Raw genomic sequence first — 57671 nt, 5'->3', positions numbered from 1 at the left:
CCTTTCCATGTTTGTTTTAAAAGCTTAACCATTCTTTCGAATCCTGTTCCACCTAGCAGCTTATAAGCGTTTATTACAGCTCTGGCAGAAATAATTTTATTGTTTGCTGAACCATTGCCAGCAGCGGCGAAACTCCATCTTATTCCGTACGAGGATAAGATTCGATGAATCTCTAAAATATCAGGATCATTTCGAGCCTCGGACTTCGCCCTTGTTTTGTCAGCTAAATTAAGTTTCTTTTTGCTGGCATCCAATCGCTCATACAAATCAGCTTCCTGCTCATATGTAAGCCCATTTGCAATTTTACAGTTAACCATGATGTCCGTGCCGCCATTCATGAGCTTCAGGGCAGCGATACGGTGCTGACCATCTACCACGTTGTATCGCCCATCACGGAAACTTACGATAACTTCATCTAATAGTTTTGGGTCGAATTCATCAATAATTTGCTTGACACGAGCGGTTTTGACTTTGCGTTGATAAGGTTGTCCAGAGAATAAAATTCCAGTGGGCAGTTGCTTTCTTTCATAGGGCATGGTAAAATGGACTTGTCCAGCAAGGGCGGGTTTTCTTTGATTTTTCATGATTAAAATCCTTTCTGAATATCAATTATTTTTTCTACAGCTTTCAGCATTGCAGTGTTGAGAGCTGTAATTTCTTTTAGTTCGGCTTTGGTCAACAATGGATATAGATTGGTGTACATTTCCTGCTTGTACCACTCAAAACTGCGAATGGTATCTTTGGCAAAAGCATTGTATTCTTGTAAAAACAAAGAACCTGACATAGAAATTTGAGTTTTTTCGGATTTGAGATGCGAAACGACTTCTTTCAAAACAGCTTTCTCGTTTTTCGGTTTTGGCGGTTCAGTCGGTTTTTTCACCATTCTTTTAGCTGCTTCTTTTTGCTTTTCGGGTTCTTTGATTCGAGCGAGTTTTAAAGAAGGGTCTAACCCGATGCCATTTTCTTTTACAATCTCTTTAACTTCGGGAGTTAAATCTCGGGCGATTTGAATTTTTTGTTGCACTCGGCGAGGAGTTAGATTCATTTTTTCGGCTGAATCATCGACAAAGGATTTTTTTGACGTGACCGAAGAATCTTCGCTCACGTTATTTCCTACTGCACGATTCATTCCAATAGCTTGTGCAACGCCTTTTTTTGTTTCCGGATATAACATTTCATAAATCTCTTTCTTCCTTAAAAGCTGTTCGCCTTCATCGAGGTGGCTGAGATTATGTCGAATCAAATTTTCGTCAATTTCAGCCAGTTCAGCTTTCAGACCATCCAGTTCAACAACATTGCATTCGATTTCCGACCAGTTGAGCAATTTACAGGCTTCTAAGCGGTGAGCACCAGCAATCAGCGTATGGTCTGCTGTGACGGTGATAGGATTGATAAGCCCGACTTCTTTCATACTGTCGGCTATTGTCAGCACATTGGCTTCATCAATTTCTCGGCGGTTATCACCTACCTTTATATCGGATATCTTGATTTTCATTTGCTTGTCCTTTCTGTATTTGATAAAATGTGGGTAGAGGGGAGGTGATTTAAGTGATATTACATATAACTTGCAAATGTGATTCAAAGTTTGATATAACCTCACGATGCATAAAAACTAACGGAGATATACATTGTCCCAGTTGTGGGCGAGCTCTTCCGGCAGAAGCCTCAAAATACGCAAGAGAAACTTTTTTAGCTTGTGGAAAGCTTTATGAAGCACTGGGAACAGTAGATTTGTATGAAATCAAAATTGATTAATCATCAGAAATACTGACGGAATACCCCTTTGTACCTCGCTGAACAGCCTTTTTTAACTCGTCTCCATTAATAACAATACCCTCTTGCCGTTCTTGCATCGCAACTACAAGTTCGGCAATTTCTTTCGGTGTGGCTTCAATAATAATTTTCATACTGTTCTCCTTTCTTCTTCGAAAATTTTTAAATCTTCTGTTGATATGCGGTAATCCCTGCCAATCTTGACAGCGGAAAGCTTTTTCTTGCGAATCCAATCCCAAACAGTCAGAACCTTGACTTTATAAATCTCGGCAACTTCATCACAAGTGTAGTATTTAGGCAAAATATCACCTCTTTCTATTTGATTTTTGGAAATAATCTCCTTATAATGGTGGTATCGGCATTGCAGTGTCGGAATACATAGGGAAGGAGGATTTTACAATGTACTTAGCTTTTTGTGATTCTTGCGGTCACACCGAAAAATATGGAAAGAAAGAAATACCGTCTATATCGGTAGCAAGATATGAAGAAATCGAAAAGCCCGAATATTGTTCTCAATGCGGAACTAAAATGTCTTACGGTTGTCCCAACTGTGATGCTCCCAGAGAGAGCGTGAACGACAAGTTCTGTAAAAAATGTGGCACAGCTTATCAGCCCAAATAGTTTTCCGAAGAAGAAGCCGTTACAGCGGTTTCTTCTGTTTTTTTACCGCAATTTGTGCAGAACAAAGCATCTACATCATGCTCACACTTTCCACATTCACGCTCATACTGTTTCTTTTCCATAGAACACATCCTCCTTCCTCAAAAAAATACTTGCGTTTACTTCGGTTTTGTGATATGCTTAGTTTGCTAAGGTAAACAAAACACAAAACATCATTTTTCTAAGTCACTAAGAAACCTTTCTGTTTGACTTAGTTTTCTTTGGTACACCCATAATATACCACAGTAAACTAAGATAGTCAACACAAAAAGGCTTAGATTTCTATGTTTGTTGATTATGTATAGAATGGTGGAATAAAAATGGACATCTACGACAGAATTGAAAAATTATTGCAAGAAAATAAGATGAGTGCATATAAGTTATCTAAAATTACAGGGATATCCACTGGATTGCTTTCCCAATGGAAAGGTCGGTCACAAAATCCTTCCGCTGACAAACTTCAAAAAGTTGCAGATTGTTTTGGTGTCTCCGTAGACTATCTACTAACAGGAGAAGAATCCACACAAAAAGAAAGGCCCGCCACTAAAAGTGACGAGCCTGAAATAACATTTGATGATTTCACATATGCTTTTTTAGATGAATCAAAAGAATTGACAGAAGAAAACAAGCAAAAACTCCTTGAAATGGCAAAATTCTTTAAGCAACAACAGGAAAAAGATAACTGATTTATCGTGTGAGGAAAACGCATGGTTGAATTGAATACTATATTTGCCGACATGGAAGCTGAAAAGGTAAGCCTTTTTCCATATGAAGTAGGGGAAGAAAAAAGCGTTACTTTGGAAATGAATAATCAATACGCTATATTTCTTGATACTTTTCGGGTCAAAACGGTTACAGAAACAAAATGGATACTGGCGCATGAGCTAGGACACTGTGCAACAGGCTGTACGCATAAGGTAAGCAGTTCACTTGACTTAGTAGAGAAACACGAATACAAGGCAAACAGGTGGGCGATAGAGCGTTACATACCATTTGAGAAATTGAGCGTAGCTATACAAGAGGGATACGCTGAAAAATGGCAATTAGCTGAATATTTTGATATGCCAGAATCATTTATTGAAAAGGCGTTAAATTATTATTTTGTGACCAAACAGCGAAAACTGGCTTAAATAAAAGGAGAACACAATGAAATACGAACTATCAGAAGATGAAGTAAAGTTTTTAAGTCTATATCAAGAACTGCTAGACGAATACAAGCTGACAGCAAAAGAAAACTTAGAATCGCTGCACGAATTGCAGACAAGAACAATGAAATCTTTGCTAACCTCTATAAAATAAAAAAAGCCCCCGGTGCTACCAACACCAGAGGCTTACCGAATGAAATTAAGACAAGCTTAATAACAATCATCAACGAAGTTATTATATCACTTGTCTTTGGTTTCGTCTACCCAAAAACGAAAAGGACAGGTGATTTTTTGTGCCAATTTATAAGATGCAAGGAAAAAAGAACGGTTTGCAAAAATACCGTGTGAGAATCAACTACAAAAACCTGCAAGGCGAAGATAAGCAGATGGAACGCGTGGCCTATGGAGCGGCCGAAGCTAAGGAGCTGGAGGCGAAGCTGGTAGCTGAAATAAAGGAGAAACCGCCTGAGAAGCGTATGACTGTGCAGCAACTGTATGATGAATATGTTGAGGTTAAAAAGCACGAGGTTAGGGAAAGCACATTAGCAAAGACCCGCCATATTTTAAACAATCATGTGCTACCACTGTTGAAAGATAAGAGTCTGCCAAAACTAACTCTTCCAGAACTACAGAACTGGAAAAATCTTATTAGTAAAAAAGAAATTGTTGTTACGATGAAAAGAAATATATATGGTGAATTCCGAGCCATGCTGAACTATGCAATAAAAATGGGGTATTTATCATCCAATCCGCTTATTCGCCTAGGAAATTTCAAAGATGCCTATGAAATACGAAAGACAGTAGATTATTACACCGCCGATGAATTTTTAAAATTCATTTCGGCCGCACAAAAACAATCCACAGAATTTTATGAAAAAAATTATTTTGTATTTTTTAATATTGCTTTTTATACCGGACTGCGCAAAGGCGAGATACACGCCCTCAAATGGTCAGATATAGACGGAAATATCTTACATGTGCGACGCAGTATCTCCCAAAAAGTGAAAGGTGGCGATAGAGAAACCCCTCCTAAAAACAAATCATCCTATCGCAGTCTACAAATCCCTGAGCCACTTAAGGGAGTGCTTAACGAGCATTATGATCGGTATAAGCAAGTAGACGGTTTCACACACGACTGGCGAATTTGCGGGGGTGAAACCTCTCTAAGAGATACCACCATAGAACTCAGAAATACTCTATACGCAAAATTAGCTGATGTTAAAAAGATAAGAATCCATGATTTTAGACATAGTCACGCTTCTCTTTTAGCTAATTCCGGAATCAATATTCAAGAAATTGCCAGACGATTAGGACATTCGAAAATCGAAATCACATGGAACACTTACAGTCACCTCTATCCGAGGGAAGAAGAAAGAGCAGTTGCAATATTAGATAAAATCGTGTAAAAATCGTGTACAGAGAAAAATAAAACTCCACAGACCGCATAAAAGCTAGGCTGTGGAGTTATTTGGTGGAGATGGCGAGAATTGAACTCGCGTCCGAAAGACAATCGCCGGGGCTTTCTCCGAGCGCAGCTGATACTTTGACATTCCCTCTGTCCGGCGTCTATCAGCAGACTCCGGATTTTAGTAGCCTTTAGGCCGTGACAGAGTTAAAGGCGTGGCCCTGTTCACGTTCACCGCTAATCGGCGCTCTTATCCCAGCCGCGGTACTCTGAGTAAGAACGGCTGCTTAATTAAGCAGCAACAGCAACAGAATTGTTGTCGTTTAATTTTAAAGTTTACGGATTTTAGAGTGGTCCCGTCCCACTGCTCGCTTTTCCCCGGCTTTCGTCCCCCGTCGAAGCCTTTACATCCCCATAAAAAGTTTTGTAAAACTAAACGAAGAAATAAGCCAATAAATCAATCAGGTTATCTATCTTTTTCAAAGACCAACTCAAAATAATTAGCCAAACCATATCCACCCACATTGGGAGCAAAAATCTGGAGAAGCTTCCAACCATCTTTGGCCTCTCTATTGGCGATTTCGATATAATCTTGATCAGGTTCTTTGTGCCAAAAAGATAAATGAATTCTTACTTTTTTATATTCTTTCATAAAGCTCACCATATATCCCTATTTTATAAATAGAAGTTAATTTTATTGTTAAGCGCAGAAAAAATTCTAGGAGCAAATGTTTATTATTCCCCGTGTAAGAAGTTCTGTAACTATTATAGCATGATTGACAAAAAGTCACAATGTAAATTTTTGATAAAGGTGAGAAATGCAATTATAAAAAGAGTTGCAAAATTTTCTATCGATTACGCTCTTTCACAGCTCTTTCAATATCTCTCTTCGCTGCTTTCTCTGCTAAATCAGCACGCTTATCATAAAGTTTTTTACCCTTGCACAAACCAACATTGACTTTAACACGAGAACCTTTGAAATACAGTGAAAGCGGAATGAGTGAATAGCCCTGCTGTTTTGTCAGGCCAAACAATCTTAATGTTTCTCTTTTGTGCAGAAGCAATTTTCTTACTCTTGTTGTATCGTGGTTGAAAATATTACCTTGCTCATAAGCACTGATATGACAGCCGTTTAAGAACATTTCTCCATTTACGACAGAACACCAAGAATCTTTCAGGTTCACTCGGCCGGCGCGCAGCGATTTGACCTCTGTTCCTTTAAGTTCAATGCCTGCCTCTAATGTTTCTTCTACAAAATAATCGTGATATGCTTTTTTATTGCTTGCAATTGTTTTTGTACTTTCTTTCACTATTTTCACCTCCTGCGGTGAGCCACCGCTGGCACGTCGTGTAACCCGTGCTAACGCACTCTACATGCGCTGTAAATCTATAGGTTATATCCTCACGTTGAGATGTGAGGAAAAATCTGAATGAATAAAACCTGTGAGCCACCGCTGGCACGTCGTGTAACTCGTGCTAAAGCATTTTTCATGCGCTGTAAATCTATAGGTTATATCTCACGTTGAGATGTGAGTAAAATCTGAATGAATAAAACCTGTGAGCCACCGTTGGCACGTCGCGTAATTCGTGCTAAAGCACTCTTCATGCGATGTAAATCTATAGTTTATATCCTCATGCAGAGTTAGATGTAGACTTATAAAACTTGCCGCCCTTCCATTGCCCTGGAAAGGGTAACGTCATCGGCGTATTCCAAATCCCCGCCGACAGGAATGCCATAAGCCAGTCTGGTAATTTTAATTCCAAGTGGCTTTAAAAGTTTGGCAAGATAAAGTGCAGTTGCCTCACCTTCCACAGTAGGATTGGTCGCCATAATAATTTCTTCTAAATTTTCGTTAATTCTATTCAGTAATTCGGGAATCTTCAGCTGATCAGGTCCAATTCCACTTAAAGGGGAAATCGCACCATGCAACACATGATATTGCCCGTTATAACCGTTAGAGCGTTCCAAAGCAAACACGTCACGGCTATCTTCTACCACGCAGATGGTCGAAGTTTCTCTTGCTGAGTTGCGGCAAATGGGGCAGAGGTCTTGGTCAGTTAGGTTACAGCAAACCTTGCAGTAGCGAATTTTCTCGTGAGCCGTAACAATAGCATCAGCAAAGCTTTCCGCATCCTCTTTAGACAAATCAAGAATATGATAAGCCAAACGCTGTGCCGATTTATGTCCAATTCCGGGAAGACTCTCAAATTTTTCAACGAGAGAATCCAAAGAAGGGATATAGTAGCTTGCCATTAAAACATCCCCGGAATGTTAATGCCGCCAGATAGGGCTTCCATTCTATCTTCTTTTTCAGCTGCAGCAGAGCGCAAAGCCTCGTTGACGGCAGCGGTAATTAAATCGCCCAGCATTTCAACATCATCAGGATCAACCACTTCAGGTTTGATCACAATTTCTTTAACTTCCATTTTTCCGGTGACAATGGCTTTCACAGCATCGCCGCCAGAAGTAGCGGTATATTCTTTTGCTTCTAATTCATTGGTAACAGCTTCCATTTGTTCTTGCATTTTTTGTGCTTGTTTGGCGAGCTGCTGTAAATTTTGGCTGCCACCGCCGCCCATGCCTTTTGGTAATCTTGCTTTCATAATCTATACTTCCTTTCATTTCTCATCATTTCTATTTAAATATAAGTTTAAGAATCTCACTCTGCTAAAAATCCAGCTTCTTGTGCACGTTGTTCCAGTTCATCAAGAGGGTCGGCAGAGCCTGAATCATCTTTTTTCGGTTTTTTATATGGACCTAGTTTGTAAGTTTGCCCGGTCACTTGCTTCACAGAATCTCGAATACGCTCTCGCTGTGAGGGGCGTTTTAGTAAGTCAAAAGCAAACTGCGGGGCTTCAATAAGTAGGTAATCGCTGCTCACAAAAGCAGAGGAACCGTCAAAGGCAGCAGCCACACTGGAGGAATAAGACTTAATGGCACGCAGAATATCTTGCCATTGGTCAAAAGGTTCAGCACTCGCCGAAAGCTCTTCAATCGAAAGATTTTTTGAAGCAGACTTGGGCTTGACTGTCGGTTCGCTTGCCTGTATGGGGATTGCTGGCTCTTCTTGCTGTGTTTCAATAGAGCTAGGAGTTTCTGTTGAAACAGCCGGGCGGTTGACTGAAACAGGAGCTTGTGTTGGCGCTCGAGTTTCAAGTGCTTCTAATCGGCGCAATAAAGCTTCTGGTGTCGTGTCAAGTTCGGGAGAACACAGACGCACAAAGGCCATTTCCATTTCTGTGCGGGCGTGGCCAAAACGCATACGTCCCATACAATCTTCAAAGGTATCTAAAGCGTGCAGAATCAAAGAAAGCTTTATGCCAATGGCTTGTGCCGTCATATCTTGCAATTGAGATTCTGGTAATAGTAAAATTTGCGAAGGATTTCGAGTCGTTTTAATAATCATGAGATTCCGAAAATATTCTGCCATTTCTTCACAAAGGCGGTTCATGTCTTTTGAACCCTGATAAAGTTCGGCAATGGTTTCTAATGCGGCAGCACTTTCTTTCTGCACAATGGCATTTGCCAAAGAAGATAAATAAGACTGATCGGCAATGCCGGTAGTTTGCTGTACAACATCCATGGTAACATGATTACTTCTGCCCAAACACTGATCAAAAATAGAAAGCGCATCACGCATACCGCCGTCAGCGATACGAGCAATTTGCAAGGCAGCTTCATGGTCAAGCTCTGCTTGCTCTAAGGCAGCAATATGAATCAATCTTTCAGCGATATCTTCAGGAGAAATTCTGCGAAAATCAAAACGCTGACAACGGGATAAAATTGTGGGCAAAAGCTTGTGAACTTCAGTCGTTGCTAAAATAAACAAAACGTGTTCAGGGGGTTCTTCTAATGTCTTGAGTAGCGCGTTAAAAGCTGCTGTCGAAAGCATGTGCACTTCGTCAATAATATAGACGCGATATTTTGTGCTGGCCGGTGTAAAAGCGGCTTCTTCAATCAAAGAACGAATGCTGTCCACTCCGTTGTTACTGGCAGCATCAATTTCGACGACATCCATAATAGAACCGTCATCAAGCCCACGGCAGATTTCGCAATCACCGCAAGGGTCGCCGTTCTGCAAATCAAGGCAGTTAACTGCTTTGGCAAGAATTTTTGCGCAGGTTGTTTTTCCTGTTCCTCTTGTGCCGGTGAAAAGATAAGCATGAGCAATGCGCCCGCTTGTCAGCTCATTTTTGAGCGTAGTTGTCACCTGTGGTTGACCGATGACATCAGCAAACGTGCGTGGTCGGTATTTACGGTATAAAACCTGATACAATTCGGTCACCTCCTGTGAGAAATTAAACAGAGATAAAGCAAAAATAAAGATAGCAAAAGCAAGACTTCGCCTTCGTAAAATATGTGAGCGGGCAAGCACCCTGTATCGCCCAAAAGCTACCGCTTAATGCTGCTCGGTTCCCCGCCTGACATGGTTCACGGCGTTTTGCCGTACAGACCTGCCCGCTCGCATATTTCACGGCCTGCGCCGCCTTGCTTGTCAAAAGACTATGCTATTTCAAGATAGCTTTACTATTATATACGAAAAGGTCTGAAAAATCAAGTCAAAGATAGCTGCCATCAGTCTTTTGGGTTGAGATAATATAAGGGAGGAGAGTTATCCTCATCAGATAAAATAGTTTCCTCTGTTTTTGCAATAGCAGCTTCTGCAATGTCGATTATCGTACTTAAAGCAATCACCAAGTCACTATTCATTTTTTTATAGTCAAGCATTTTATCACCTCACCTTTATAATTTTATTATGCATAAGGGAATATGCCTTATTGACTTTTAAGGTATATTCCCTTAAAATGGGGATGAGGTGATAAAATTTGTACAAGAGAATTCGTAACATGCGAGAAGATAAAGATTTAACACAGGCGGAAATGGCAAATTTATTGAATATTCACCAAACCACTTATTCGGACTATGAAAGAGGAAATTTGAACATCCCGATACCTATCCTGCATCAAATAGCCGACTTGTTTCAGACAAGCATTGATTATTTAGTAGAGAGGACAGACGAATTAAAGCCTTATCCTCCAAGGCAAAAAAGGTGAATAAATTTAAGGTGTAAACATGGAATATAAAAGAATCCGAGCGTTACGGGAAGATAAAGATCTAACCCAACAGCAGGTTGGTGATAGGATTGGTGTTCCGCAGAGAACCTATGCTTATTATGAAAGCGGTCAGCGCATGATTCCGCCAGAGGTATTGGCGGCGTTAGCAGTCGTTCACAACGTCAGTGTAGACTATTTGCTGAATCTGACAGATGAACGGCAACCCTATCCGAGAAAAGCAAATAATGAGTAAGGAAACAATCGATGTATAATAGGTATAAAAGAATTCGCAATATGCGAGAAGATAAAGATTTGACCCAAGCACAAATGGCAAATTTATTAAATATTCACCAGACTACTTATTCGGACTATGAAAGAGGAAATTTGAACATCCCCATACCGATTTTGAATCAAATAGCTGACTTATTCCAGACAAGTATTGATTATCTAGTAGAGAGAACAGATGAATTAAAGCCGTATCCGTCAAAACAAAAAAATAGTTGATTATCGTATCAGTTTTGTTGCCCACTCCACATCTTTTTTTGGACATAAAGATAATAGGTAGTGAGAGGAATAGAGCCTACACGGTACAAAAAAGCCTCTCTGCCAGTGAGATTGATGCTTTGCCTTTTCTCTCTACTCTGTTTTTTGGTTCTATATAAAATATGGTTTTGCAATAGGATTTCTTCTTTTTCCTGCAACTTTTTTTGGTCAGTGGTTAAAAATATCTCTTTCCAAAATAACATTGGTAGTAGTTCCTCCCTTTTTCATGTGTTTGATACGATAAAAAACGCTTGGTATAAGCAAAGATTTAAGTTTAGAATAACATAATTCTAATGTCGAAATCAACTGATAGTGAGACTTATTTCAGAGCAATATATGCAATCTCAAAGATAATATCACTCAACAGAATTAAAATGACACCGGCTTCATCAGCCAGTGTCATTTTTGGTTTATGCAACTTGAGAAAGAGCAGAATCAGAGGTAGGAGGGTCAATGACAGTAATACTGCTGCGAATCATACCCATCCAACAGCTATAGGGAAAAGTGCCTGTTTCTGTGGGTGTGAATTCAATAACGTTGTCCCCAAAATCTAATGGTGCCTGAATTTCATATTCCGGAATAAACATAGCATAGTTGCAGCCATTTAAGCTGCCTTCAGGGGCAGAAATTGTCCATTTGACAGGTGTGCCGGCTTGCACAGTGATATCTTCATAACCTCGGGGAGAAACCGTAGTGTTGACAATCTGAACACCGTTTTCAATGAGAATTCCTGTCTGGTTGTCTGATTTAGCTTGGGGAATAAAAGAAACGCCTGAAAGACTAAAACCGTTACCCAACATGGATATCCCTAAAATGACAACTAGAGCAGCACCGATACTCATGACTTTAGCGGTGAAACGCTTGCTGAGAACACTGCTGAGTGCGCCCAGACCAAACATGAGAGGAACTGTGCCTAAACTGAACACCAGCATAGACAAGGCCCCTTTTACTGGACTGCCTGTAGAAAGTGCATAAATCTGCATGGCCTGCAAAGGGCCGCAAGGCATAAGTCCGTTTAGCAGACCGACAAAAAAGGGAGTATGCCCTCCACTTTGTTTTTCTTGATAAATTTTTCCAGCCAGTGCTTTCGGCATCCTTGGCATCAACTTGCGCAAAGACGGGAAAATGTTCAGCATATTCAAACCCATAATGACCATAAAGACGCCTGCAAGAATTTGAATAATTCCTTTGAGCGTACCTGAAAAGCTGACGACAGAACCCAATGCACCTACGAGTGCACCAACAGCGGTATAAGAAACAACACGTCCGGTGTTATATAAAAGGCTAGGTTTTAAAGCAGCTGATTTATGGCTGGTTTCCTGAATTTGAGTTTGGGGCAAACATTGAGAAAGATTGATACCACCACACATGGCAACACAGTGAACAGAGGTTAGCAGACCAATGATAAATAGCATGCCATACCCCATGCCTTCTTCTGCTTGCGGAAAATTATTTAGGATATCCAAAAAGCCAAACTCTCTTAAAATGAGATAGAGTGCCAACAAAATGACGGCAACACCGCTGACTTTGAAGAAACTGGGTTTTTCAATAGCAGGGGGTGAATCTTTTAAAACTACAGCATAGCCTGCTTTTTTGAGAACACGAGCAATGCCTTTGACTGTAATCTCGGTGGAATCAAAAGACACAAACACAGAGCCTTTTGCGTAGTTCGCCTTTGCCTTTTGAATACCGTCTGTTTTTTTGAGAGCCTGCTCAATAATGTTCTCGCAGTTTGTGCAGGTCATACCCTCAATTTTTAGGTTTTTAGTCTGAATTTCAGATGCCAAAGTGATGCCTCCTTTTAAGCAAGTATTTCTTTATTTAAACAAGATTCAAAACTCACTTGTTTTGCTACTACTATTCCTATCATGTTACTGTGAATTTTGTGTGTACATTTTATTAATTTTCTATCATTACCTTTAAAATTTACAAAAAAAGAGAGAGAGGTCATTGTTTTCTAAAAGCAAGGGCAAGCCTTGAAATGGCTTGCCAAAAAGGGGATAAGGTGCTAAAATAGACGGATAGAATAGTATACGGAGGGAACTTTATGAAAGCGACTGAAAAATCCATGGAAACCATTGTAGCCCTTTGCAAAAATAGGGGATTTGTTTTCCCGGGCAGTGAGATTTACGGCGGTCTTTCAAACTCTTGGGACTACGGCCCTTTAGGTGTAGAGTTTAAGAACAACGTGAAAAGAGCTTGGTGGAAAAAATTTGTACAGGAAAATCCTTATAATGTTGGGCTTGATGCGGCCATTCTCATGAACCCTGAGGTTTGGGTGGCTTCTGGACACGTGGGAGGATTTTCAGACCCGCTAATGGACTGTAAAGACTGCAAAACCCGTCACCGTGCAGATAAGCTGATTGAAGATAAGTTGGGTGAGTCGGCTGATGGCTGGACCAATGAAGCCATGATGGAGTATATCAAAGAAAATGATATTTGCTGTCCTGATTGCGGCAGCAAGAATTTCACAGATATTCGCCAGTTCAACCTGATGTATAAAACCTTTCAGGGTGTAACAGAAGATTCTAAGAGCGAGATTTATCTGCGTCCTGAAACGGCTCAAGGTATTTTTGTAAACTTTAACAATGTGCAGAGAAGTGCCCGCAAAAAATTGCCTTTTGGTATTGCGCAGGTAGGTAAATCCTTCCGTAACGAAATCACACCCGGAAACTTTATTTTCCGCATTCGTGAGTTTGAGCAAATGGAACTCGAATTTTTCTGTAAGCCGGACACAGACCTTGAATGGTTCCATTACTGGAAAGACTACTGCAAAAAGTGGTTATTCGATTTGGGCATGCAAGAAGAAGCGCTGCGTTTCCGTGATCATGAAGCTGAGGAGCTTTCATTCTATTCCAAAGCAACTACCGATGTAGAGTTCCGTTTCCCGTTTGGCTGGGGTGAACTATGGGGTATTGCTGATAGAACCGATTATGACTTAAAGCAGCACCAAGAGCATTCTGGCAAAAGCTGCGAATATTTTGACCAAGAAGAAAACAAACACTATATCCCTTATGTGGTTGAACCTTCACTTGGCGCAGACAGAATGGCACTTGCTTTCTTATGTAACGCCTATGATGAAGAAAAAATTGATGATAAAGACACACGAGTGGTCATGCGTTTGCACCCGTACCTGGCTCCGTTTAAAGCCGCCATTTTGCCACTTTCCAAAAAGCTTGGTGAAAAGGCACAAGAGGTTTATGCCACACTTTCCAAACACTTTATGGTGGATTATGACGATGCCGGCTCCATTGGTAAACGTTATCGCCGCCAAGATGAAATCGGCACACCATTCTGTATTACCTATGATTTTGACAGCGTAGAGGACGGCTGTGTCACCATTCGTGACCGTGACACCATGGAGCAAGAAAGAGTTTCAATTGATTCTTTGGTTGAATTCATCAATAATAAAATTGAATTTTAAGAGGCTCTAAAGAGCTTTTTATAAGACGAAAATCCGGTTTGATTCTTAACGAAAGAATCAAACCGGATTTTATTATTTTCTTAGTATAGTCAATTAAATTCAAAAGAGTATAGTCCCTTTGTTCACCCCTCGCTATGGAGGAGGAACAAGCTTCATAGAACAGTTTTAAAGTTTCATGGCTATCTTTCAAGAAGAAAAAATCTAGGACAAAGATTAAACCGCAGTGTAGCCGCCGTCAACAGGCAGAATAACACCGGTGACATAAGAAGCTTCATCACTGGCAAGGAAGATAGCAGAAGCATTAAGCTCGCCTTCATGGCCGTAACGTCCGAGCGGTACAGTAGCTTTCATATAGGTTGTGAACTGTTCTGTATCTAGAGTAGATTGTGTAAGCTCGGTTGCAAAATAGCCGGGGCAAATAGAGTTGCAAGTAATATTATATTTTGCCAATTCAGCAGCAACTGCTCTTGTAAAGTTGATAACGCCACCTTTTGAAGCGTGATAGGCAACGGTGTCAATTGCGGTGTTGCCAACCATACCATACATAGAAGCGATGTTGATGATTCTTCCGTAGCCGTTCTCTTTCATGTTTTTAGCAAAAGCACGAGTGACTTTAAAAACGCTAGTTAAATCAGTGTCAATGGTGAAATCCCATTCGTCATCTGTCATAGCCAATACGCCTGCGTTAGCAGCAGAACCGGCGCAGTTCACGAGAATATCAATTTTACCAAATTCTTTTATAGCAGCATCAGCAGCGGCATTAACAGACTCGGTGTCAGTAACATCACAGCGAAGCGGTAAAACTTTAACACCCAAATTTCTGAGATCTGCAGCAAGAGTTTCTAATCTTTCAAGTCTTCTGGCGGTGATGACAAGATCAGCACCTTGCTCAGCAAAGCCTTTTGCCATTTGAGCACCTAAACCGGATGAAGCACCGGAGATAACGCATACACGTCCTTTTAAATTAAACATAGTAATAACTCCCCTTATCTTGGTTTTATAGATATTTATTTACTGATATAGTCTATCATGAGCAAGAATAATTGTCAATTTGATAATTATATTCATTTTAGTTTTATGAATTAAAGATTGAAGGTTTGCGGCAAAACTTGATTTATTACACTCACTATTTTTCCATCTTTATAATAAACTCTAGGCACGCGTTTGCCAATATCGCAAATGACTTCATAGTTAATACTTTCTTGGTAGTTTGCGAGTTCATCAGCTGAAATTTTCTCATTGCCATCGCAGCCAATTAAAGTAACCTCGTCGCAAATCGTAACCTCATCCAAATTACTGGCATCGGCCATAAGTTGATCCATGCAAATTCTGCCGACAATTTTGCAGCGCTTACCGCCCACCAATACCTCGGCACCTTTTGCTGATAAAATACGCGGGTAGCCGTCAGCATAACCAATCGGCACAGTAATAATTTTCATTGCTTTCTCAGCGGTGAAAACTCTGCCATAACTGACAGTATCACCCGAATCAATCATTTTAACATTAGAAACAGTTGATTTCAGGGCAAGGGTGGGGTGGAATTCTTGATGATTTTTCAGTTTACTAGAGGGGTAAAGACCATAGTGAATGATACCTGCCCTAACCATGTCAAAATGCATTTCAGGATAATCGAGAATGGCAGCACTGTTAGCGCAATGACGAATGGTAAAGTGATGGCCATGGGTATCAAGCGCTTGAACAGTTGCCTGAAAACGCAGTGCCTGCTTTCGGGTAAATTCTTCACCATTCTTACCTTCATCTGATACAGCAAAATGGGTAAAGATACCCTCCCAATTTAAACTTGGTAAACGGCAAATGGCAGATAGTGCTTCAATTTCTTCTTCAGAAATTGAGTCTGTCAAATGAAATCCAATACGATTCATGCCAGTATCAATTTTTAGATGAACAGTAACAATTACGCCTTCTTTAGCAGCTTTTTCTGAAAGAGCCACTGCATAGTCATGAGAATACACACATTGTGTGATGTGATAAAGGCTTAAGGTAGAAGCGTGTAAAGCAGGGGTATAACCCAAAATCAGAATAGGGGTTTGAATACCGCTTAAACGAATTTGCAGGGCTTCTTCTAAATTAGAAACAGCAAAATAGTCGGTGCCTAGCGCTTGCAGTTCTTGAGCAATCTGCACTGCACCATGCCCATAAGCATCTGCTTTTATCACGGAGCAAAGTTTTACATTCGGCTTTAGCGTGTTTCTAATCTGATTATAGTTAAAGGCAAGAGCGTCAAGGTTAATTTCGGCCCATGTCCGCTTTAATACTTCTGTCATAATATTGTTTCTCCAATTGGATAAATTATAAGCATATTTTAAATTTAAATAATGGCCGCTCAAAAAATTGATTAAAAGCTAAGATTGTGATGGTTCGGAGTATGGATATAATCTAAAAAAGATGAGTAGCCAACATAAATCGTAGTCTATTATAGCACAAAACCGTTTTGCAATAAACACTTTCCAGTAAAAAAAGAGATAAGCAAGTTGCTTATCTCTTTTCAAGGGAATTTGTCTTTTTCATATTCTAAACAAGTTTATTTAATCTAAAATTGTTACAGTCGCATTCTGAATACCAAAATTGAGGCATTCTTCTGATGTTGGCATCCAAATATCAACCAGAATTCGACCGCTTTGCAAGGCACCGCCTGTGTCTGCAGCGATATATTCACCGCTATATCCATTTGCCGTGTCAATACGAATGCGAGTTCCATACGGAATAATGCTTGGGTCAACGGCTACTATACCACGGCTGGTGTAGCTGCCATCTGCCGTATAGCCAGTGTTAGAATAAGCAGAAGCATACCCGGTGAATGTTTTACCAGAAGTCGTTGAACCACTAGATTCGCCAGAGGAACTGGAGGACTGATCAGGAATCTCTTGGACAGGAGCCTTCTCCTCATATTTCTTAGTGCCAACCACGACCACTTTATTAACAGGTTCTAACACTATTTTTTCAGAAACAGATTCTTCGCGGTCTAATTCGCCTTCCACATAATATTGCTTAACAGTAAGCTCTTTTTTACCATTGACGCCTTCTGTTTTCACAAAACCGTTTTCCGCATAAATGCTGCTGTCAGTTTCTTCCACGGTTTGAAAAGCAATTTCTTCTGTTTTAGTTTCTTCTTTTATTTCGACACGTTTAATAACAATTTCCATGTTGTCAGTCAGCTTCTGATTTTTCAGCGGAGTGACAACATCATCTTTGCCAAGTTTGAGTCCGGCTTTTTCAATGGCGTTCTCAACATTATCAGCAAAGACTTTATATTCTTTGGTTTCACCATCAGCGGAAATTTTCACAGTCATGATACGACCAACACGAATGCGCATATTATTGAAAAGGGGTTTATCCATGGAATAGTTCACGTCATCGTCTGTTCCAATCTTTAAACCAGCTTTTTCAATAGCATCCTTTACGGTAGCACCAACCAAAGAAACAGGGTACTCTTTGCCGTCTGCAAAAATAGTGACAGAACAATATCGCTCAATGGCAATTTGCATATCTGAACGGATAATTGTCTCTTTTGCAGGAGTGACTTTATCATTGTTTTTCAAAATAATGCTGTTGTCAGCCAAAGCTTTTTCAACGGTATCCCCTTTAAAGGCGACCAGTTCAGAAACAGAACCAGCTTCATTGACTGTTATATTGGCACCTCTTCTGACATTCACTGCAGTTGTATTTCCAACACGTTCACAGATATCGTTGACACCTAACGGAGCCAAACCCATTTCTTCTGCTTTTTTAATAATTTCATCTAAATCTGTGCTTTCCATGGAGAAGGTGTACATCTGATCTCCATCGGTAACAATGGTGGAAACAGTGTTAGCCAGCGCCGTTGCAAAGGATGCCGCACACACAATCACACTCATGACAAGGGTCACTGTGACCTTGGCAATCATGCGCCGGGAAAATCCTAGTTTGCGTTCTTTTCGCATACCAACGCTCCTTTCGTCGCCTGTATACAGACGGTGTCTGCATTTAGACGATTGTGTCCCCTAGTATAGTAAAAAAATTGCTATGTGTCAAAAAAAAATTCTCAATAAAATTGTGCAATTTACACAATTTTGAATTGTTACGCATATAGAAATGCCCTCATATAAACTTTTAAAAAGAAGATAAAGCCCTACTTTACCGAGTTATGGAAACTACTCTATGTGCATTTTGTATCAAAATGAGGTTTTTAGCTGGTTGTGAAATGATAAATTCTTGTTATAAAATGAATAAAAATTAGAAACAGATTGACTCATGTGAGAAATACACCCATTTTTGGCAGTCTAAGAATGAATAAAATTAATATTTATATGCATATTCGACTTCTTTATTTCTAACATTTAGGGCTGATTTCAATGTGAATTTTGCCCTTTTTCGAGAAGAAACAGGGACAAAACAGAAGAAAAAATGAAAAATGTTTTCTTCTGTTTAGAAATATGGTATGATTAAAAAGATATACTAGACTTCGATAAAGGAAGAAAGCAACTATGAAAATCACGGACTTATTTGACAACAAACCGATAGTTTCTTTTGAGGTGTTTCCTCCAAAGAAAACGGCTCCGCTTATTTCGATTCAGCCTACATTGGAAGAACTTGGTCGCCTACGTCCTGATTTTATCAGTGTTACTTATGGCGCAGGGGGCAATCAACAGGACACCATTACCATTGATTTATCCAAAACGATTGAGAAAGAATATGGAATTCCCAGTGTAGCTCATTTACCTTGTATTAATTTTAGCAAGTCTGAGATTCTGTCTATTTTAAAACAGCTAAAAGAAAACGGAATAGAAAATATTCTAGCACTTCGCGGTGACATAAATCCCGATATTCCTCCCAAACATGATTTTCGATATGCCAGTGATTTAGTTTCCTTTATAAAGGAAAATGGAGATTTCGATATTATTGGTGCTTGTTATCCTGAGGGACATCCGAGCTCTGCCAATATAGAGGAAGATGTCCTACATTTAAAAAAGAAAGTGGACAGCGGTGTCAACCATTTAATCTCTCAGCTGTTTTTTGACAATGACTCCTTCTATCGGTTTAGGGAAAAAACTGCTCGTGCCGGTATAGATGTTCCGATTGAAGCAGGCATTATGCCTGTTACCAATAAAAGACAGATTGAGCGAATGACTTCTTTGTGTGGAGCAACAGTACCTGAAAAATTTAAGACGATGATGGCTAAATATGAAGATAACCCTGAAGCCATGCGCGATGCCGGTATTGCCTATGCCATAGACCAAATCGTAGATCTTTTTGCTCATGATATCGACGGTGTTCATATCTATACCATGAATAATAGTTATGTGGCTAGAAGAATTCATGAAGCTACAGCCAGTTTAAGAAAATAAAGTTGCTATACTATATATAGTATAGCAGCATACAAAAGAAAAAGAATAAAAGCGGCAGGGAAAATTCCTTGCCGCTTTTAAATTTTAGAGTTTAATCAGACAAGGGCAGTCATGGCAAATCTTTTTATTATAAGTTATTATGAAGAAAAGCTTGCACCTTAAAAAGTATAGATAGAACGGATAGTTTTGACAGCTTACAGAACACAATAATCTTGCATATATTGTTTCATGCGAACAACGATTTCATCATAAGTACCATTTTGTTCAAGATATTCTAGAATGTCAGTCACTCGAATGATGGCGTGTACTTGTATGCCAAATTCTTCTTGCACTTGCATAATAGCAGTTTTGCCTGGTTCGTTGCCAATTTCACAGCGATCTACACTGATAAACATGTGGGGTACGGTGACATTACCGCATGCTTTTAATACAGGCATGGTTTCACGAATAGCTGTGCCGGCAGTGATGACATCTTCGGCAATGATAATGCGGTCGCCATCTTGTGGTTTATAGCCAACAACGCTGCCGCCTTCACCATGGTCTTTTTCCTCTTTGCGATTGAAAAAATAAGGTTTATCTATGCCATAGTCTCGATAAAGTGCACCGGCAGCTGAGGCAGCAATCGGAATGCCTTTATAAGCCGGACCAAACATGGCATCAAAGTCGCCCTTGGTTACTTCTTGCATTAAGGTAGCATAAAAACTGCCTAGTTTAGAAATCTGAGAACCTGTTTTATAGTTTCCCGTGTTGACGAAATAAGGGGTTTTGCGGCCGCTTTTGGTAACAAAATCTCCAAAAGTTAGAACGCCGGCAGACATCATAAATTCAATAAATTCTTTTTTGTTTTGATTCAATATCAATACATCCTTTCTATTTATAGAGACAATAACAATTATCATTTGAAATATAATTTACATCTTATTGTGCAGAGGGTTCTCCCGTGCGAAAAGTTAGGTTTTTACCGTCACTTTCAAATACAATGGTTTGCATAGTATCGGTTCTTAGAATTTCAGTGCCAAAATCTTGGAGGGATTTGACGGTTTCTTTGTGAGGATGACCGTAAGAGTTCCCTTCTTCGCAGCTGATAACAGCATATTGAGGGCCGACTGCTTGCAAAAAATCATGGGTAGTTGATGAACTTGAACCATGATGTCCCACTTTTAATACTTGTGCATTGACAGTCTGTTCTGCAGACAGTATTTGTTGCTCTGATTCTTTTTCAGCGTCTCCGGTAAACAGAAAAGACGTTTCGCCGTAGGCCATTCGGATAACGGCAGAATAATTGTTGATATCATCATATTGAAAGTCTTTTTGAGGGGCTAAAACCTCAAGAACAGTCCCGACGGGTGCATCCATATAAATGCCAGCTGATATTTCGTTTACAGAAACGTTTTTATCAAGCAGTGCATCTAACATAGTTTCATAAGATTTTGTGGTCGGGGTTTGGCTTTCGTCTAGCACGGGCATATAAAATTCACCGATAGCAAAGTTGTTGATGACCTTAGCCATTGAGCCAATATGGTCGGCGTGAGGGTGTGTTGCCACAACAATATCCAACTTTTCAATGCCTTGATTTTGCAGATATTGCAGGAGACCGTCAGCGTGTTTATATTCTCCCGTATCAATCAAAATATTAAAATACCCAGTAGCGGTCGGAATGCGAATAAGCTCACTGTCACCTTGCCCTACATCCAAGAAGTGAACCTGAAGGGGAGAACCTACCTCTGGCATTTCTACCGCAGCGGCCTCGTTTTGCACAACAGAATCCTTTTCTTTACCAGTTTGCGAATATTCCGAAGAATCTGCCAAGAATAGATCTTCTAAAAAGTCTAATTTTCCGCCGGCGGCTACTGCCATAACCATAAGAATCAAAAAAATAATAATGGAGCCCGGTCGCAGATTCCTTTTTATTCTACGAGTTGTTTTTTTTGCCATGTTATCACCAGATTTGAAAAATTCGGGCAGAATTTCTACCCGAATCTTATAGGTCATATTCCTTTCTTTTATTCTGCATCTAAAAATGAACCATCTTTATAAAGGTTGAATCGAAATAATTTAGATTCATCCTCTTCTTTTTCACACATGATGAAGGCTTCTGCTATTTTTCCGCCTTCAATTAAGGTTGTCAGACCTACCAATTGGCTTAACTTACTATTTAAGTTAAGACGATCTCCGTCTCTCGTCATCAGGTATACCTGACCTTCGCAGCTGTCCAATACTTTCAAAAATTCGGGTACATCAATATCATGCAGTTCAACCATTCTTGGTGACATAAAAAATCCTCCTCAAAATATCATTTAAATTTGGCAAAGACCAAACTTATTTTACACACTTGGTAAACAAAGTGCAAGTCTTGTGATAGGCAAAATTTGTTAGTGTATCAAACTTATTTTTCCCTTGTAACAAAACAAAATGCACGCAGAACATAAAAAAGCAAAGTTCCTGTCTTTGCGACTATTGTATCAAAAAGCCGTGATAAAAATGGGTGTTGCCGCTTGCGGCGGGAGGCACGTAGTGCCGAGAATCCATTTTTCAAATGTCGCTGCCCTTTGCGACTATTGTATCATATGTTTGCAAAAAATTCCATACTTAAACATTCTTTGTCTCTAAATATAGAGATAGGTGTCTGCAAACAAAAAAATCCAAAAAGAAAAAGTGAGGATTCGTAAAGAATCTCCTCACTTAAGAATGCCTAGTAAATAAAGTTTAAAAAGTTAAGTCATCCATGCGAATAGAATCAATGGTCGGAATATCTTTGTGAGGACAAATTGCTTTATAAGCTGGACGAATGATTTTGCCGCTGCCGATAAGCTCTTCAATACGGTGTGCACTCCAACCTGAAATACGCGAAATAGCAAAAATAGGCGTATAAAGCTCCATGGGCAAATCTAGCATACGATAAATTAAACCGCTGTAAAAATCAACGTTGGCACTGACGCCTTTATAAATCTTTCTTTTTTCAGTAATCAATTTTGTCGCTGTTTTTTCTACATTCTTGTAAAGGCGGTATTCATCCATATAGCCTTTTTCTTGGCAAAGACCTTCCACAAAGCGTGACATGACCTGTGCTCTGGGATCAGAAATGGAATAAACGGCATGGCCCATACCATAAATTAAGCCGCTTTTGTCAAAAGCTTCTTTGTTTAGAATTTTAGATAAATAAGCAGAAATAGCGTCTTCGTCATTCCAATCTGAAATGGTTTCTTTGATGGATTCAAACATTTTGGTTACTTTAATATTAGCACCGCCATGTTTGGGGCCTTTAAGAGAACCCAATGCCGCTGCAATTGTGGAGTAGGTGTCTGTACCTGAAGATGAAACGACGTGTGTAGTGAAAGTAGAGTTATTGCCGCCGCCATGATCAGCATGCAGAATAAGGGCAATATCCAACACTTTTGCCTCTAAATGAGAATATTGGCAGTCTGGGCGCAAAATGCGCAAAATATTTTCTGCTGTTGACAGTTTGGGGTCAGGTTGGTGAATAAACAAGCTTTGGCCGTCGTGATAATGGCGATAGGCCTGATAGCCATAGACGGATAGTAACGGAAAAAGAGCAATTAATTGAATGGATTGACGTAAAACGTTGGGAATAGAAATATCTTCGGCAGATTCGTCATATGAATATAAGGTGAGCACACTGCGAGCCAATGTGTTCATCATGTCGCTGCTGGGTGCTTTCATGATAATGTCACGCACAAAGCTGGTTGGCAAGGTGCGGTAAAAAGAAAGAAGCTCGCAAAAGTTCTTTAGTTCTTCTTTGTTTGGCAATTCACCAAATAAAAGTAAGTAAGATACACGTTCATATCCAAAGTTATCATCGGGCAGATTTTCAATGATTTTTTCTACGTTATAACCGCGATAATAAAGTTCGCCTTCGCATGGAACACTTTCTCCATTCACTTGTTTGCTGGAGATAATTTCAGAGATATTAGTGAGACCGGTTAAGACACCTTTTCCGTTCATATCGCGCAAACCGCGTTTGACATCATACTGCGAATACAGCTCGGGATTAATACTGTTGTGAGTCAAACACATGTCGGCTAAACGTCTGACTTCTGGTTTGATTTCCGAATAAATTGACATAATTTCCTCCCGTAGTTATAGATTCTCTTTTAATTAAATAATATTATTATAGCAAAAATGGTTATAAAAATAAAGAAAAAATTTTATTTGTCATCAAAGTGCACTTTCGTGGGGTTATTGGAAGGGAATGAATTTTGAAAGGAAGTTGTCTATGAGAAAGAGCAAATCGTCTGTCCTTAAAAATTTTGCTGTATTCAGTTCAGTTTTTATTTGTATCATCTGTATTGTTCTGAAGATCAAGGATATGACTTTAGATGAAGGGGCAGAATTTCTTCTATATACAGCGGGAATTGTTGCTCAAAAAGAGTCAGCACAACCGGAGATTAAGCAGACACAAACAGAGGAATCAACGAATCAAACGCATGAGTTTAATATGATTGAAGACGGAGATATTGTACCCTATCATCAAATAGAACTTCCTCAAAATGCTGCCGAACCTGATCCGGCCAAAGAATCGCTTCCGGTAGAAGAAATTAAGGCACAGGGTGGCACCTTGATTGACAATTTCTATGTGAAAGATTCTACAGAATCAGGCACAAATTTGGCAGAAGAATTGCTGAATAACCCTGCTATTCAGATTAAAGCAGACGGCAGCCCCGAAGTTTTACTGTATCACACGCACACTTCAGAAGCTTATATGGATCAATTTACCGGATTTTACTACACTGATTTTTCCACGCGTACACAAAACCAAGATATGAACGTGGTGTCAGTAGGAGAGAGTATCAAGGCTGAGCTAGAAAAAGCCGGAATTGGTGTTATCCATGATACCAGCGTAAACGATTTAAGTTTTAATGGTTCTTATGCCCGCTCATGGGAGGTTTTGCAGAATAATTTGGCAGCAAATTCAGGTATTCAGGTAACTATTGACATACATAGAGATTCGATGACAACAGAAGCGGGTGTCAAATATAAACCAACCGCTGAAATTGGTGGTCGTAAAGCGGCGCAGGTTATGATTTTAGCCGGCTGTGATGCCAATGGAGATTGGGGAGATTTTCCGGATTGGCTGGATAATTTACATTTGGCTCTTCGTTTTCAGCAAAAAGCCATGCAAAAATATCCTGATCTCATGCGTCCATTGTTGTTTTCTAACAGCAAATACAACATGAATGCAACTAAAGGTTCAATGCTAATCGAAGTGGGAACCGAAGTGAACACCATGGTAGAAGCAGAATATTCAGGTTCACTGATTGGAGAAGTATTAGCAGAGCTATTATTGGATAGTAAAGTTTAAATTAAAACGGTGTTCATTCAATTTTGATGTTAAGGTTGCTTCATCACTTGTTACCGTGTATGAAAACCTCTCTTTGTGGAAAGGATATAAATATCTTTTAGAGCAAAGGGTACTTTTATGAAAATAAAGAGAAGGACGGATAGAAAAAAAAAGAGAATTTTTGTTTTTAGTTTTACTATAACGATTTCTTTCTTAATTTTAATCAGCGGGCTGATTCTAGTCGATTTCCAAGGACGAAAAATGAGTACGGGAGACAAAACTCCTCCTATTTCAATCGTAGAAGAATCAGAGGAAACAAAATATCTGCATATTTATAGCTTAGGAATTGATAAAAAAATTGATGTAAGCACCGTATCTGTAGTATGGAAAGATATTAGGAAGTTTCTTTCTTTGCCTGAATAATAGAAACAGCAAAGTGTGTTGACACTCTGCTGTTTCTATTTGACTTTTGTCCCTTGGCGAGGCTATAATGGTCGTAAGACAAGCTTTTTTAAAGAGGAATTTAGACCTTTGAACCTAATGGTTAAGATGGATAAATTCGTCTATTTCTTTGGGTGTTGAGAGGACGATGACTTTGTCTTGATAGCGGTTCAGCATAGTCAGGAAATCGGGTTTACCTTTTTCGAAATCGTCAGTCCATTTATACATAAGGCGCAGCATTTTGAAGTCAGGCTTATATTCGCAAGGTTCGAGCTTGAGATTTTGTTTTAAAAAACGTGTGAAAATGCGAAATTTTCTTATCCGCAAAGGTATATCTAAAAAAACAATCTTATCTGCCATATCTAAAAGGCAATGATAGGATTCCCGATAAACTCCTTCAAAAATCCATTTGCCGGTGGTATCAATCTGCTGAATTTGATTTTGCTGTTCTTGCGGAGATTGTTTAACTCTGCCAGTAGGGGTACGTTTATGGACGATGCAATCGAGCTCATGCCATGGAATATGCAGTTGGGAAGACAATTTTTTGGCAAGTGTAGTTTTTCCGCTGGCAACAATGCCGATAATATAAATTTTTTTGATATAAATCGCCCCTTCATTTGGTTTTAAATTTTTAGATTCGCTATAGTGTGAAGCTATTATGGCATATCGATTATGAGACAACAAATTTTTTAGTAAGGTGTTTTTATTAAGAATGCGATAAACTAAGATAAAAGGAGACAGTCTGGATATGACTCTTTTACAACTGAAATATATAGCGGTTATTGTGGAATGCGGGTCTATTAGCAAAGCGGCCAAACAGCTTTTTATCACACAGCCCAGCCTTTCTTCTGCTGTTAAAGAACTGGAAGAAGAACTGGATATAGAGATTTTTCTGCGTACAAGCCGTGGAATTTCTTTGACGGCCGACGGTACCGAGTTTTTAGGCTATGCCCGTCAAATTTTAGAGCAAACAGAATTGTTTGAACAGCGATATAAAGATAAGAAGCCGCTGCGCCAAATTTGCAGTATTTCTACACAGCATTATGCCTTTGCCGTGAATGCCTTTGTCAACTTAATTAATGAAAGCGGAGCAGAGGAATATGAATTTACACTTCGTGAAAGCAGAACCAAAGATATTATAGATGATGTCGCAACATTGCATAGTGAGGTTGGTATTCTTTATCTCAATGCATTTAATGAAAAAGTTATTAGGCGGTTTTTGACAGAAAATAAACTGAAATTTCATCCGCTTTTTAATGCAAAACCGCATGTTTTTGTCAGCAAGACAAGTCCGTTAGCCAAGAAAAAAAGTGTAACGCTGTCAGATTTAGAGGAGTTTCCTTGTCTTTCGTTTGAACAGGGAGAGTACAATTCTTTTTACTTTTCCGAGGAAATTTTTAGCACGGTCTATCATAAAAAAAGCTTGCGTGTCAGTGACCGAGCCACTTTGTTTAATTTGTTAATCGGGCTGAACGGCTATACCATTTGCAGTGGCGTTTTAGACAGTGGACTAAATGGTGACCAAATTATTGCTGTACCCCTCCAAACTGGAGACGACATGCAAATTGGGTGGATTGTGAATACGCAAATTCATTTGAGTAAGCCAGCAGAACGATATATCGAAATTTTAAAAGAACTAATTGCTCAAAACGGATTTGAGATTTTGTCATAAAATTATTTTTAGCATAATTTAGCATGAAAAGAAAGGCAGCTGTTCTAGTGAGGAACACTGCCTTTCTTTTAAATATATTGAATGAAGCAAATTTATTGTTATGAATGACGTTTGCTTTTCTTTTGTTTGGGCTTTCTGTAAAAGACTTTCCTTGTAGAAAAGAAATTTTGCTTTCGAGATAAAACATGGTCGATAAAATGAATTAAAGAAAGCATGAGTGAAACAGAATAGACAAAAGTGATGATTAAAATAAATGACATGGGAATGGTAAAAGACACCAGTGAGAAGAAATCTCCGGCGAAAACCATAGCCAAAATGGAAGCGGCAAGCATAGCCAAAAAGACGAAACCTCTTAAGGCGTTAAAAGGTGCACAGACTTTAAACAGCATAATGAATCCAGTCAAAGCCGTGACAACGACAGCGGTGGTTGAAAATTGTGCGTTGGTGAGCCCGAAGGTAGGACTTAGGGCAGACAATACCAACATATTGGTTGCCATTGTTAAACCAGCCGGAACGGAAAGCTTCATCACGTTAGTCAAGAAACTTCCTTTTAAACGTTCTCGGTTGGGTTCAAGAGCTAATACAAAAGACGGGATACCGATGGTAAAGGTACTGATTAAGGTTAAATGGATGGGTTCAAAGGGAAAAGAGTAGGGCAAAAGTAAGAAAATCAAGCTGATGAGTGTAGAGAAAATGGTCTTGGAGAGGAATAGAGAGGCAGAGCGCTGTAGGTTATTAATAGAACGTCGACCTTCTTGCACAATCAAGGGCATGGGGGCAAAGCTTGAGTTGAGAAGAACTAAGCTAGAAACTGTCTTAGCGGCATCGCTGCCTGATGCCATAGCGATACTGCAATCAGCCTCTTTCAGTGCCAACACGTCATTTACACCATCACCTGTCATGGCAACAGTATGTCCGTCAGCTTTAAGTGCCTGTACAAAGGATAGTTTTTGTTGGGGGGTAACACGTCCAAAAACAGAATAGTTGCGCACGGCATATTGAATGTCCTCGGCTGTTTCCAACGTGGTGGCGTCTACGTAACGGTCAGCATTTTGCAGGCCGGCACGTTCGGCGATGTTGGCAACTGTGACAGCATTATCGCCTGAGATGATTTTAAGGTCAACCCCTTGGTCAGCAAAATAGCGAAGCGTACGTCTTGCTTCTCGGCGAATTTTGTCGCTGATAAGAACCAAACCCAAACAAGTTATGTCAGAGGGAATTTCTTTTTCCGTAAACGAATGAGGAGAATGAGCAAGCAGAAGAACACGTTGGCCGTTTTGAGAATATTCTTCAACAACTTCACGAATAGAAGCGAAATCATCACCTAAGATAAATTCTCCGGCACCCATGATATAGCTTCCTTGCATAGGGAAAAAGGCACCGCTCCATTTTCGGGCAGAAGAGAATGGCACAACAGTTTCGGCCATCCAATCGCTAGGTCCTGCAAACTTGCTTTGTACAGCTAAAAAAGTAGGGTTATCATCAGGCAATGTATTGACCAAGGCGCACAGCGAAGCAGCCATTTGGTCTTCAGTGAAGCCCTCAAAGGGGACAAGGTTATCAACTTGCATAGTGCCTTCAGTGATGGTTCCTGTTTTGTCAAGACAAAGCACATCAACTCTGGCAAGTGTTTCAACGCAGTACAAATCTTGCACAAGCGTTTTTTGCCTGGAAAGTTTAATAATGCTGACAGCAAACACGATACTGGTCAAAAGGACAAGACCTTCAGGTATCATGCCAATTAAGGCAGCCACGGTATGACTAACAGCATCCGGTAGGGATTGGTTTAAAATATACATGTCTTTGTAGAATAGAAGGGCGCCAATCGGGATAAGACCAAAGCCAATAATTTTAATCAGCATGTCAATTGAATTCATGATTTCAGAATTGCGTTTTTTGACATATTTAGCATTGCCGGTAATTTGGTTAGCGTAGTTTTCCATGCCGACATGCTCAACCTGTGCCAAGCATTTTCCGCTGACCAAAAAACTGCCTGAGAGAATGTGGTCGCCCTCTTTTTTGAGAATAGGATCAGACTCTCCGGTGATAAGTGATTCGTTTACTTCGCATTCACCTCGTGTCACCACACTGTCTGCCGGAATCTGATTACCCGAAGAAATCAGGAGAACATCGTCTAACACCACTTCAGAAACCAAAATATCATGCTTTTTTCCGTCGCGAATGACCGCAGCTTTAGGAGAGGAAAGCAGTGACAATCTGTCAATGGTACGCTTAGAACGAATTTCTTGAAAGGTGCCAATCAAAAGATTAGAGAGAATTTGCCCCATAAAGAGAGTGTTTCGGTAAGAACCCACCAGAACAAGGGCAATCGCTAGAATAAAGTTCAGGATATTAAAAAAGGTGAAAAGATTGCTGAGTACAATCTGCTTTTCTGTTTTGGTTTTAACGCCTGTTTCAGCGTTATTTAGGCTCGCTTGATGGCGTCGGGTGACTTGTTCTGTGCTTAGACCAACTGTTGGGTCAGGATAAAAACGCTCTGCATCTTTAAAAGCATTTGTTTCCGTATGGGCATCTGTCTGCTTGTTTTTAATCCGTTTTTTTTCTTGTCGAGACATGGTTTCCTCCGGCAGTTTGTCATATCTTTTACTTATTTCTATTATACATTACGTCACAGCTTTTTCAAGCAATTTATATCTTTGCAGAAGGATTGTAAGAAAACCGAAATATTTGTCGGTAAAAACTTTTCATTTTTTTACTGGTTTCGTTGATTGCTTACTTATTTTCTAGCAAAAAAATAAGAAAAGGCAGGCTTTATCAACTTATTTGCGATATTTATAAATTGACAGTTTTAAAATAAACACTCTATAATAAAAGAGAAATACAGAAAAGACATACCCATATTTTTAGAAGTAATAAAATGTGAATGGATTGGATTTTTCTATAAAGATACATTTGTAGGAGGTCCCCTGTAGGAAAGGACAAAAGATGGCTGCAAAAGTAATGAAGGAATTCTTGATGATTAATAAGAGAAGCGGTAAAGCTTTGCAGGTTGACAGCGTAGAAAACGGAAGTCTTGTGCTGCAAGAAGAGCCACAAAACAATAAAAATCAAATTTGGATACTGAAAAAAGACGAAAATGGCACTCGCATTATCCACAAAGCGAGTGGGAAAGCATTAGATCTCATTTTAGGTGTGACTGAAAGCGGAACCAACTTACATATTTGGGAAGAATCAGATGTCCCAACACAATTGTGGAGAATAACAGGAGGGGTGTCTCGAAAAGTAGCCAATCTTGCTGCCTCAAAAGTGTTAGATATCGCAGATATCAGCGATACAAGTGGTGCTTATGCGCAAATTTGGGAGGATGTTGGAGGTGAAAACCAAAGGTGGCGTTTTCTTTCATCCGAAGAATTTGAGAACCCCTCAAGTAAGAAGCAAAAGAAACAAAAATCTTCTCTTAAAAGTGGATAACATAGACAGTTTTATGTGGCTTATGAAAGCGATTCTATTCAGCATCAAAACCTTGCGTTTTGGTGCTTTTTTATGCTACAATAACTTTAGTTAAGGTTCACGAAAACGGATTTTCGGTACTATTGTATCGCTGCACAACAGCAGTGTTTATTGAATAAATTGCTTTAGCCATGAAGTGATAAAAAAGTAAACGCATAGCATGAGGGAAGAAAAGGGGATAGGAAATGGATATACTATATAGTATTATGCTAATCATTGTTGGCATTATCCTGGCAGTTCGATTTATTAAGGAAAGCAAAATTTTCATTTTACCGGGCATATATTTTGTCTTTGTGGGTATTTGGAGAATTGTGAACAGCCAGATGGAAGCAGATTTGTTTGCTGGAATACACAAAACAGTTTTCAATGTGGTCAGTATTTTAATGCTGCTCATTATGTTTGCCTTTTTTATGCGTCGTTATTGGGCTGAAAGTCATGCAAAGAAAGAAAATCCAGATCAGGATATAAAAGTAATAGACGAGGGTCCATCCGATAATGAACAAGACCACAATGAGGAAGCATAATGGAAGGTTTTTTGACCATATTTTCTAAAGTAGTATCCATGTTAGTTATGATTGCCGTTGGTTATGCTGTGAGCAAAAAAGGGAGTTTAACGGGAATTGGTGCAGCAGAAATCACAGACTTCCTTTTAAAAATAGTAACACCTTGCTTAATTGTTGCAGCTTTTGCTGATTCTAAGGGAAGTATTACACCACAGGAAATGATTGTTTCGACTTTGATTATGCTGGCTTCTATGGCAGTTTCTATGGTGGTCAGTCGCTTGAGTTTTCGAAAGAAACCGGATGGGCGAAAAGAGGTTCTACAGTTTTCTGTGATGTTCAGCAATGTTGGTTTTATGGGAATTCCTCTTGTACAAGGTATTGTGGGTGGCAAAGGTGTTGTCTATGCTTCTTTTGGCATTGTAATTTTCAACATTATTAGCTGGACATATGGATATCGCTTGATGAACAGCGCAGCAAAAATCAATTTGCGCACCATATTGTTGAATCCCGGAGTAATTGGATTGGTACTAGGATTGCCCGTTTACTTCTTGAATTTCAATATGCCCGAATTTATTATGGAACCAGTTGATTTTTTTGCGGCCCTCAATACCCCCTTAGCCATGTTGATTATTGGTACTTATATTGCGAAAGTTGACCTTAAATCTGTGGCCACTGACATTAGCATTTATCAAATGTCAATTCTTCGTTTATTGGTGGCACCGGGTATTTTGTTTGCCATATTATTACTGCTGCCGCTCCAACCAGATATGTTTATCAGCAGTATGATTCAAGCAGCCACACCAACAGCGGCATCTGTTGTCTTGTTTTCAGTGCAATTTGGAAAAGATTCGGAGCTTGCTTCAAAATGTGTGGCAGTGACGACGGTCTTATCTTTAATTACATTGCCCATTTGGACAATGCTTGCACAAATTGTAACTAGTTAAGGTAAGAGGTTAATGGCTGAATCAGGGCGGTACTTTCAAAAAATTAGCCCTAAATAATCAGATTTAAAATGTAGTAAAGGTTTCTTTAGCGGCATGAATAGGCATGAAAATAAAAGGAGATAAGAATGTTAATTGCACCCTCTATTTTAGCGGCAGATTTTTCTGCTTTGGGAGAAGAAATTAAGAAAACAAAAGGAGCTGACTTGCTCCATATCGATATTATGGATGGCTGTTTTGTGCCTAATATCAGTATTGGCCCGGATGTTGTGGCAGCCCTTCGCGACAAAACAGATCTAATTTTTGATGTACACCTAATGATTATCAAGCCACTTCGCTATATTGAAAAATTTGTCAAAGCAGGAGCAGATCAAATCACGTTTCACGTTGAATGTGAAGATGATACAAATGCGGTAATCGACGAAATTCATCGTTTTGGCATAAAAGCAGGTCTTGCGATTAAACCCTCCACTCCGGTTTCTGTACTTGCACCTTTTGCAGAAAAATTGCATACTGTAATAGTAATGTCAGTAGAGCCGGGTTTCGGCGGTCAATCGCTTATTCCCGAAACGCTGACCAAAATCAAGGAGATTAAACAGCAGTTCCCGCATATACTGGTAGAGGTAGACGGAGGTGTCAATCGTGACACCATAAAGCTCTGCCATGAAAGTGGGGCAGATATTCTCATTTCAGGCACAGGTGTTTTTCGTGCAGAAGACCCGCAAAAAGAAATCGAGTTTCTGCGTTCAGGAAAATAAAGGTTTAGCAAGCAGACTTTGTGACAGAAGGTCTGCCAAAATAAATTAATAGAAAAGCAGAACTTGAAAAGAGAAACTGAAAAAGAGGGATGAAATCAGGTAAAGGCTGGTCAAAGCTTGGGAATATCAATAATCGGCAGCAAAGCTAAGACAATCAAATAAAACTGAAAAAGAGGTGCTGCCTTTGAGACTTAAGACCCCCTCGCAGCCCCTTGTTTTTTGTTTTTCGGGAGTATCACCACTATGCGGTGCAGTCGAGAAACTTTATGATATATATCCAGATGCACGTGCTTCTCTCTGTTTGCACAAAACTTGTTATTATGTAGCGGTTTTTTGCCGCCTTTCTATGCGAGGCAAGGTACGCGGCACTTTAAGCGAATATGGCAAGTTTATTGGTCCAAGCGGCGTTCTTTATTCTTTCTGTGAGGAACATGGCACCTTTATTACGCATGATGCTGTCACCGAATTAGGTGCGGCATTTCGCAAAGACTGAACCGTCGGCTCTCCTCAAACAATTAACTGTTCCCGCTGGAGCTTCTGCTCCGGCGGTGCTGTTTTTTTAGGTAAATTTACTCTGTGACAGCAGAAGATTGCGTTCTGAATTTCTTGGGAGAAACAGAAAAATTCTGTTTAAACAAATGATAAAAATGGCTTAAGTTATTGAAACCGCAGTGTTCGGCAATATCAATAATTTCCATATGCGTGTAAGAAAGTAGATAGAGGGAATACCCCAAACGCTGCTTGTTGATAAATTGGTTAGGAGTGCTGTGATAATACTTTTTAAATTCACGGCAAAGATGCTCAGGTGAACAATGAGATAGCGATAACATACGCTGAAAACCCAAGCGTGCATTTTCGATTTTCTGCATTTTTAAAACTACACTGGATAGCCACGGTGGGGCAGCAATTTCTTCTCGGTGAGAATAGAAGAAATAGCGGCAAAACAAAGAAGACAAAAAACTTTTGATGTGGCAGCGTGTGAATTCGGGATCTTCTTCTTTATTCATTTTAGTTAAGGCTTGAATTTCATCATAAAGTTTCTGTGTTTCTTCAGGAGAAAGTAAGACAGACGGTGGCAAAGTAGTGTTTAGCAGTGGCAAAAAGGGTTTGTCTGGCAAAAAAAGGTCGGTTATTTTTTTCATCATGTGCAAGCTAAATGCGAAATTGACAAAAATGAAATCAAAGCTTTTATAAAAATCATAGCAGTGGGCGTCTTCGGGTCGAATAAAAACGAGACTACCGCCTTCTAAATTTTGTACAGTGTCGTTGGCAAGATGCAGCGCTTTGCCGTCTAATACCAAAAAAAATTCAAAATATTCGTGGGTATGCAAAGGGGCGGTTTGACTAACACCACTCTGGATACTAACGTCAATTTCTGTGCCTTTTTCGTTATCATGGAAAGGATATTTGATGACTTTCATAGGAATCTCCTTGGAATTGATAATATCAATATACTACAAGAATAGGTTAATATGCAACAAGAAAATAATAAAGACAGGAGATATAATATAGATAAATGAATGGGGTGTGTGGGTAGTCATCTTTTGGGAGAGACTTGTGCACCTTGACTTCATTCTCGGAGAAGAGCCAATATAGAAGCAACAAGTGCTTTTGGGGAGATTAAATTGGCGGAAAATTCTTCACCTGTCTGCTTTTTTGTAGAAAACACAGAAATAGACTGTGCCTGCAAATATTTTGCAAAAGTAGTTTTTACGAGAGTTGAAAATTAAACTTGTGAGATACCATACAATCCAATCAGCAGGATTAGATTGGTGCTTGAGGACTTGTTAGTTTTTATTTTTTAAATGAAGAAAATAAAAACAATTTGAAAAGTGTACTGTGAAAAGAAGCAGAGGATACCAATCAAAGAAGTCAAAACAGCACAAAAGTTATCTTTTGTAAAATGAAAAGCAAATTTCCTGTGAAATCAGGATGACACGAAGAAAAGAAATAGAGGCGCATGAACAAAATCTTATGCGGCTCTATTTCTTTTTATCTGTCAATAGAATGGCGTGAGAATGCGAATACCAAGAGGGAATTTTTATAAAGCTGAAATTGAATCGAACAAAAATAAAATATCACTAGTATTGTTCCTGCGCTATGGCAAGGAGTGATACTAGTGATATTTTTATAAGTTGCAGAAGCAAGTAGGTTTCTTAGCCAAGAGCAACATCCAAAATCATCATGACAAGAAAACCAAACATGACACTGAGTGTTCCGGGATGAGAATGTTCACCCAAATGCGCTTCGGGAATCAACTCTTCTACAACAACAAACATCATGGCACCTGCCGCAAAGGAGAGAAGCCAGGGCATAAGTGGCTGAATATTTCCGGCAACAAGCACGACCAGAACACCAAAAACTAATTCAACTAAGCCGGATAAAGAGCCATAAACAAACGCTTTGAAAGAAGAAAAGCCCTCTTTTCTAAGCGGCAATGAAATAGCGGCACCTTCAGGAAAATTTTGAATGCCCATGCCGATTGCCAAAGCAATGGCAGCAGACATAGCGGTTGGATTGCCGCCGTGCTGAGCAGCCAAGGCAAAAGAAAGACCAACGGCCATTCCCTCGGGAATATTGTGCAGTGTGACGGCCAGAATCAAAAGCGTCGAGCGTTTCCAAGACGAGCTTAAGCCCTCGGGCTGTTTGGAGTCAAGGTGTAAGTGGGGCAAAAGAGCATCCATCAACATCAAAAAGGCGACGCCAAGCACAAATCCGCCTGCTGCCGGAATCCAACCGGGTGTTCCTTGCGTTTCAGCTTCTTCAATTGCTGGCATAAGTAGGCTCCAAATAGAAGCGGCAATCATAACGCCTGCGGCAAAGCCCAAAAAGATACGCTGAACGTTGGCGTGAATAGATTTTCGAAAAAAGAAGACCATGGCAGAACCAAAAGCAGTCATCAAAAAGGTAAAACCTGTGCCCGCTGCTGCCCATAGAATTGGTGGCATAATTATTTCCTCCTAGAATAAATTGGTCAAAATCCCCTAAACATACAAAAAAGGACGTATTTCTACTACGTGACAATCTTACTTTGTTTTTGGTTGGCTGTCAAGATAAGCAGGGATATTTTGATGACCAATAAAGAAGCAGAAAATAGACATACCATAAGTTTTTTAAGTTACTGACTAGGGGATACCAAATTAGACTAGAAAAACAAAAAACCTTAAGATGTTTTTGTGTTTATGGTTGATTTCACTGTCAATATACAGTATGCTCTATATCAGGTAAAGCATCAAAAATGAGCGTGCTTTAAAGTGCCTCGAAGCCCAAAGTAGAGTTTAAGTTAAGAAAAGGCAGGGATGGAGAAATGGAAAGAATCAATTTAGCAGGACAGTGGGATTTTCTATTAGATTCTGAGAAAGTTGGTATAGACAAAGCTTACTATCAAAAAGAACTGGCAGACAAAATTATTTTGCCGGCAACGGTTTCCAGTGCGCAAAAAGGGACACCGAATGAAGATAAGAACATAGGGCATTTAACAGACCCTTATTTTTTTGAGGGATATACTTGGTATGCTAAACAGATTGATTTTGAAGAAGTAGAGGATAAAGAATATTTTCTCCATCTGGAGAGAACCAGAATTTCTCATGTATGGGTGGATAACCGATATGTTGGCAGCTGCGGTAGTCTTTGTACTTCTCACGAATATGCTCTAACACCTTACCTCACAGAAAAACAACATAGAATTACAATCATGGTAGATAATACATCGTATTTAGTGAAGGGTGGTCATATGACTTCACCCGACACACAGACAAATTGGAACGGCATTACGGGCGCCGTCTATGTTGAGGTTAGAGAGAAAAGACATTTAACAGATATAAAGATTGTATCATCGTGGAAAGATAAAAAAATTACGGCACGAGTGATTTTTACAGGGCCTGGCAAAAAAATACTAACAGCTTATTTGAAAGACGAAGAAAAGCAATTTTCGGCACAAACATACGAATTGTTTGCTGGTGAAAATATTTTGACCTATGATTTAGAAGATACCATAATAGGTTGGAGTGAGCATACCCCCAAGCTCTATAACTTAGTGTTGGCTTTTTCTGAGACAGACCAATACTCTTTTACCATAGGAATCCGTGATTTCAAAGCAACACAAAAATATTTTGAAATTAATGGACAGAGAACTTTTTTGCGCGGCAAGCATGATGGGTTGATTTTTCCTTTGACAGGGTATGCCCCCACCGATTTAGAGAGCTGGCTGAAAGTGATGGGTACGGCAAAAGAATATGGCATTAACCATTATCGCTTTCATACATGTTGCCCACCTGAAGCTGCTTTTTGCGCTGCGGATCAATTGGGTATTTACATGGAACCAGAGTTGCCTTTTTGGGGGACCATCACCGAAGAGGGAGATGAAAATCACGATGCCGCTGCGCAAGAGTATCTTATTGAAGAAGGCTATCGTATCATGGACGAGTTTGGGAATCATCCCTCTTTTGTCATGATGTCTTTGGGCAACGAGCTTTGGGGCAGTCGAGAAAGACTAAATCAAATTTTAGGCGAATATAAAGCCTATGATGATAGACATCTCTATACACAAGGCTCCAATAATTTTCAATTTGTGCCTTGTCTGCTTGAAAACGAAGATTTTTTCTGCGGTGTGAGGTTGTCAAAAGATAGATTGTTCAGAGGCTCGTATGCCATGTGCGATGCACCTCAAGGGCATATTCAAACAGACAGACCCAATTCAACGCACTGTTATGACGAAATGATTCGCCCGAATCAGGTATCAGAAAATTCTGGCAATGCAGGTGAAATTACTATTCAATATGGAACAGGCACTAAAACAGTACAAGCGGATGCCGCTGAAGAATTTATTCCGAATGCGCCCGTGGTTTCGCATGAAATAGGTCAGTTCGCCATGTATCCTGACTTCTCAGAAATCAAAGATTATACGGGTGTGCTAAAGGCTAGAAATTTTGAAGTATTTCGGGAGCGTTTGGAAAAAACCGGTATGCTCGATATGGCAGAAATCTTTTTTAAAGCATCGGGAAAATTGGCTATAGACTGTTATAAAGCGGAATTGGAAACAGCGCTGCGCAGCAATGAATTAGCGGGATTTCAGATTCTTGATTTGCAGGATTTTAGTGGCCAAGGTACAGCACTGATCGGTGTGTTAAATGCTCTTATGGAGAGCAAAGGGATAGTTGAGCCAAGAGAATGGCGTGAGTTTTGTGCAGATGTTGTATTATCCGCAGAATTCTCAAAGTTTGTATATCAATCAGGAGAGACAGTTTTGATAGGATGTAAACTGGCTAACTTTTCTGCGCAAACAATAAAAAATCCGAGTGTAAAAATTGTTGTTTTCAGCGGAGAAAAAGAAATTTTAACAGCAAGAACAACAACTGCTGGAGAATATACAAACGAAGTGTGTGCGCTGGACAATATTCAAATACAGTTGCCAGAAGTAGAAAACCCCACCAAGTTGCATATCAAAGTGGAAATAGAAGGCACGGCGGTGACCAACCAATATGACCTATGGGTTTATCCTCATTTGTCAGAGCGCAAAAGTCAAGAAGTCATCGTCACAACAGATTTATGTGAGGCAATTCAGCAGCTTTCTCAGGGCGAAAAAGTCTTGTTCTATCCGACCACACTAGATGAAAAGAATTCTATTGAGGGAACCTATTGCACTGATTTTTGGTGTTATCCAATGTTCCGTTCTATCTCAGAGAGCATGAATAAACCTATTCCTGTTGGCACACTGGGTCTTGTCATTGAGAATCATCACCCTGCGTTCTCCTCTTTTCCAACAGAATTTTATACCACTCCTCAGTGGTATGATGTAGTTTCTCATTCTCGTGCTCTGGTGCTTGATAGCACCGATATTCGTCCACTGGTTTGGTCAGTAGATAACTTTGAGAGAAATCATAAGCTGGGTAATTTGTGGGAAGCGAACGTAGGCAAAGGGAAGTTGTTTGTTTGCACAGCCAATTTATCAAATCTAAAAGAGAGTGCTCCGGCGCAATGGCTCGAAAAAAGTATCATAGATTATATGAATACAAATGGATTTGAGCCTACTCAAAGTATAAATGCGCAAATGCTGAAAGATATTTTTAATTGATAGCCGAAAACTGCAAAAAATAAGAAAAGCCGAAACACTTATCTGTAGTGTTTCGGCTTTTTATATGGCAAAAAGTTATAAAGTTGTCGCCAAAAATTGTTTACAGGATATAGGGCTTTAAAAAGGAAACAGCAGTAGCAATGTCCTTTTCAGGGTCAGCACCAACCTCGCGCTCGATAGTGAGATACCCTTTATACCCAATATCATTTAGAGCTTTGCAGTAATTTTTAAAATCGACATCACCTTGGCCAAGTGGAAGTTCAATAAAATTGTCAGAAGCAAGCATATCATCTTCTTCCAGTCCATAAACAATTTCAGGGCTAACATCTCTTAGCTTGCGACCGTCTTTGGCATGGGTGTGCACAATGTAGTCTTTCAGTGTATAAACAGCGGCAACAGGGTCGTCGCCTGTGACCATAACAAAATTAGCCGGATCAAGGTTGACAGAAACACCAGTAGAATGTAACTCATCCAAAAAGTTCTTAAGTGTTTCGGCAGTTTCTGGACCCGTTTCGATAGCAAAGTGAGAAGAAATGCTGTCGGCATATTCGGCTAACTGTCCGCAGGCATCTAGCATAATGCCATAGCGAGGGTGATTTTTATCAGTTGGCACAACACCGATGTGAGTGGTGACAATGTCAGTTTCTAATTCTTTGGCAAGATCAAGAATACGTTTGGATTTTTCAATTAAAGAAGGGTTCAAAGCAGGGTCACCAAACCCTTTGCCTAAATCGCCGCAAAGGGCTGAAAAAATCATACCTTTGTCTTTAACAGCAGCAAGAATTTCTTTTCTTTTGGCAGAGGTTAGCTCCTCAGGGGAAAAATCGCCATAAGTAGCTCTGGTTTGAATACCAGAAGCGCCCAGCTTATAGGATTTGTCTAAAGCGGTAAAGAAGTCAGTGTTAAAAGAATCGGTAATAATACCAATTTTAAAAGGGTACATAGAATGCTCCTTTCTTAGTTAAGTGCGATTTCTTTTTGTTGTTCGGATGAATCGTAGATTGCCTGCATCATTTCTGCTGTGATAACAACAGTATCAATATGTGAAGGCAATTTTTCGCCGGTCTGAATGCAGCGGATAAAAGAGTTAATTTCGTTTTGGAACATATCGGTCATGTTGAAATCGGGTGTATAAGAAACCAACGAACCTTCTTCAGTGGTATAAACAGTGAACTGCTTGCCATATTGCAGACGAATGCCGGCTTTATCGCCCATAAAATCAATAAATTGCTCTTCTTCGCCGATATTCTGTGCCCAAGCACCGTTTACAGTAATAACAGGGCCGGAGGTACGAATCATAGCGGTGACAGAATCGTCAACATCATACGTTCCGCTGTAATCGGGTGGACCTGCCCACATGTTTTTATAAGTATAACCTTCCATGGCTTTGCCTAGTTTAGAGAAAGCCTGGCCTGTAACAGTTTTCACAACAGGATCACCGCAGCAATACATGACGATGTCTAAGTAATGAACACCCCAGTCAATTAGAGCGCCGCCGCCGGCAATTGCTTTTGTCGTAAAAGCTCCGCCTAGACCGGGGATGGAACGATGAGCGCGGAAACTGGCATAAACCTGATAGATTTCGCCAAGCTTGCCGCTATCAATATAATCTTTAATTTTATTGACGCTGTCATTAAATCGGTTTACGACGCCAATGTTAAGTACTTTTCCGCTTTCGTGTTGTGCTTTTTGCATTTCGAGAGCTTCGGCAAAAGTGCGGGCAGCTGGTTTTTCGCAAAGTACATTTTTGCCAGCTTTTAAAGCATCAATAGCAATAGTAGCATGCATGTTGTTAGGTGTGCAGACCGAAACAGCTTCAATTTCGGGGTCGTTCAGCACTTCGTGGTAATCTGTGACGGCCGTACCGCAGCCGTATTTTTCCACGGCAGCTTTGGCTCTTTCAGGTAAAATATCACAGAAATATTTGATTTCGGCTTCGGTATTGTTCATGTAAGATGGAATGTGGGCAGCGTTGGCAATGGTGCCGCAGCCAATTACAGCAACTTTCATAATAAACTCCTCCAAAATTTCATTTAAATTTGGTTTTTATCAAAACAGAAGACTTTGTTTAAGATTTCAAACAAAGACTTTCTGTCTATGATGATTATATCATTGCTTTTTGTTCTTTCAATAGTAATCTATAAAATTACTACTTTAAAAATTCATAATCCATACAATAATTTTAACTTTTGTAGCTATTTATCTTGGGCATTGGTACCTGAAAAAGTTTAAGTTTCATTTTTGCTGTGTTTTCGGTATTCAGAAGGTGTCATATTAAAATGTTTCTTAAAGAGAGAATAAAAATAATTGGTGTTGAGAATACCCACACTTTCGCTAATAGAAACAATAGACTGTTTCGTGCTCTTTAGGAGTTCGGCGGCTTTGGTGATGCGAATAAGAGAAAGATAATCGGTAAAAGAATAAGAAGTGGCGGCGGAAAAGATTTTGCCTAGGTAAGCAGGAGAGAGGTTCACGATGCCGGAAAGCATTTTTAAAGACAAATCAGGGTTAGCATAGTTGTTTTGCACATATTGCTTTACTTTTTCGGCTGCTAACAGATTACTGTTTTGTTTGTTGTAATTGAGCTGTGTCATAAGAACAGTCAAAAAGTTTAGGCAGGAGTTTCTAATTTGCTTTACATTGTGTTTGTTGTCCAGTGATTCCAGCAGTTCCATCATGTCTCGAAAGCTTTCATCATCTTTGCCAAACAGAAAAGAAAAATTGTCTAGAATGGACATCATAATATGTTTGAAATAACTGCGAGCTGTTTTAAAGCTAATATTTTCCATTTTAGCAATGGCAACATCAAATTCTTTTTCACACGATGACAGGTCATGAGAACGCACATACTCAGCGAATTTGAGGTCAAGGCGATTATAATAGTGATCGGCACTCATGCTGTCATTTTTTTCTACCGAGAAAAAGACTTGCCCTTGACGGTCAATGGTGCGAGCATTCATGGCGATTTGAGTCTGTTCATAAATCATGTTGATATTTTGCCAAGAGTCAGCCAAGCTGCCAATACAGACAGACGTATCCATTTCAAATTCTTTTTTCATGACTTGAGGAATCATTTTAAGATCTTCAGCCAATTCAAGAGGAACCAAATTTTCTGGCAAATAAAGCAATGAAACAAACAAGTTTTCTCTTAGACGTAAAAATTCAGAACGACAATATTTGTCGGTTAATTCTTTTGTGACGTTTTCAAGAGCATAATGAAAAATAAAGAGGTTGGCGTCAGACGGGTGATTGTTTTGTGCTGTGGTAGGAAGACACTCTATCATTAGCATACCATAATAAGGGGAGGATAGGTCAATTTGCAAACGCTCGTAGGCAGAAAAAGATTCTTTGACATGGTGGATCTCACCGTGCAAAAGCTTGAGAAGATACAAATTTTTAGACTGTGTATAAGAAGAAATCAATCCTTGTTCTAATTTGTCTGCTTTTTGATACATATCTAAAAAGGCTTCACTCAGTAAATCGATTTCATTGCCGGTACGCTCATTGCTGTCTGTGTTGACATAGTTAACATATAATTGGCGGATTGGTGCGTAAAGCGTAAGACTGGCACGGCGAGAGAGCACATAGCCCATACCTAGTGTAACCAGAAATAAAGTAAATGTCAGCAGGCCAATCCAAAATAAGGGCGAGAGAAAAGAGAGATAGGGAATAATATTGACAACGACCCAGTCTGCTTTTTCAGCACGGGCGTAGGTAACGAAGTTATAAGACCCTGAAGCGTTAGAATAACTGAAAGAACCGGATGAGGTAGAACGTGAATACATATCAGCTGTGTCAAAATCTAATGCACCCGTAGAGGAGGAAAAGTTAAACTCACCTTTTTGGGCTTCTTTTTTGGTGATTAGCGTGTTATCCGCATCTAAAAAAGCAATTTGTTGGTAGACGTCTTCTAGTGAAATATTAGAGAGAACTTCATTAAAGAAAGAAGCGTTGACGTCCAGAATAATCAAATCAGGAGGATTGTTGGAGGGAGAAAGGCTGATAGGAAAAACAAAAGTATAGACAGGAGTAGTATTGGTGAAAGCGGTTGGATAAGAGCTGCCAACTGTGCGTGTTAAACAAACGGATTTCTTTCCTTGTGATTTTTGATAGAGCTCGTTTACATTAATATCTTTCCCGATTCCTACATATGCGTTAGAGAGATAGCGGTCAGTTGCCGAATTATAAAAGCCGGCGTAGCGTATGTAGGGATTAGCAGATTTCAAGTATTTTAAACGCTGGCCGCTTTTGTGTTCTTGTAAGCGGTCTATTTTTTCGGCAGCAAGGCTTGCGTAGGTGTCTGCATCGGCCAATATTTGGTTGGCACAGGCTTCTAAAGAGCTATATAAAATGTCAATAGAGGTGCAGACCTGTTCAATTTGCATGACAGACTGCTCTTTTGAATAAGGTAGCTGTCTGCCGCTAAATAACCCTCCGAGCAAAACAGAGAGTACAATATCAACAATGATAACGACGGCAAAAATGGTCTTAAAGAAAGTGAAATCAAGCCCCTTACCCAAAGATTGTGTATTTTTCTTCATGAGAACCTCTTTCTGACTTTTGTTAAAAAATTAATTAACGTTTAATGAAATTACCAATTAAAATAAGAAATAGAATAGATTAATATACATTTTATAGTAATGGATAAATAAGAAGTTGTCAAAAGCAAATATATAAAAATCTGTCGATTTTTTATATATTTTTGCATTGTACAAAATATAGAGCTAATTCTTATAGTAATCCCTAATATTCATAGGCGTGAAAAAATCTAAATAATCAGGCTAATTCGAGATTTTTAGAGAAGTAAAAATATTAGAAGTTTACAGGACGTACAGAAAAAGTATATTATGAGATAGACACAAAACAATTGGACTAAGATTATAAAATCTATTAATTTTCATACAATTAATAAGTCTTATCCATTAAAAATTTGCTTCTGAGGAGTGTGGGCAATGAACCGAAGTGAAGCGGTGAAAACAAAACAAAATTTGCCGAAGAAAGATTTACCAAAGAAAAAGACAAATGTATTTCAAGAATTGTGGCGGAACAAATTTCTTTATATTCTGGCTGTTCCTGCAATGGTATATGTCTTTGTCTATAGTTACGCATCACTGCCATATGTCGCCATTGCATTTGAAAAATTCAACTATAAGACAGGCATTTTAAGTCCATTTGTAGGGTTTGACAATTTCAAATACTTTTTTCAATCCAGTTGGGCGTGGTTGGTCACAAGAAATACCTTGGTCATCAATGTTGTGTTTTTAATATTTGGTACCATCTTTGCAGTTTTGCTGGCCATTATCTTGAATGAAATCAAAAAGAAGAAATTTTTAAAAATTACACAATCTACAATGCTTTTTCCTTATTTTATCTCTTGGGTCATCGTCAGCTATATGCTACAGGGACTTTTAGGAACAGAAAATGGATTGATTAATAATCTCATTGCTAATTTTGGCGGAGATAAAACGAATTTCTATTCTACACCGAGTTATTGGTATCCTATCTTACTTATCTTACATATATGGAAGAACACGGGATATACCGCTATTATTTATTTGGCAGCAATTACAGGAATTGACGAAGGACTCTACGAGGCCGCTTATATAGATGGTGCAACTCGTATGAAGAGAATTCGCTATATCACCCTGCCGCTTCTTATGCCGACCATCTGTATTATGACTCTGATGAGTATCGGAAAGATTTTCTACGGAGATTTTGGTATGTTTTACGCGATTATTCGTGATAACAGCTCACTGATGCCAATTGCAGAAGTCATTGATACGTATGTGTATAGAACCTTCAAAAACACCGGTGACCCTGGGCTTTCTATGGCGATTGGTCTTTATCAATCGGTGGTTGGATTTATTCTAGTTTTCACTTCAAACCGAGTAGTGAAAAAATTCTTCCCTGAAGGTGCTCTATTTTAAAAAGATAAGTTTTGTTACAGAAAGGAGAATGATTTATGACGGGCGAAAATGCACAAAAATCTCTTGCCATTAAAAATGATAAAAATAATAAGATTAAAAGTGGCACGGCTGACACGGTTCAACAGATTATCATTTATACTATTGTTGTTCTATTTTCTCTCATGTGTCTGCTTCCATTTGTTTTGGTTATTATCGTTTCATTGACAGAAGAAAAATCCATCACGATGAATGGCTATTCATTTCTTCCGACACATTGGTCGACCTCGGCGTATAAAATGCTTTTCTCACCGAATTCTTCAGTGCCAAGAGCGTACTATGTGACCGGTGTTGCCACTATTATCGGCACTTTGATTGCAGCACTCATTACGTTTGGCGCAGGATACACGTTAGCCAACAAGCAATGTAAATACAGAAACGCATTGTCCTTATATTTTTACATTCCTATGGTTTTTTCAGCAGGGCTGGTTCCTTGGTACATGATTTCAAAATCAATAGGGGCCTATGATAATTTAGCGGCGCTTATTGTACCTTCACTGCTTTTTTCCCCTTTTAATATGTTCTTGGTGCGCAATTTTGTGCGGGGAATTCCTAATGAATTGAACGAAAGCGCCAGAATAGATGGTGCCGGAGAAGTAAAGATTGCTTTCTCCATCTATCTGCCTCTTTGTCTGCCTGTTATTGCTACCGTAGCACTGTTTTACGCTATTGGTTATTGGAACAATTACTTCAATGCGGTTATGCTGATTAATGACAAAGAATACTATTCACTTCAAATGCTCTTATTCAAAATCCAATCTGAACTGACAGCCATGCAGCATTTGGCGGTTGGCACCAGCAATAGTATAAGTCCACCCAGAGAGAGTTTTAAAATGGCGACATCAGTTGTTACGATGGGACCCATTATCCTGCTCTATCCGTTCCTGCAAAAATATTTTGTAAAAGGAATGGTAGTAGGAGCCGTTAAGGGATAAGGCGACGACCCTTATAGAATTCAAGATTTTATAAGCTTATCGTAGTTATCTTTATTTTTGAGCAAATCCTAGCAAATTCACGATGGTTATTACAGGAATAATCCTGATAACAATTATAACAAGGAGGCGTAAAGTATGAAAAACATGAAAAGATTTTCAGCGATTTTAATGTCTTTGGTCATGATGACGTCGGTGCTAGCAGGCTGCGGCAATAGCACAGAGAAAAAAGAATCATCTGGTGCAGAGTCAACCAGTACCGATTCTTCTAAAGTCAGCGAAGCAGAGTCAAAAGAGACCGATAGCGGTGAAGTCAAAAAGCTGAGAATTGTTCAACCAGGCAACTTACCAGCAGACTATGAGACAGGTATTGCAAAAATCAACGAAAAATTGAAGGCAGATGTTTCTCTTGAAGCTGAAGTCATTCGAATTCCGTGGGATGCCTATGCCGAAAGATTGAATCTTATGTTGACAACAGGCGAGCCTTTTGAGCTGCTGCATGTCATGCAGGATGTAAAAAATCTTTCTGCTATTGCGGGCATGGATGCCATTATTTCTCTAGAAGATTTACTACCCAAATATCCTGATTTAGTCGGTAGATTTACTGATTTGGAGTGGGCCGGTACACTTTATAAAGGTGAGAGATATGCTGTTCCAGCTTCTTGGCGTTCTTTTGACAATACAATGTCTTATATTGAGGCAAGAACAGACGTCATGAAAGCAGTGGGATACGAAGAGTTCCCAGATGACAGCGTAGAAAACTTCATCGACCTTTCTAAAAAAATGCAATCTTACATTTTAGAAGAAACTGAAATGAAGGGCTACAACTGGATGCACCAAAATCAAGATACAGCACACTGGCTGCACAGAACATATGATAGCTATCCTTTCTATGTAGAAAACAGCTTGGGTATTGTTCTCTCTCGCCAAGATGGCACAATTGATTCTTTCTATGAATCAGATGAGTTCAAAAACGATGCCAATACTTATTATGAAATGTATCAGGCAGGTTTAATTAACCCAGATGTCTTGAACCTTGACAGCCAAGTGAAATATGATCAAGCTAAATTGGGCGCATTTTTGCCATCACAGACATTTGACCCGAACTATACAGTAACCATCAAAACCGAAGCAGGCATTGACACAGAAGTTAACACATACAAAATGGCAGCTGACAAACCAGAAATGGTTTATACCTTTGTACAGAATCTAAATGCCATTTCTTCAACAGCTGAAGATCCTGAATCAGGTCTGAAGTTCCTTAACTGGCTATATGACAGCAAAGAAAATCATGACTTGTTCCACTATGGCATTGAAGGCGTTCACTACAACGCAGTTGCAGATGACAGACTAGAAAGAACAGACGACATGAAAGCAGATGACGGCAATCCAAAATTCCAGTTGGATACATGGATGACAGGATATATGCCTTACATCCGTTATGATGCTAAGTCACCTGATGCTCATATTGACTTCATGACTTATAAAGCTGACAATTATGTCGTATCACCAATTGCAGGATTCATTTTTGATTCTTCTCCTGTAAGCTCTGAACTAACCAACCTGCAGACAGAAATCATTGCTTCTATCTATCCGATTAAATTTGGTATGGTAAGCTATGAAGAAAACATTGGCACTGCCATTGAAAAACTAAAAGCAGCTGGTCTAGATCGCTATCTAGAAGAATACAGAAACCAATTTAATGCTTATCTGGAAGCCAATCCACAAGTAATGGAAATGGCACCGGGTTCAAGCGCAAAATAATAAGTAGCTTTTAGGAATCTGCAAAAGGCAGAGGGAGTTGTGAGGCAAATCAGAGAGCGCTGGATTTATTTTCCGGCGCTCTTGTTCATCATCAAAATATTTAGGAAACAACATAAAATTAAAAGAATAGAGAGGAACAATCGTTATGTTAAAATTAGGCTTTATTGATTACTATTTAGACGAATTTCACGCCAACAATTATCCGGAATGGATTAAAAGTATCTCCAGCGGAGAAATAGAAGTGAAATATGCTTATGCTAAAATTGATTCACCCAAAGGAGGATTAACCACAGATCAGTGGTGTGAGAAATATGGGATTGAACGTGTGTATTCCATTGAAGAGTTGGTGGAAAAAAGCGATATTTTGAATGTGCTTTCACCGGATAATCCCGAAATGCATGAAGAGCTATGCGAAATTCCATTGAAAAGCGGAAAACGAACCTATATTGACAAAACTTTTGCCGACACAAAAGAAATTGCAGAGAGAATCTTTGCGGTAGCAGAGAAATATAATACACCCTGTTTTTCTAGCTCAGCACTCCGCTTTGCAGAAGAATATCAAAGCATAGACAAAGCAACATTGATGAATGTCACCAGCATAGGGCCTGGCCCGCTTGATGTCTATTCCATTCATCAAATTGAACCGTTAATTGCTCTGATGGGGGCAAATGTAAAAAGATTGCAGTATATCGGCACAGAAAAATGGCCGGCTGTGGTGATTGAATGGGAAGATGGACGTCGTGCAACCTTTTCACATCATGGATGGGAATGCCCATTTACGATGGTAACGGATGATGAATCTGGAAAAACCAATGTGGTTGAGATTAAATCTGAGTATTTTGTCAGCTTTATTCATGAAATGGTTGATTTTTTCCTAACAGGAAGAAGTAAGGTGCCACATCAAGATACAATTGCCGTTATGGCAGTTCGTGAAGCAGCCATAAAGGCTTCGTTAAAACCCGGAGAATGGTTTGATATCTAAATAAAATATAAAGTAAGCGGTTCTTGTAAAAGCGATAACGTCAAATTTATTTTATTGTTGGATGGCCTAGGAGAATACTGCAAAAGTTATAAAGGTTTTGTAGTTTTGGAGGGATATTGTTATGAAAACAAAAAAAGAAGAACTTGACTATGTGCTTGCTTTCACAGAAATATATCAATCAGAATCGGATATCTATCTGCGTGAAGCAAAATGTCTGCAATGGCAGACACCACAGATTCTAGTGCCGCTGGAAAAAGATGATTTGGTGGCTGGCAGAATGCAGCATCGGTTTGTCGGGTTCAGTCCGCAGTATGGTGGACTTTACACCTATTTCTTTCATGAAGATAAAGTAGAAGAAGCGCTATCTGGTTTAAAAGGGGAGCTTTCTGAAGAATATGTCACCAAAATGAAAGAAATAACTGCTTTTTGGGAAGAAGAAAAAACTTTGAACCGATTAAATAAGCGGTTTCACGAAATGGGATATTCTATTGGTGCAGGATACCATGAGCCAGGTATTTCTAATTCAGAGGGAAGACTTGCCGGAACAACGGTAGATCTTGACAAGCTGATTACGTTAGGGCTTGACGGATTAAAAGCTGAAATTTGCGCTAAGGCAAAAGAGAATCAACAAGCCAAGAATTTTTATCAAGCCTTGCTAATGACGGTGGATACCATTGCAGACGCTTGTAACTATTATGAAAAACAGGCACAAACGCTCTATGCGCTGACTAAAAAAGAAAGTTTGTTTAAAATGGCAGAAGCTTTGCACAGCATTCAAACAAGAGCACCTCAAAGCTTTTTAGAGGGAATTCAATTGCTTTGGGTCTATGCGATGATTTCTGATTTAATGAATTATGGCAGGATGGATGTTGCCTTGGGTGATCTCTATGTCAAGGATATTGATGTGAAAGGCATAGATGAGGAGAGTGTCATTGCCATACTTGAATCGGTATATCGTCATATGCTGCGCGTACACAAGATTCATGATAGCCGTGTCATTATTGGTGGAAAAGGCAGACGCAATGAGCAAAATGCAGACCGCTTTGCCATGACAATCATGGAAACTTCACGTCGAGTAAAAGAAGTAGTACCACAGCTAACATTGCGATATTATACTGGCATGGATGAGGCGGTGTTTGACAAGGCTTTGGCAGTTAATGCCGAGGGTTGCACCTACCCAATTATTTACAGCGATGATACCAATATTCCCGCCGTCATGCAGGTGTATGGTGTATCCGAAAAGGAAGCAGAGCGTTATCTGCCCTTTGGCTGCGGTGAATATGTGCTGGAAGGTGCCAGCGTAGGAACACCCAATAATGGCGTTAACCTTTTAAAAGCACTTGAAATCACGCTGCACAATGGCTATGACCCTTACTGGAAAAAACAACTGGGGCTTAAAACAGGAGAACCGGATAGCTTTAAGGATTTTGAAGACTTGTGGAAAGCCTATCAAAGACAGCTTAGACCTAGTGTGGAAAAACCTGCTATCCATAAGCGATTGAATTATGATGTAGCCGCGGAGCAGGCAGGATATTTGCAGATTAGTCTTTTAATGGATGATTGTATCAGCAGAGGAAAAGGAATTCTAAACGGTGGCGTACGATATGAAAACGCATCTTCTGAAGTATTTGGTATGATTAGTGCGGCGGATAGTCTGACGGCCATTAAAAAACTAGTGTTTGATGAAAAAAGATACACACTAAAAGAACTGGTTGAAGTCCTAGATTCTAATTTTGAAGGCAGAGAAGATGTACGGCAAGAACTGTTGGTGGCACCTAAATATGGAAATGATGATGATTATGCAGACGAAATAGCATGCCGGGTGTTTAAGAATATAGCAGACCTCACTATCGAAGCCGGAAAAATGGTAGGCCTAAACCATTATAATATGGTCAGCGTGAACAATTCGATGAGTGCCGAATGGGGTGACATCTGCATGGCGTCTGCTTGTGGAAGAAAAGCCGGTGCACCGATGGCCAATGCCAACAGTGCTTCTATTGGCGCAGATAAAAACGGAATTACAGCGCTATTAAACTCTATGAGCAAATTCGATAACAATGTGCATGTAGGAGTTATCAATAACGTACGGTTCACAAAGGAATTGTTTGCCTCTAGTTATGAAAAAGTAAAGGCTGTTCTGCGTACGTTTTATGAAAACGGCGGAGTACAGACCAATATAGGGGTAGTGGGCAGAGATGATTTAGAGAATGCTATGAAAACGCCCGAAAAATATCAGAATCTTCTGGTTCGCATTGGCGGATTTAGTGCAAGGTTTGTAGAACTTTCTCCTATCATCCAAAACGAAATCCTTTTGAGGACGACTTATGGCAGCTGAGGGAATTGTCTTTGACATTCAGAAATTCTGTGTGCACGACGGCCCCGGTATCCGTACGGCGGTATTCCTAAAAGGTTGCATGATGAACTGCATTTGGTGTCATAATCCTGAATCCATTAGGAGAAACCCCGAATTAGCTTTTGAAAGTCAGAAATGTATTTCTTGTCAAGCTTGTGCAGCTGCATGCAAGCAGGGGGTCCATCATTTCGATGCAGCAGGCAATCATGAAGTGAATTTTGAGAAATGCGCAGCCTGCCAAGCCTGTATTCATGTTTGTCCCACACGCTGTCTGAAAATATTCGGTGAGAAAATGAATGCTCATGCTGTCATCAAAGAGGTATTAAAAGACCAAAAATATTTCAAAAGTTCAGGCGGAGGTGTGACTTTTACGGGAGGAGAACCGACGGTTCAGTATGATTTTTTGTTAGAGATGATGAAGGTAGCTAAAGAAAATAACCTTCATGTCTGTCTAGAAACAAACGGAATTATTTTTTCGGAGAAGTTATCTCATCTTATGTCATATACAGATTTATTTTTGATTGACTACAAGGCGACAGGAGAGATTCACAAAATCTTGACAGGAGTGGAAGAATCTTTCGTACGACAGACAATAGATAGCATACACAAAGCGGGAGGAAAAATGATTCTGCGCTGCCCAATAGTAGAGGGGCTGAATGACTCAGAAGAGCATTTTGCTCAAATACGAAAGTTCAAGAGCCAATATTCGTCTATTCTCAACGTTGAAATTATGGCCTATCATGCTTCAGGACTGCATAAGTGGGAAAGCCTGGGCATAGATTACTCCCTAAAAAAGATGGCAAGTGCAACCCCTGAAATGAAAAAATACTGGGAAGCAAAGATTGCTGAATGAAATGAAAGAGCAGAAACCAAGTTGTTTTCCATGGTTTCTGCTCTTTCTATATAATATAGATAATATAGGGCAAAGTTTAGAGAATAAAATCCATCTCTAAAAAGCGGGATACTTCAGTGTTCCAACGCTCGGATACAAAACCTTGATGGGTGGGGTGCTCATTATAGGTCTGGTAGTCTTCATCGCAATCAAAAGTCATCGAAAAACCAAAGTCATAATCGTTCTTAGGGCTAACTTGCTGTAAAACTTCAAAATTTCGCACGACAGGGATAGAACTTAACAGATTTTCACCCTCTTTTAAAAAAATTTCAGCGTCAGGTGAGTCTTTTCCGCATACTAGGTTAAAAATCACCATATGTCTAATGGGTCGCTTCATAGGTTTAATTCCTTTCGTAAAAAATAAAATAAAACAATTAGAATTTGAGTGTTTATAGTGGTTCTATAGGGAAAAAGCGGTCTATTTTCTTTTCATTATAATAGTTACTCATAGAGTTTGCAATGAAAATAGGAAAGGTATAAAATAAAAATTAAAAATTGTAATTAATTTTTGTTGGAACACGCAAGTATACACAAATAAAAATTATTCTAGAAATGGGAAAAAGCAGAAATATTTTTAATAATATTTAGGTGTTTTGACGAAAATAATTGTGCAAAACATTGATATAAAAGTAGAAATATAGGATATTTACAAAAATCATATGTGCTATTGACAACTTGATATCAATTATAGTATAATTTTATTCACATCAGAGCAATGGCGCTCTTTTCATGTTCTCATGGAAAGAGCGCCATTGCTCTAAAACAGTAAGAGTGCCTTGAAATTTGGCGCTTGATGAGAGGGGTAAAAAATATGAAATTAGCAAAACGCCTGATGGCGGTGCTGCTTTCTGGTGTCATGACTGTAAGCTTGGCAGCTTGCGGCGGCAACAGTGCACCAACATCATCCGATGCGTCTGCATCTAAATCTGACAGCAGTACAGCTGCATCAGAAGCTACACCCACTGAAACAACAAGTGGTGACAACGTTTTGAACGTTATGGTTGAAATTGAGGTTGCCAGTTTGGATCCTCAGATTGCTACCGATGGAACAAGCTTTGAAGTTATCGCAGGATATACTGATGGCTTGATGCAAATGGATGAACACGGCAAAGCAGTAGCTGCTATTGCAGAGTCTTATGATCTCAGTGAAGATGGTCTTACTTATACTTTCCACCTTCGTGACGATGCAAAGTGGAGCAATGGCGAACCTGTTACAGCAGCTGACTTTGTATATGGCTGGCATCGTGCAGTCAACCCAGAAACAGCTTCTGAGTACAACTACCTATATAGCGAAATTGGTCAAATTAAAAATGCCGCAGAAATCATTGCCGGTGAAAAAGAAGTCAGCGAGCTTGGCATTACTGCAGTGGATGAAAAAACACTGAAAGTTGAGCTAAATGTTCCTGTTTCTTATTTCTTAAGCCTCATGTATTTCCCGACATTCTATCCGATTAACCAAGCTTTCTTTGAAGGACTTGAGAGCGGTACTTTCGGCACAAGCCCAAGTACAGTGCTCAGCAATGGTGCTTTTATTCTTGACACCTATGAGCCGGCAGCTTTGTCTTTCAGCCTTGTAAAGAACCCTGACTACTATGATGCTGAAGATGTTAAACTCGATGGCTTGAGCTATCAGGTTGTAAAAGACAGTCAGCAAGCATTTATGAACTATCAGAACGGTATGCTTGATATCGTGAAATTGAGCGGCGATCAGGTTGACCAGGTTTCTGGTGACCCTGAGCTAAACGTTGTTGGTGCTGGTTATATGTGGTATCTCACCATGAATGGCAACGATGTTCCTGCTCTTGCTAATGCTAACCTACGTCTTGCTATTACAAATGCAATTAACCGTGAATCAATCGTCAATGACGTTGTGAAAGATGGTTCAGTTGCTACCTATACAGCTGTTCCTCCTCAGTTTGCAACAGGTCCTGATGGTTCTGACTTCAGTGCTGATCAGAAAATGTTTGCTGATGTCTGTGCAGACGATGTAGCAAAAGCTGCTGAATACTTTGAAAAAGCAAAAGCAGAACTTGGCCAAGACACCTTCACTTTTGAATTGCTTTTAGAAGACCAAACTGAAACACAGAATGTAGCTGCTGTATTAAAAGATCAAATCGAGACAGCACTTCCTGGTGTTACTTTAAACCTAAAAGTTGAGCCTAAGAAACAGCGTGTAGAAGATATTCAAAACGGAAACTACGAAGTTTGCTTAACTCGTTGGGGACCGGACTATGCTGATCCGATGACCTATTTGGGCATGTGGACAACAGGCAACAACAATAACTATGGCTTGTGGAGCAGTGCAGAATATGATGCTATCATTGCTGATTGCACAACAGGCGCTTACATTACAGATGCTGAAGCTCGTTGGAACGCTATGTATGAAGCAGAAAAAATTGTTATGAATGAAGCGGTTATCGCTCCTATCTATACAAAAGCGGATGCTAACATGATCAAAACCGGCGTATCCGGTATTGAATTCCATCCTGTGGCACTCAACCGTGTGTATAAACATGCAGTAAAAGGTTAAGTTTAAAAACTTTTTACTTACGGTAAAAATTGCACAGCGGCTTTGATATTCTCAAGGCCGCTGCAATTTTTCATATTACCGGTAAATTACAACAGAGGAGTAAAGAATGTGAAACGATATGTTCTGAAAAGGCTTGCTATTTCAGTATTCACCCTTTTGGTGATTACCTTGATCCTTTTTCTGCTACTTCAGATGATGCCGGGTTCTCCTTTTAATGATGAGAAACTGTCTGCTGATCAACGTGTGGCACTGAACGCAAAATATGGATTGGATCAACCGATTTATGTACAGTATGGCCGTTACGTTATGAATTTAGTTCGTGGTGATTTGGGTGTAAGCTATAACATCAGCAAAAATACACCAATTAGCCAGTTGGTAGAAATGCGATTGCCAATCAGCCTTCAAATTGGCGGCATTGCAGTTGCTTTTGGTGCTATCATAGGACTCATCCTGGGTATTGTAGCATCTCTTAATCGAAATACTATATTAGATACAATTTGCACGTTTATCTCCGTTTTAGGTGTTTCTGTGCCAAGCTATGTGTTTGCACTGGGGTTAAGTTATTCATTAGGATTTAAGCTTTCGTGGCTGCCCATGCTATATAACACAAAACTGCCGTTTGAATCTAGTGTGATGCCCAGTATTGCATTGAGCATGTTTACGATGGCTTCCATAGCGAGGTTTACACGAAACGAAATGGCAGAGGTAATGGGCAGTGATTATATGCTTTTGGCAGAAAGCAAGGGAATTAGCGGTGCACCCCTCATTATGCGCCATGCGCTTCGTAATGCGCTTATCCCAATTATCACCGTTTTGGCACCTTTGGTTGTTGACCTGATGACAGGAAGCTTGGTTATTGAGAAAATATTCTCTATTCCGGGTGTTGGTAGCCTTTTGGTTACAGCGATTCAGTCAAATGACTACAATGTTGTTATTGCGCTAAGCTTTATTTATAGTGCCATGTATATTGTCATTATGTTGGTGGTGGATATACTTTATGGTGTTATTGATCCTCGTATCCGTCTCTCCGGTGATGATTCAGGCCGCCCTGGATTCTTTGAAAGATGGTCGCGTGTGCTTGGTATTAAAAAGAGAAAAGAGGTGAAAACACATGCCTAATGAAGTTGCATTTGATGCTTCTGTTTTAGAAAGAGAATTCTTAGCAGATGATTTTGAATTAATTAATTCTGACCCAAATGCGAAGACCGATTCTGGTTTTTCCAGTGATAGTTATTGGAAAGATGTTAGACGTCGCTTTTTTGCGAATAAAGGTGCCGTTGTATCGCTTGTGTTTATCACAGTGATCGTTTTTCTTGCTCTTATCGGGCCACACATGAATGAATACACCTATTCCAGTCAATCCTTGACAGAAAAGAACTTTGGCCCTAGAATCCCTGTACTCGAGAACTTGGGTATTTTCAATGGTGATGAAGTTTTGAAGACTACCACCGGTGAAAAGATTGTAAACGGCTATAAAGATAAAAATCTTACCGATGTCTATTATTGGTTTGGCAGTGACACATTGGGAAGAGATATTTGGACTCGTGTGTGGGAAGGTACTCGTATTTCGCTTGGTATTGCGGTAGTCAGTGCCATTATTAACATGACAATTGGTATGTCTTTTGGACTAATCAGTGGTTATTTTGGCGGTTTGACTGACAGCATTATGCAGCGTTTTACTGAAATTAACAATGGTATTCCTAGACTGGTTATTGTCACACTCTTGATGTTGATTTTAAAACCTGGATTTGCCACAATTGTGCTAGCACTGGTCATAACGGAATGGATTAGTATGAGCCGTATTTCCCGTGCCGAAATGCTGAAGCTAAAAGAGCAGGAATTTGTTTTAGCGAGTCGGACTTTGGGCGCCGGACATGCGACTCTGATTTTCAGAGAAGTTTTGCCGAATATTATCGGCCAAATTATTACCCAGCTGATGTTCAGTATCCCTACTGCTATTTTCACAGAAGCCTTTTTGAGCTTTGTAGGTATGGGTATTCCTGTGCCACAGTGCAGCTTGGGCTCTTTGATTAGTGATGCTTTTAATAGCTTTACAACACATCCTTATCAAATTGTACCTCCTATCATCGTCTTAGCATTGCTAATGTTAAGCTTTAATATGCTAGCAGACGGTTTGCGAGAAGCGTTTGATCCTAAACTGAAGGAAGCGTGAGGTGAAAGATATGGAAAAAAACACAAAAGAAAAAGTCATAGAAATCCGTGACCTTTCCATTACCTTTGAAACTCTTGCCGGAAATGTACATGCTATTCGAGGTGTAAACATTGACTTATTCAGAGGAGAAACGCTGGCAATCGTAGGGGAAAGCGGCAGCGGAAAATCAGTAACTATGAAAGCTGCTATGGGCATTTTAGCCAAGAACAGCCAAGTGGATTCAGGCACGATTATGTATACCTATTATCGTGATGACGGTACAAAAAGAACAGTTAATATTTTGGAGATGAAGAAAAAATCACTCCGTAAACATATTAATGGAAAACGTATTGCTATGATTTTCCAAGACCCCATGACAAGTTTGGATCCTACCATGCAAATAGGCAAACAAATTATGGAAGGTATGCTTTGGCACGGTCGAGCAAATAAGACAGATGCTTGGGCAAAAGCAGTTAAACTGCTTGAAGAAGTTGGCATCGAAGAGCCGGAAAGACGTATGAAAAATTACCCCCATCAGCTTTCCGGTGGTATGAGACAAAGAATTGTAATTGCAATTGCCTTGGCTTGCGACCCTGATTTGCTTATCTGTGATGAACCAACTACTGCTTTGGACGTAACGATTCAGGCCAAAATATTGGAGCTGATTCAGAGAATTCAGAGAGAGCGTGGAATCAGCGTTATTTATATTACGCATGATTTGGGCGTTGTAGCTAAAATAGCAGATTATGTAGATGTTATGTATGCGGGTAAGATTGTAGAAAAAGGAACAGTAGAAGAGATTTTCTACGAGCCGCGTCATCCTTATACTTGGGGACTTCTTAGTGCTATGCCTGATTTGGATACAGAAGATGAAAGACTCTACACAATCCCAGGCACACCACCCAACTTGTTGCATCCTGTTGAAGGAGATGCTTTTGCTCCTCGCAATCAATATGCTCTTAAGATTGATCAGCGTGCAGAACCGCCGATGTTTAAGATTACGGATACACATTATGCAGCAACATGGCTTTTGGATGAGCGTGCCCCTAAGGTTGAAATGCCTGTGGAACTTCGCCATCGTATTGACCGCATGATGAAAGGAGAGGTGAAGAATGACAACAACTAAAGAACCGCTCCTGAAGGTTAAGGGACTGAAACAGCATTTTCAAATTAATAATAATTTTACTGTAAAAGCGGTAGATGGTGTCGACTTTGTGATTTATCCGGGAGAAACTTATGGCCTTGTGGGTGAATCTGGTAGTGGAAAAAGCACGATAGGACGCAGTCTGATTCGTTTATATGACCCTACAGCGGGCGAAATCGAATTTGATCATATGGATATTTCAGGGAAAATGAACCGGGAAACCAAAGATCGTCTTCGCACAGAAATGCAGATGATTTTCCAAGATCCAATGGCTTGCTTGAATCCCCGAAAAAAAGTCGGTGAAATCATTGCACAGGGTCTTGATATTCATCATCTCTATCAAAATCGTACTGAGCGTGCTGAAAAAGTTGCAAAAATGCTGGAGAAAGTGGGCTTGGCGCCTGAACACGCCGACCGTTATCCCCACCAATTTAGTGGTGGTCAGCGTCAA

The 57671-nt window shown here is 39.7% G+C and carries 58 protein-coding genes and 2 other RNA genes (2 of these 60 running past the window's edge); 31 read left to right on the top strand and 29 right to left on the bottom strand.

The window, feature by feature from the left end:
• Positions 1-584, bottom strand: partial view of a DUF6551 family protein gene (locus tag CS931_RS09930; RefSeq protein ID WP_099205626.1) — the 5' portion only. Its footprint begins 247 nt before the window's first position; 584 of the gene's 831 nt are visible here — the first part of the coding sequence; the start codon lies at positions 582-584; the stop codon falls past the left edge of the window.
• A gap of 2 nt (positions 585-586) precedes the next feature.
• Complete coding sequence (locus tag CS931_RS09925; RefSeq protein ID WP_099205625.1) at positions 587-1495, bottom strand: ParB/RepB/Spo0J family partition protein; 909 nt, start codon at positions 1493-1495, stop codon at positions 587-589.
• A gap of 53 nt (positions 1496-1548) precedes the next feature.
• On the opposite strand from CS931_RS09925, the gene CS931_RS09920 reads away from it, so the two are divergent.
• The gene (locus CS931_RS09920; RefSeq protein WP_099205624.1) at positions 1549-1755 is read left to right on the top strand and encodes a hypothetical protein; all 207 of its coding nucleotides are present in this window, start codon (positions 1549-1551) and stop codon (positions 1753-1755) included.
• Here the strand turns inward: CS931_RS09920 and CS931_RS12710 are convergent.
• Both CS931_RS12710 and CS931_RS09915 read right to left on the bottom strand, forming a co-directional pair.
• Positions 1752-1907 (bottom strand): hypothetical protein, encoded by a 156-nt coding sequence (locus CS931_RS12710; RefSeq protein ID WP_159459804.1) that lies wholly within the window; start codon positions 1905-1907, stop codon positions 1752-1754. The two genes, CS931_RS09920 and CS931_RS12710, sit on opposite strands and share 4 nt — an antisense overlap.
• The gene (locus CS931_RS09915; protein WP_099205623.1) at positions 1904-2074 is read right to left on the bottom strand and encodes a helix-turn-helix domain-containing protein; all 171 of its coding nucleotides are present in this window, start codon (positions 2072-2074) and stop codon (positions 1904-1906) included. Before CS931_RS09915 ends, CS931_RS12710 begins: the two co-directional genes overlap by 4 nt.
• A gap of 98 nt (positions 2075-2172) precedes the next feature.
• Here CS931_RS09915 and CS931_RS09910 point away from each other — a divergent pair, with 98 nt between their 5' ends.
• Complete coding sequence (locus tag CS931_RS09910) at positions 2173-2394, top strand: double zinc ribbon domain-containing protein (protein WP_099205622.1); 222 nt, start codon at positions 2173-2175, stop codon at positions 2392-2394.
• On the opposite strand, the gene CS931_RS13080 is transcribed toward CS931_RS09910, so the two are convergent.
• The gene (locus CS931_RS13080; RefSeq protein ID WP_278277670.1) at positions 2382-2516 is read right to left on the bottom strand and encodes a hypothetical protein; all 135 of its coding nucleotides are present in this window, start codon (positions 2514-2516) and stop codon (positions 2382-2384) included. The genes CS931_RS09910 and CS931_RS13080 overlap by 13 nt on opposite strands.
• A 237-nt stretch (positions 2517-2753) precedes the next feature.
• Between CS931_RS13080 and CS931_RS09905 the strand changes: the two genes are divergently transcribed.
• The 4 genes from CS931_RS09905 (at position 2754) to CS931_RS09895 (ending at position 4984) form a co-directional block, all read left to right on the top strand.
• Entirely contained in the window at positions 2754-3119 is a 366-nt protein-coding gene (locus tag CS931_RS09905) for a helix-turn-helix domain-containing protein (RefSeq protein ID WP_099205621.1), read from the top strand.
• Between the two features lie 21 nt (positions 3120-3140).
• Positions 3141-3563, top strand: a complete 423-nt coding sequence (locus CS931_RS09900; protein ID WP_099205620.1) for an ImmA/IrrE family metallo-endopeptidase — start codon at positions 3141-3143, stop codon at positions 3561-3563.
• 16 nt (positions 3564-3579) lie between these two features.
• A complete protein-coding gene (locus tag CS931_RS12705) occupies positions 3580-3732 on the top strand; it encodes a hypothetical protein (protein WP_159459803.1) in 153 nt (50 codons plus the stop codon).
• 175 nt (positions 3733-3907) lie between these two features.
• Entirely contained in the window at positions 3908-4984 is a 1077-nt protein-coding gene (locus CS931_RS09895; RefSeq protein ID WP_159459802.1) for a site-specific integrase, read from the top strand.
• A 63-nt stretch (positions 4985-5047) separates the two neighbouring features.
• Here the strand turns inward: CS931_RS09895 and ssrA are convergent.
• The 8 genes from ssrA to CS931_RS12700 form a co-directional block, all read right to left on the bottom strand.
• Positions 5048-5397, bottom strand: a transfer-messenger RNA (tmRNA) gene (ssrA, locus tag CS931_RS09890).
• Between the two features lie 52 nt (positions 5398-5449).
• The gene (locus tag CS931_RS09885) at positions 5450-5635 is read right to left on the bottom strand and encodes a DUF4177 domain-containing protein (RefSeq protein ID WP_099205639.1); all 186 of its coding nucleotides are present in this window, start codon (positions 5633-5635) and stop codon (positions 5450-5452) included.
• A 196-nt stretch (positions 5636-5831) separates the two neighbouring features.
• The gene (gene smpB, locus CS931_RS09880; RefSeq protein WP_200814979.1) at positions 5832-6296 is read right to left on the bottom strand and encodes an SsrA-binding protein SmpB; all 465 of its coding nucleotides are present in this window, start codon (positions 6294-6296) and stop codon (positions 5832-5834) included.
• Between the two features lie 341 nt (positions 6297-6637).
• Positions 6638-7237, bottom strand: a complete 600-nt coding sequence (gene recR / locus CS931_RS09875; RefSeq protein WP_099205617.1) for a recombination mediator RecR — start codon at positions 7235-7237, stop codon at positions 6638-6640.
• Positions 7237-7590, bottom strand: coding sequence for a YbaB/EbfC family nucleoid-associated protein (locus CS931_RS09870; protein WP_370738190.1), 354 nt, complete (start codon positions 7588-7590; stop codon positions 7237-7239). The genes recR and CS931_RS09870 overlap by 1 nt, the downstream gene beginning before the upstream one ends.
• 53 nt (positions 7591-7643) lie before the next feature.
• On the bottom strand, positions 7644-9269 hold the full coding sequence (dnaX, locus tag CS931_RS09865; RefSeq protein ID WP_242964969.1) for a DNA polymerase III subunit gamma/tau: 1626 nt from the start codon (positions 9267-9269) through the stop codon (positions 7644-7646).
• A 77-nt stretch (positions 9270-9346) separates the two neighbouring features.
• Positions 9347-9444: signal recognition particle sRNA small type (ffs, locus tag CS931_RS09860), an RNA gene on the bottom strand.
• 115 nt (positions 9445-9559) lie between these two features.
• On the bottom strand, positions 9560-9712 hold the full coding sequence (locus tag CS931_RS12700) for a hypothetical protein (RefSeq protein ID WP_159459801.1): 153 nt from the start codon (positions 9710-9712) through the stop codon (positions 9560-9562).
• Between the two features lie 98 nt (positions 9713-9810).
• Here CS931_RS12700 and CS931_RS09855 point away from each other — a divergent pair, with 98 nt between their 5' ends.
• From CS931_RS09855 to CS931_RS09845, 3 genes are read left to right on the top strand one after another with little or no spacing between them, the layout of a single operon-like run.
• Complete coding sequence (locus CS931_RS09855) at positions 9811-10038, top strand: helix-turn-helix domain-containing protein (protein WP_099205614.1); 228 nt, start codon at positions 9811-9813, stop codon at positions 10036-10038.
• Positions 10039-10057: 19 nt separating this feature from the next.
• On the top strand, positions 10058-10291 hold the full coding sequence (locus CS931_RS09850; RefSeq protein WP_099205613.1) for a helix-turn-helix domain-containing protein: 234 nt from the start codon (positions 10058-10060) through the stop codon (positions 10289-10291).
• 11 nt (positions 10292-10302) lie between these two features.
• Positions 10303-10542 (top strand): helix-turn-helix domain-containing protein, encoded by a 240-nt coding sequence (locus CS931_RS09845; RefSeq protein ID WP_099205612.1) that lies wholly within the window; start codon positions 10303-10305, stop codon positions 10540-10542.
• A 449-nt stretch (positions 10543-10991) separates the two neighbouring features.
• Here the strand turns inward: CS931_RS09845 and CS931_RS09835 are convergent, their stop codons facing one another.
• Complete coding sequence (locus CS931_RS09835; RefSeq protein WP_099205610.1) at positions 10992-12368, bottom strand: urease accessory protein UreH domain-containing protein; 1377 nt, start codon at positions 12366-12368, stop codon at positions 10992-10994.
• A 260-nt stretch (positions 12369-12628) separates the two neighbouring features.
• On the opposite strand from CS931_RS09835, the gene CS931_RS09830 reads away from it, so the two are divergent.
• Positions 12629-14005, top strand: a complete 1377-nt coding sequence (locus CS931_RS09830; protein WP_099205609.1) for a glycine--tRNA ligase — start codon at positions 12629-12631, stop codon at positions 14003-14005.
• Positions 14006-14218: 213 nt separating this feature from the next.
• On the opposite strand, the gene CS931_RS09825 is transcribed toward CS931_RS09830, so the two are convergent.
• From CS931_RS09825 to CS931_RS09815, 3 genes are all read right to left on the bottom strand, one after another.
• Entirely contained in the window at positions 14219-14977 is a 759-nt protein-coding gene (locus CS931_RS09825) for an SDR family NAD(P)-dependent oxidoreductase (RefSeq protein WP_099205608.1), read from the bottom strand.
• 110 nt (positions 14978-15087) lie between these two features.
• The gene (gene alr, locus CS931_RS09820; RefSeq protein WP_099205607.1) at positions 15088-16290 is read right to left on the bottom strand and encodes an alanine racemase; all 1203 of its coding nucleotides are present in this window, start codon (positions 16288-16290) and stop codon (positions 15088-15090) included.
• A gap of 261 nt (positions 16291-16551) precedes the next feature.
• Entirely contained in the window at positions 16552-17946 is a 1395-nt protein-coding gene (locus CS931_RS09815) for a resuscitation-promoting factor (RefSeq protein ID WP_099205606.1), read from the bottom strand.
• Between the two features lie 543 nt (positions 17947-18489).
• On the opposite strand from CS931_RS09815, the gene metF reads away from it, so the two are divergent.
• On the top strand, positions 18490-19350 hold the full coding sequence (gene metF / locus CS931_RS09810) for a methylenetetrahydrofolate reductase [NAD(P)H] (RefSeq protein ID WP_099205605.1): 861 nt from the start codon (positions 18490-18492) through the stop codon (positions 19348-19350).
• A 194-nt stretch (positions 19351-19544) separates the two neighbouring features.
• Here the strand turns inward: metF and pyrE are convergent, their stop codons facing one another.
• The 4 genes from pyrE to CS931_RS09790 all read right to left on the bottom strand — a co-directional run bounded on the left by pyrE (position 19545) and on the right by CS931_RS09790 (position 23433).
• Positions 19545-20204 carry an orotate phosphoribosyltransferase gene (pyrE, locus tag CS931_RS09805; RefSeq protein ID WP_306341542.1) on the bottom strand — a complete coding sequence of 220 codons (660 nt, stop codon included), beginning with the start codon at positions 20202-20204 and terminating at the stop codon, positions 19545-19547.
• 64 nt (positions 20205-20268) lie between these two features.
• Positions 20269-21342, bottom strand: coding sequence for a ComEC/Rec2 family competence protein (locus CS931_RS09800; RefSeq protein WP_099205603.1), 1074 nt, complete (start codon positions 21340-21342; stop codon positions 20269-20271).
• A gap of 11 nt (positions 21343-21353) precedes the next feature.
• Positions 21354-21623, bottom strand: coding sequence for a hypothetical protein (locus tag CS931_RS09795; RefSeq protein WP_099205602.1), 270 nt, complete (start codon positions 21621-21623; stop codon positions 21354-21356).
• Between the two features lie 433 nt (positions 21624-22056).
• On the bottom strand, positions 22057-23433 hold the full coding sequence (locus CS931_RS09790; protein ID WP_099205601.1) for a citrate/2-methylcitrate synthase: 1377 nt from the start codon (positions 23431-23433) through the stop codon (positions 22057-22059).
• Positions 23434-23677: 244 nt separating this feature from the next.
• Here CS931_RS09790 and spoIIP point away from each other — a divergent pair, with 244 nt between their 5' ends.
• Together spoIIP and CS931_RS09780 are read left to right on the top strand one after the other, a co-directional pair.
• Positions 23678-24670, top strand: a complete 993-nt coding sequence (gene spoIIP, locus CS931_RS09785; protein ID WP_159459800.1) for a stage II sporulation protein P — start codon at positions 23678-23680, stop codon at positions 24668-24670.
• 117 nt (positions 24671-24787) lie between these two features.
• Positions 24788-25072: a hypothetical protein gene (locus CS931_RS09780; protein ID WP_099205599.1), complete on the top strand. Its 285-nt coding sequence runs from the start codon at positions 24788-24790 to the stop codon at positions 25070-25072.
• A gap of 114 nt (positions 25073-25186) precedes the next feature.
• Here the strand turns inward: CS931_RS09780 and CS931_RS09775 are convergent, their stop codons facing one another.
• Positions 25187-25771: a P-loop NTPase family protein gene (locus CS931_RS09775; protein WP_242964966.1), complete on the bottom strand. Its 585-nt coding sequence runs from the start codon at positions 25769-25771 to the stop codon at positions 25187-25189.
• A gap of 67 nt (positions 25772-25838) precedes the next feature.
• Between CS931_RS09775 and CS931_RS09770 the strand changes: the two genes are divergently transcribed.
• Positions 25839-26762: a LysR family transcriptional regulator gene (locus tag CS931_RS09770; RefSeq protein WP_099205598.1), complete on the top strand. Its 924-nt coding sequence runs from the start codon at positions 25839-25841 to the stop codon at positions 26760-26762.
• A gap of 98 nt (positions 26763-26860) precedes the next feature.
• On the opposite strand, the gene CS931_RS09765 is transcribed toward CS931_RS09770, so the two are convergent.
• Positions 26861-29338, bottom strand: coding sequence for an HAD-IC family P-type ATPase (locus CS931_RS09765; RefSeq protein WP_099205597.1), 2478 nt, complete (start codon positions 29336-29338; stop codon positions 26861-26863).
• Between the two features lie 370 nt (positions 29339-29708).
• On the opposite strand from CS931_RS09765, the gene CS931_RS09760 reads away from it, so the two are divergent.
• The 5 genes from CS931_RS09760 (at position 29709) to CS931_RS09740 (ending at position 32928) form a co-directional block, all read left to right on the top strand.
• On the top strand, positions 29709-30194 hold the full coding sequence (locus CS931_RS09760; protein ID WP_099205596.1) for an RICIN domain-containing protein: 486 nt from the start codon (positions 29709-29711) through the stop codon (positions 30192-30194).
• A gap of 224 nt (positions 30195-30418) precedes the next feature.
• Positions 30419-30757, top strand: coding sequence for a hypothetical protein (locus CS931_RS09755; protein WP_099205595.1), 339 nt, complete (start codon positions 30419-30421; stop codon positions 30755-30757).
• A complete protein-coding gene (locus CS931_RS09750) occupies positions 30757-31680 on the top strand; it encodes an AEC family transporter (RefSeq protein ID WP_099205594.1) in 924 nt (307 codons plus the stop codon). The genes CS931_RS09755 and CS931_RS09750 overlap by 1 nt, the downstream gene beginning before the upstream one ends.
• Before the next feature lie 125 nt (positions 31681-31805).
• Entirely contained in the window at positions 31806-32435 is a 630-nt protein-coding gene (gene rpe, locus CS931_RS09745; protein WP_099205593.1) for a ribulose-phosphate 3-epimerase, read from the top strand.
• Positions 32436-32619: 184 nt separating this feature from the next.
• Positions 32620-32928 (top strand): hypothetical protein, encoded by a 309-nt coding sequence (locus CS931_RS09740; protein ID WP_099205592.1) that lies wholly within the window; start codon positions 32620-32622, stop codon positions 32926-32928.
• A gap of 76 nt (positions 32929-33004) precedes the next feature.
• Here the strand turns inward: CS931_RS09740 and CS931_RS09735 are convergent, their stop codons facing one another.
• A complete protein-coding gene (locus CS931_RS09735) occupies positions 33005-33856 on the bottom strand; it encodes a helix-turn-helix transcriptional regulator (protein ID WP_099205591.1) in 852 nt (283 codons plus the stop codon).
• Between the two features lie 735 nt (positions 33857-34591).
• Complete coding sequence (locus CS931_RS09730) at positions 34592-35383, bottom strand: ZIP family metal transporter (RefSeq protein WP_099205590.1); 792 nt, start codon at positions 35381-35383, stop codon at positions 34592-34594.
• Between the two features lie 359 nt (positions 35384-35742).
• Here CS931_RS09730 and CS931_RS09725 point away from each other — a divergent pair, with 359 nt between their 5' ends.
• Positions 35743-38508 carry a DUF8487 domain-containing protein gene (locus CS931_RS09725; protein ID WP_099205589.1) on the top strand — a complete coding sequence of 922 codons (2766 nt, stop codon included), beginning with the start codon at positions 35743-35745 and terminating at the stop codon, positions 38506-38508.
• Positions 38509-38608: 100 nt separating this feature from the next.
• Here the strand turns inward: CS931_RS09725 and CS931_RS09720 are convergent, their stop codons facing one another.
• The 3 genes from CS931_RS09720 to CS931_RS09710 all read right to left on the bottom strand — a co-directional run bounded on the left by CS931_RS09720 (position 38609) and on the right by CS931_RS09710 (position 43049).
• Positions 38609-39451, bottom strand: coding sequence for a sugar phosphate isomerase/epimerase family protein (locus CS931_RS09720; RefSeq protein WP_099205588.1), 843 nt, complete (start codon positions 39449-39451; stop codon positions 38609-38611).
• A 14-nt stretch (positions 39452-39465) separates the two neighbouring features.
• Positions 39466-40518, bottom strand: a complete 1053-nt coding sequence (locus CS931_RS09715) for a Gfo/Idh/MocA family protein (RefSeq protein ID WP_099205587.1) — start codon at positions 40516-40518, stop codon at positions 39466-39468.
• Positions 40519-40736: 218 nt separating this feature from the next.
• Positions 40737-43049 (bottom strand): helix-turn-helix domain-containing protein, encoded by a 2313-nt coding sequence (locus tag CS931_RS09710; RefSeq protein WP_099205586.1) that lies wholly within the window; start codon positions 43047-43049, stop codon positions 40737-40739.
• 411 nt (positions 43050-43460) lie between these two features.
• Here CS931_RS09710 and CS931_RS09705 point away from each other — a divergent pair, with 411 nt between their 5' ends.
• The 6 genes from CS931_RS09705 (at position 43461) to CS931_RS09680 (ending at position 51355) form a co-directional block, all read left to right on the top strand.
• On the top strand, positions 43461-44435 hold the full coding sequence (locus CS931_RS09705) for an ABC transporter permease (protein WP_099205585.1): 975 nt from the start codon (positions 43461-43463) through the stop codon (positions 44433-44435).
• Between the two features lie 35 nt (positions 44436-44470).
• The gene (locus CS931_RS09700; RefSeq protein WP_099205584.1) at positions 44471-45406 is read left to right on the top strand and encodes a carbohydrate ABC transporter permease; all 936 of its coding nucleotides are present in this window, start codon (positions 44471-44473) and stop codon (positions 45404-45406) included.
• Positions 45407-45541: 135 nt separating this feature from the next.
• Positions 45542-47167, top strand: coding sequence for an ABC transporter substrate-binding protein (locus CS931_RS09695; protein WP_099205583.1), 1626 nt, complete (start codon positions 45542-45544; stop codon positions 47165-47167).
• Between the two features lie 145 nt (positions 47168-47312).
• The gene (locus CS931_RS09690) at positions 47313-48149 is read left to right on the top strand and encodes a Gfo/Idh/MocA family oxidoreductase (RefSeq protein ID WP_099205582.1); all 837 of its coding nucleotides are present in this window, start codon (positions 47313-47315) and stop codon (positions 48147-48149) included.
• A 121-nt stretch (positions 48150-48270) separates the two neighbouring features.
• A complete protein-coding gene (locus tag CS931_RS09685) occupies positions 48271-50484 on the top strand; it encodes a pyruvate formate lyase family protein (protein ID WP_099205581.1) in 2214 nt (737 codons plus the stop codon).
• Complete coding sequence (locus tag CS931_RS09680) at positions 50474-51355, top strand: glycyl-radical enzyme activating protein (protein ID WP_099205580.1); 882 nt, start codon at positions 50474-50476, stop codon at positions 51353-51355. Before CS931_RS09685 ends, CS931_RS09680 begins: the two co-directional genes overlap by 11 nt.
• Before the next feature lie 76 nt (positions 51356-51431).
• Here the strand turns inward: CS931_RS09680 and CS931_RS09675 are convergent, their stop codons facing one another.
• Positions 51432-51731: a Dabb family protein gene (locus CS931_RS09675; protein ID WP_200814975.1), complete on the bottom strand. Its 300-nt coding sequence runs from the start codon at positions 51729-51731 to the stop codon at positions 51432-51434.
• Positions 51732-52205: 474 nt separating this feature from the next.
• On the opposite strand from CS931_RS09675, the gene CS931_RS09670 reads away from it, so the two are divergent.
• The 5 genes from CS931_RS09670 to CS931_RS09650 all read left to right on the top strand — a co-directional run.
• Positions 52206-53924 (top strand): peptide ABC transporter substrate-binding protein, encoded by a 1719-nt coding sequence (locus CS931_RS09670; RefSeq protein WP_099205579.1) that lies wholly within the window; start codon positions 52206-52208, stop codon positions 53922-53924.
• A gap of 108 nt (positions 53925-54032) precedes the next feature.
• Positions 54033-55043 carry an ABC transporter permease gene (locus tag CS931_RS09665; protein ID WP_099205578.1) on the top strand — a complete coding sequence of 337 codons (1011 nt, stop codon included), beginning with the start codon at positions 54033-54035 and terminating at the stop codon, positions 55041-55043.
• The gene (locus CS931_RS09660) at positions 55036-56097 is read left to right on the top strand and encodes an ABC transporter permease (RefSeq protein ID WP_099205577.1); all 1062 of its coding nucleotides are present in this window, start codon (positions 55036-55038) and stop codon (positions 56095-56097) included. Before CS931_RS09665 ends, CS931_RS09660 begins: the two co-directional genes overlap by 8 nt.
• Positions 56098-56107: 10 nt before the next feature.
• On the top strand, positions 56108-57202 hold the full coding sequence (locus CS931_RS09655; protein WP_099205636.1) for an ABC transporter ATP-binding protein: 1095 nt from the start codon (positions 56108-56110) through the stop codon (positions 57200-57202).
• Positions 57189-57671 carry the 5' portion of an ABC transporter ATP-binding protein gene (locus tag CS931_RS09650; RefSeq protein ID WP_099205576.1) on the top strand. It continues 456 nt past the right edge of the window, so the window shows 483 of its 939 coding nt (coding positions 1-483); the start codon lies at positions 57189-57191; its stop codon lies beyond the right edge, outside the window. Before CS931_RS09655 ends, CS931_RS09650 begins: the two co-directional genes overlap by 14 nt.

The sequence above is a fragment of the Scatolibacter rhodanostii genome, assembly GCF_900197595.1.
Taxonomy (GTDB): domain Bacteria; phylum Bacillota; class Clostridia; order Oscillospirales; family Acutalibacteraceae; genus Scatolibacter; species Scatolibacter rhodanostii.
This window is presented reverse-complemented; position numbering and strand designations above follow the sequence as displayed.

Bases quoted from the DNA above. Each gene is read 5' to 3' on its own strand.
- CS931_RS09685 (WP_099205581.1), top strand. From the start codon at position 48,271: ATGAAAACAAAAAAAGAAGAACTTGACTATGTGCTTGCTTTCACAGAA.
- CS931_RS09720 (WP_099205588.1), bottom strand. From the start codon at position 39,451: ATGTACCCTTTTAAAATTGGTATTATTACCGATTCTTTTAACACTGAC.
- CS931_RS09655 (WP_099205636.1), top strand. From the start codon at position 56,108: ATGGAAAAAAACACAAAAGAAAAAGTCATAGAAATCCGTGACCTTTCC.
- metF (WP_099205605.1), top strand. From the start codon at position 18,490: ATGAAAATCACGGACTTATTTGACAACAAACCGATAGTTTCTTTTGAG.
- CS931_RS09710 (WP_099205586.1), bottom strand. From the start codon at position 43,049: ATGAAGAAAAATACACAATCTTTGGGTAAGGGGCTTGATTTCACTTTC.
- CS931_RS09750 (WP_099205594.1), top strand. From the start codon at position 30,757: ATGGAAGGTTTTTTGACCATATTTTCTAAAGTAGTATCCATGTTAGTT.
- CS931_RS12710 (WP_159459804.1), bottom strand. From the start codon at position 1,907: ATGAAAATTATTATTGAAGCCACACCGAAAGAAATTGCCGAACTTGTA.
- CS931_RS09765 (WP_099205597.1), bottom strand. From the start codon at position 29,338: ATGTCTCGACAAGAAAAAAAACGGATTAAAAACAAGCAGACAGATGCC.
- CS931_RS09850 (WP_099205613.1), top strand. From the start codon at position 10,058: ATGGAATATAAAAGAATCCGAGCGTTACGGGAAGATAAAGATCTAACC.
- CS931_RS09660 (WP_099205577.1), top strand. From the start codon at position 55,036: ATGCCTAATGAAGTTGCATTTGATGCTTCTGTTTTAGAAAGAGAATTC.
- recR (WP_099205617.1), bottom strand. From the start codon at position 7,237: ATGGCAAGCTACTATATCCCTTCTTTGGATTCTCTCGTTGAAAAATTT.
- CS931_RS09755 (WP_099205595.1), top strand. From the start codon at position 30,419: ATGGATATACTATATAGTATTATGCTAATCATTGTTGGCATTATCCTG.
- CS931_RS09845 (WP_099205612.1), top strand. From the start codon at position 10,303: ATGTATAATAGGTATAAAAGAATTCGCAATATGCGAGAAGATAAAGAT.
- rpe (WP_099205593.1), top strand. From the start codon at position 31,806: ATGTTAATTGCACCCTCTATTTTAGCGGCAGATTTTTCTGCTTTGGGA.
- CS931_RS09770 (WP_099205598.1), top strand. From the start codon at position 25,839: ATGACTCTTTTACAACTGAAATATATAGCGGTTATTGTGGAATGCGGG.
- CS931_RS13080 (WP_278277670.1), bottom strand. From the start codon at position 2,516: ATGGAAAAGAAACAGTATGAGCGTGAATGTGGAAAGTGTGAGCATGAT.
- CS931_RS12700 (WP_159459801.1), bottom strand. From the start codon at position 9,712: ATGCTTGACTATAAAAAAATGAATAGTGACTTGGTGATTGCTTTAAGT.
- CS931_RS12705 (WP_159459803.1), top strand. From the start codon at position 3,580: ATGAAATACGAACTATCAGAAGATGAAGTAAAGTTTTTAAGTCTATAT.
- CS931_RS09700 (WP_099205584.1), top strand. From the start codon at position 44,471: ATGACGGGCGAAAATGCACAAAAATCTCTTGCCATTAAAAATGATAAA.
- CS931_RS09885 (WP_099205639.1), bottom strand. From the start codon at position 5,635: ATGAAAGAATATAAAAAAGTAAGAATTCATTTATCTTTTTGGCACAAA.
- CS931_RS09830 (WP_099205609.1), top strand. From the start codon at position 12,629: ATGAAAGCGACTGAAAAATCCATGGAAACCATTGTAGCCCTTTGCAAA.
- CS931_RS09900 (WP_099205620.1), top strand. From the start codon at position 3,141: ATGGTTGAATTGAATACTATATTTGCCGACATGGAAGCTGAAAAGGTA.
- CS931_RS09670 (WP_099205579.1), top strand. From the start codon at position 52,206: ATGAAATTAGCAAAACGCCTGATGGCGGTGCTGCTTTCTGGTGTCATG.
- CS931_RS09800 (WP_099205603.1), bottom strand. From the start codon at position 21,342: ATGACCTATAAGATTCGGGTAGAAATTCTGCCCGAATTTTTCAAATCT.
- CS931_RS09780 (WP_099205599.1), top strand. From the start codon at position 24,788: ATGAAAATAAAGAGAAGGACGGATAGAAAAAAAAAGAGAATTTTTGTT.
- CS931_RS09695 (WP_099205583.1), top strand. From the start codon at position 45,542: ATGAAAAACATGAAAAGATTTTCAGCGATTTTAATGTCTTTGGTCATG.
- CS931_RS09905 (WP_099205621.1), top strand. From the start codon at position 2,754: ATGGACATCTACGACAGAATTGAAAAATTATTGCAAGAAAATAAGATG.
- CS931_RS09675 (WP_200814975.1), bottom strand. From the start codon at position 51,731: ATGAAGCGACCCATTAGACATATGGTGATTTTTAACCTAGTATGCGGA.
- spoIIP (WP_159459800.1), top strand. From the start codon at position 23,678: ATGACTTTAGATGAAGGGGCAGAATTTCTTCTATATACAGCGGGAATT.
- CS931_RS09690 (WP_099205582.1), top strand. From the start codon at position 47,313: ATGTTAAAATTAGGCTTTATTGATTACTATTTAGACGAATTTCACGCC.
- CS931_RS09760 (WP_099205596.1), top strand. From the start codon at position 29,709: ATGGCTGCAAAAGTAATGAAGGAATTCTTGATGATTAATAAGAGAAGC.
- CS931_RS09715 (WP_099205587.1), bottom strand. From the start codon at position 40,518: ATGAAAGTTGCTGTAATTGGCTGCGGCACCATTGCCAACGCTGCCCAC.
- CS931_RS09825 (WP_099205608.1), bottom strand. From the start codon at position 14,977: ATGTTTAATTTAAAAGGACGTGTATGCGTTATCTCCGGTGCTTCATCC.
- CS931_RS09815 (WP_099205606.1), bottom strand. From the start codon at position 17,946: ATGCGAAAAGAACGCAAACTAGGATTTTCCCGGCGCATGATTGCCAAG.
- CS931_RS09705 (WP_099205585.1), top strand. From the start codon at position 43,461: ATGAACCGAAGTGAAGCGGTGAAAACAAAACAAAATTTGCCGAAGAAA.
- CS931_RS09680 (WP_099205580.1), top strand. From the start codon at position 50,474: ATGGCAGCTGAGGGAATTGTCTTTGACATTCAGAAATTCTGTGTGCAC.
- CS931_RS09730 (WP_099205590.1), bottom strand. From the start codon at position 35,383: ATGCCACCAATTCTATGGGCAGCAGCGGGCACAGGTTTTACCTTTTTG.
- CS931_RS09790 (WP_099205601.1), bottom strand. From the start codon at position 23,433: ATGTCAATTTATTCGGAAATCAAACCAGAAGTCAGACGTTTAGCCGAC.
- alr (WP_099205607.1), bottom strand. From the start codon at position 16,290: ATGACAGAAGTATTAAAGCGGACATGGGCCGAAATTAACCTTGACGCT.
- CS931_RS09795 (WP_099205602.1), bottom strand. From the start codon at position 21,623: ATGTCACCAAGAATGGTTGAACTGCATGATATTGATGTACCCGAATTT.
- CS931_RS09725 (WP_099205589.1), top strand. From the start codon at position 35,743: ATGGAAAGAATCAATTTAGCAGGACAGTGGGATTTTCTATTAGATTCT.
- CS931_RS09925 (WP_099205625.1), bottom strand. From the start codon at position 1,495: ATGAAAATCAAGATATCCGATATAAAGGTAGGTGATAACCGCCGAGAA.
- CS931_RS09910 (WP_099205622.1), top strand. From the start codon at position 2,173: ATGTACTTAGCTTTTTGTGATTCTTGCGGTCACACCGAAAAATATGGA.
- CS931_RS09735 (WP_099205591.1), bottom strand. From the start codon at position 33,856: ATGAAAGTCATCAAATATCCTTTCCATGATAACGAAAAAGGCACAGAA.